At 73.0% G+C, this 40,942-nt stretch carries 32 protein-coding genes and 5 pseudogenes; 11 read left to right on the plus strand and 26 right to left on the minus strand.

Translation table 11 applies throughout. The features are described 5' to 3' along the window. Positions 1-100: 100 nt before the first annotated feature. The 3 genes and pseudogenes from ykgO (at position 101) to IE294_RS40765 (ending at position 2,610) form a co-directional block, all read left to right on the plus strand. Positions 101-223, plus strand: a complete 123-nt coding sequence (gene ykgO / locus IE294_RS40755; RefSeq protein WP_189894436.1) for a type B 50S ribosomal protein L36 — start codon at positions 101-103, stop codon at positions 221-223. 105 nt (positions 224-328) lie between these two features. Continuing rightward, positions 329-791: pseudogene (locus IE294_RS40760) on the plus strand (GNAT family N-acetyltransferase). Positions 792-975: 184 nt separating this feature from the next. Then, entirely contained in the window at positions 976-2,610 is a 1,635-nt protein-coding gene (locus IE294_RS40765; RefSeq protein ID WP_189894437.1) for a phosphodiester glycosidase family protein, read from the plus strand. A gap of 494 nt (positions 2,611-3,104) precedes the next feature. Here IE294_RS40765 and IE294_RS40770 read toward each other — a convergent pair whose 3' ends face one another. Further along, a complete protein-coding gene (locus tag IE294_RS40770; protein WP_189894438.1) occupies positions 3,105-4,040 on the minus strand; it encodes a LysR family transcriptional regulator in 936 nt (311 codons plus the stop codon). Between the two features lie 133 nt (positions 4,041-4,173). Between IE294_RS40770 and IE294_RS40775 the strand changes: the two genes are divergently transcribed. Together IE294_RS40775 and IE294_RS49945 are read left to right on the plus strand one after the other, a co-directional pair. Then, positions 4,174-5,442, plus strand: a complete 1,269-nt coding sequence (locus IE294_RS40775) for an MFS transporter (RefSeq protein WP_189894439.1) — start codon at positions 4,174-4,176, stop codon at positions 5,440-5,442. Positions 5,443-5,479: 37 nt separating this feature from the next. Next, a pseudogene (locus tag IE294_RS49945) lies at positions 5,480-5,599 on the plus strand (SDR family NAD(P)-dependent oxidoreductase); the annotation flags it as partial. Positions 5,600-5,766: 167 nt separating this feature from the next. On the opposite strand, the pseudogene IE294_RS40780 reads toward IE294_RS49945, so the two are convergent. Next, a pseudogene (locus IE294_RS40780) lies at positions 5,767-7,465 on the minus strand (tetratricopeptide repeat protein). A 264-nt stretch (positions 7,466-7,729) separates the two neighbouring features. Here IE294_RS40780 and IE294_RS40785 point away from each other — a divergent pair. Both IE294_RS40785 and IE294_RS40790 read left to right on the plus strand, forming a co-directional pair. Continuing rightward, the gene (locus tag IE294_RS40785; protein WP_014669338.1) at positions 7,730-8,143 is read left to right on the plus strand and encodes a YciI family protein; all 414 of its coding nucleotides are present in this window, start codon (positions 7,730-7,732) and stop codon (positions 8,141-8,143) included. After that, positions 8,143-9,285 carry an RNA polymerase sigma factor gene (locus IE294_RS40790; RefSeq protein ID WP_189894462.1) on the plus strand — a complete coding sequence of 381 codons (1,143 nt, stop codon included), beginning with the start codon at positions 8,143-8,145 and terminating at the stop codon, positions 9,283-9,285. Before IE294_RS40785 ends, IE294_RS40790 begins: the two co-directional genes overlap by 1 nt. 46 nt (positions 9,286-9,331) lie before the next feature. On the opposite strand, the gene IE294_RS40795 is transcribed toward IE294_RS40790, so the two are convergent. Then, the gene (locus IE294_RS40795) at positions 9,332-10,378 is read right to left on the minus strand and encodes a hypothetical protein (protein ID WP_189894440.1); all 1,047 of its coding nucleotides are present in this window, start codon (positions 10,376-10,378) and stop codon (positions 9,332-9,334) included. 632 nt (positions 10,379-11,010) lie between these two features. On the opposite strand from IE294_RS40795, the gene IE294_RS40800 reads away from it, so the two are divergent. Together IE294_RS40800 and IE294_RS40805 are read left to right on the plus strand one after the other, a co-directional pair. After that, on the plus strand, positions 11,011-11,844 hold the full coding sequence (locus IE294_RS40800) for an MmyB family transcriptional regulator (protein ID WP_189894441.1): 834 nt from the start codon (positions 11,011-11,013) through the stop codon (positions 11,842-11,844). 117 nt (positions 11,845-11,961) lie between these two features. Beyond that, the gene (locus IE294_RS40805; protein WP_189894442.1) at positions 11,962-13,008 is read left to right on the plus strand and encodes a beta-ketoacyl-[acyl-carrier-protein] synthase family protein; all 1,047 of its coding nucleotides are present in this window, start codon (positions 11,962-11,964) and stop codon (positions 13,006-13,008) included. A gap of 67 nt (positions 13,009-13,075) precedes the next feature. Here IE294_RS40805 and IE294_RS40810 read toward each other — a convergent pair whose 3' ends face one another. The 18 genes from IE294_RS40810 to IE294_RS40895 all read right to left on the minus strand — a co-directional run bounded on the left by IE294_RS40810 (position 13,076) and on the right by IE294_RS40895 (position 34,522). After that, complete coding sequence (locus IE294_RS40810) at positions 13,076-14,215, minus strand: sugar phosphate isomerase/epimerase family protein (protein WP_189894443.1); 1,140 nt, start codon at positions 14,213-14,215, stop codon at positions 13,076-13,078. Further along, positions 14,212-15,627 (minus strand): alkaline phosphatase family protein, encoded by a 1,416-nt coding sequence (locus IE294_RS40815; protein ID WP_189894444.1) that lies wholly within the window; start codon positions 15,625-15,627, stop codon positions 14,212-14,214. The genes IE294_RS40810 and IE294_RS40815 overlap by 4 nt, the downstream gene beginning before the upstream one ends. Beyond that, a complete protein-coding gene (gene eboE / locus IE294_RS40820) occupies positions 15,624-16,793 on the minus strand; it encodes a metabolite traffic protein EboE (RefSeq protein ID WP_189894445.1) in 1,170 nt (389 codons plus the stop codon). Before eboE ends, IE294_RS40815 begins: the two co-directional genes overlap by 4 nt. Positions 16,794-16,796: 3 nt before the next feature. Further along, the gene (locus IE294_RS40825; protein WP_189894446.1) at positions 16,797-17,645 is read right to left on the minus strand and encodes a TatD family hydrolase; all 849 of its coding nucleotides are present in this window, start codon (positions 17,643-17,645) and stop codon (positions 16,797-16,799) included. Next, a complete protein-coding gene (locus IE294_RS40830) occupies positions 17,645-18,286 on the minus strand; it encodes an EboA domain-containing protein (protein WP_189894447.1) in 642 nt (213 codons plus the stop codon). The genes IE294_RS40825 and IE294_RS40830 overlap by 1 nt, the downstream gene beginning before the upstream one ends. Beyond that, positions 18,283-19,164, minus strand: coding sequence for a sugar phosphate isomerase/epimerase family protein (locus tag IE294_RS40835; protein ID WP_189894448.1), 882 nt, complete (start codon positions 19,162-19,164; stop codon positions 18,283-18,285). The genes IE294_RS40830 and IE294_RS40835 overlap by 4 nt, the downstream gene beginning before the upstream one ends. Continuing rightward, positions 19,161-19,556 carry a hypothetical protein gene (locus IE294_RS40840; protein ID WP_189894449.1) on the minus strand — a complete coding sequence of 132 codons (396 nt, stop codon included), beginning with the start codon at positions 19,554-19,556 and terminating at the stop codon, positions 19,161-19,163. Before IE294_RS40840 ends, IE294_RS40835 begins: the two co-directional genes overlap by 4 nt. Continuing rightward, complete coding sequence (locus IE294_RS40845) at positions 19,553-20,425, minus strand: SCO3242 family prenyltransferase (RefSeq protein ID WP_189894463.1); 873 nt, start codon at positions 20,423-20,425, stop codon at positions 19,553-19,555. The genes IE294_RS40840 and IE294_RS40845 overlap by 4 nt, the downstream gene beginning before the upstream one ends. A gap of 173 nt (positions 20,426-20,598) precedes the next feature. Further along, positions 20,599-21,723 (minus strand): inositol-3-phosphate synthase, encoded by a 1,125-nt coding sequence (locus tag IE294_RS40850; RefSeq protein WP_189894450.1) that lies wholly within the window; start codon positions 21,721-21,723, stop codon positions 20,599-20,601. A gap of 123 nt (positions 21,724-21,846) precedes the next feature. Further along, complete coding sequence (locus tag IE294_RS40855; protein ID WP_189894451.1) at positions 21,847-23,166, minus strand: ThuA domain-containing protein; 1,320 nt, start codon at positions 23,164-23,166, stop codon at positions 21,847-21,849. 12 nt (positions 23,167-23,178) lie between these two features. Beyond that, positions 23,179-25,665, minus strand: coding sequence for a PQQ-dependent sugar dehydrogenase (locus IE294_RS40860; protein ID WP_189894452.1), 2,487 nt, complete (start codon positions 25,663-25,665; stop codon positions 23,179-23,181). 94 nt (positions 25,666-25,759) lie between these two features. Continuing rightward, entirely contained in the window at positions 25,760-26,758 is a 999-nt protein-coding gene (locus tag IE294_RS40865; protein WP_189894453.1) for a sugar phosphate isomerase/epimerase family protein, read from the minus strand. A 14-nt stretch (positions 26,759-26,772) separates the two neighbouring features. Further along, on the minus strand, positions 26,773-28,068 hold the full coding sequence (locus tag IE294_RS40870; protein WP_189894454.1) for a Gfo/Idh/MocA family protein: 1,296 nt from the start codon (positions 28,066-28,068) through the stop codon (positions 26,773-26,775). 66 nt (positions 28,069-28,134) lie between these two features. Further along, complete coding sequence (locus IE294_RS40875) at positions 28,135-29,175, minus strand: substrate-binding domain-containing protein (RefSeq protein WP_189894455.1); 1,041 nt, start codon at positions 29,173-29,175, stop codon at positions 28,135-28,137. 17 nt (positions 29,176-29,192) lie between these two features. Beyond that, entirely contained in the window at positions 29,193-30,209 is a 1,017-nt protein-coding gene (locus IE294_RS40880) for an ABC transporter permease (protein ID WP_189894456.1), read from the minus strand. Beyond that, on the minus strand, positions 30,206-31,723 hold the full coding sequence (locus IE294_RS40885; protein WP_189894457.1) for a sugar ABC transporter ATP-binding protein: 1,518 nt from the start codon (positions 31,721-31,723) through the stop codon (positions 30,206-30,208). Before IE294_RS40885 ends, IE294_RS40880 begins: the two co-directional genes overlap by 4 nt. Positions 31,724-32,036: 313 nt before the next feature. After that, positions 32,037-33,218, minus strand: a complete 1,182-nt coding sequence (locus IE294_RS40890; RefSeq protein ID WP_189894458.1) for an ROK family transcriptional regulator — start codon at positions 33,216-33,218, stop codon at positions 32,037-32,039. 419 nt (positions 33,219-33,637) lie between these two features. After that, complete coding sequence (locus IE294_RS40895) at positions 33,638-34,522, minus strand: fructosamine kinase family protein (protein ID WP_229917868.1); 885 nt, start codon at positions 34,520-34,522, stop codon at positions 33,638-33,640. A gap of 295 nt (positions 34,523-34,817) precedes the next feature. Between IE294_RS40895 and IE294_RS40900 the strand changes: the two genes are divergently transcribed. Further along, positions 34,818-35,984, plus strand: coding sequence for a serine hydrolase domain-containing protein (locus IE294_RS40900; RefSeq protein ID WP_229917869.1), 1,167 nt, complete (start codon positions 34,818-34,820; stop codon positions 35,982-35,984). A 465-nt stretch (positions 35,985-36,449) separates the two neighbouring features. Then, positions 36,450-36,599, plus strand: a pseudogene (locus tag IE294_RS48315) (IS5/IS1182 family transposase); the annotation flags it as partial. Positions 36,600-36,609: 10 nt separating this feature from the next. Here IE294_RS48315 and IE294_RS40905 read toward each other — a convergent pair. The 5 genes and pseudogenes from IE294_RS40905 to IE294_RS40925 all read right to left on the minus strand — a co-directional run. After that, a complete protein-coding gene (locus IE294_RS40905) occupies positions 36,610-37,902 on the minus strand; it encodes a phosphatase PAP2 family protein (RefSeq protein ID WP_189894459.1) in 1,293 nt (430 codons plus the stop codon). A 177-nt stretch (positions 37,903-38,079) separates the two neighbouring features. After that, positions 38,080-38,877: a restriction endonuclease gene (locus tag IE294_RS40910; protein WP_229917871.1), complete on the minus strand. Its 798-nt coding sequence runs from the start codon at positions 38,875-38,877 to the stop codon at positions 38,080-38,082. 136 nt (positions 38,878-39,013) lie between these two features. Then, positions 39,014-39,544 (minus strand): MaoC family dehydratase, encoded by a 531-nt coding sequence (locus IE294_RS40915; RefSeq protein WP_189894460.1) that lies wholly within the window; start codon positions 39,542-39,544, stop codon positions 39,014-39,016. Positions 39,545-39,590: 46 nt separating this feature from the next. After that, positions 39,591-40,589 (minus strand): SMP-30/gluconolactonase/LRE family protein, encoded by a 999-nt coding sequence (locus IE294_RS40920; protein WP_189894461.1) that lies wholly within the window; start codon positions 40,587-40,589, stop codon positions 39,591-39,593. Positions 40,590-40,776: 187 nt separating this feature from the next. Further along, positions 40,777-40,942: pseudogene (locus IE294_RS40925) on the minus strand (oxidoreductase); the annotation flags it as partial.

The raw sequence follows: 40,942 nt of genomic DNA on the forward strand, positions 1-40,942 counted from the left end.
ACCGCGGGCCGGGTGGAACGCTTCCAGCGGCGCTACGGCCGTACCACCGCCGACCGCCACTGACGGCACAACCCGTTCGACCTCCCGGGAGGAGACAGCAATGAAGGTACGCAAGTCCCTGCGCTCGTTGAAGGCCAAGCCGGGCGCGCAGGTGGTGCGCCGGCGGGGCATGACCTTCGTGATCAACAAGAAGGACCCCCGCTTCAAGGCCCGCCAGGGCTGACGCCCCGCAACGCCGAGCAGCCACGGCCCGGCACCGCACCCGCGGTGCCGGGCCGTTCCCGTTCCCGGCGCCGTCAGCGAAGACCTCGGCGGCGGTAGGCCGGCGATCAGGGGGGAGTGGAGCATCCGGCCGGCCTCGGGGACGGACGTCGAGGCGGTAGCCGAGTTGCGGGCCGTGGTGCTGCGGGCGGATCTGGAGCGGCTCGGGCGGTACGACGAGCGGCGGGTGCGGCAGCGACTGCGGGACGGGTTCGTCCCGGCGCACACCTGGGTGATCGAGGTGGGCGGCGCGTTCGCCGGCTGCGTGGCGCTGCGGCCGGCCGAGGACGCCCACGGGCTGGAGCACTTCTACCCGGCCCCGCACCTCCAGGGCAACGGCATCGGCGCGGCCGTACCGCGCGGGCTGCTGGAGCGGTGCGACCGCGACGGCGTCCTGGTCCGGCTGAACGTGCTGCGGGGCAGCCCGGCCCGGCGCCTGTACGAGCGGCACGGATTCACCCCCGACACCGAGGACCCCCGTGGACGTCTTCATGGTGCGCGAACCGGCCCCGGCCGCATGTGACGGGTGAACACCCGCCGGGCGTCCCACCGTGGCGGGCGGATGCCGGTGGGTGTCAGCCAGGTCCGGTGCGCGCCGTCGAGTTCACATGGCCGTTGTGACAGCGTCGGTTCGCGAGGCGGTGGTTGTCATCTGCGGCCGGTGAAGTGGGCCGCTGTCGACAAGCTGCCGGACGATTCGTGAGGTGCAGGTCCATGCGTCAGATCCGCGTCCGGGGTGCCGAGCGGCGCTCCGCCCGTGTCCGGGCGAGACTCGCGACCGCCGGGGTGCTCGCCCTGGCGGCCCCGGCCCTGCTGTCGGGTACGGCACAGGCGGACGGTTCCGCGCGCACCACGACGACCGAGCAGTGGACGACACGGATCCTCGCCCCCGGGGTCACGGTCCGCACGGGTGTCGTCCAGCACCCCGGTGTGGAACATGCCTGGACGGTCACCGTGCAGGCGCCGGTCGTGACCCGGTGGACCGCGAACGACCCGGACGCGCCCGTGACCTGGGCCGAGGTCTCCACCCGCGCCTGGGCCGACGACACGGCGCGGAAGCTGACCGACGCGGGCCTGCGGCCACGGGTGGAGAGCGTGCGGTGGCCCGACTACGCCGACACACCGCACGGGACGATGGGGTACCGGGTGCGTGTCGGCCGTTTCGCCACCCAGGCGGAGGCGCGGACGGCCGCGTCGGCGGTCACCGCGGCCGGCTTCCGTACGACTGCGTCCTGGACCGGGTACGACATCCAGGAGCCGGCCGACCAGGAGAACATCCACGTCGCGGTGATCGACCCGAAGACCTTCGACGGAACGGTCGAAGCCACGCACGACGGCGATGTGGCACAGCGGGAGACCACCTCGGCGGTGGCGCGGAAGCTGAACTCGCTCGTCGGGGTCAACGGTGGCTTCTTCGTGCTGTCACCGGGCGACGGCGTGCCGGGCACCATGTCCGGGATCGGCGCGTACGAGGGCGAGTGGGAGTCGATGGCGGCCGGTTCCCGCTCCGCGCTGGTCATCGAGGACGGCGGTCACAGGGTCCGGATCGCGGACCTGACGAGCACCGTCACCGCCCGGGCGGGCAAGGCCGTGTACCGGATCCAGGGCATCAACCGGGTGCCCGGCACCGTCCGGGACTGCGGCCGGCCCGGCAGCACGCCCAGTGAGCTGCCCTGGCAGGACGTGACCTGCCACCTCCCCGACGACATGGTCCGGTTCACCGACGCCTTCCAGGCCGACCTGCCGACCGGGCCCGGGGTGCAGGCCGTGCTGGACGCCTCCGGGCGGGTCGTCTCCGTCGGCGCGCGGGGCGGTCGCGTCCCCGTGGGCGGGCACGTGCTGCAAGGCATCGGCCGGGCCGCCGACTGGCTGACGGCGCACGCCGGGCCGTCCGGCCGTATCAAGGTCGGCGAGGTCGTCCGCACGACCGACGGCCGGCGCGTCGCGCTCGGGCCCGGCGACTCCGTCGTCAGCGCCGCCCCGACGCTGGTGAGGGACGGCCGTATCGACATCGACGCCGCCGCCGAGGGTGTGGTCGACCCCGCGTACACCTCCTTCGGATACGCGTGGGCCAACGTCCGTCAGCCCCGCACCCTGGCGGGCATCGACGGGCGGGGCCGGCTGATCCTCGCGACGGTGGACGGGCGGCTGACGAACGGCAGCGAGGGGTTCACCCTCTACGAGGCCGCCGCCTTCATGAAGTCGCTCGGCGCCGTGCAGGCGATGAACCTCGACGGCGGCGGCTCCACCGCGATGGCCGTGGGCGGCACGCTGGTCAACACCCCGTCCGACGCCACCGGCGAACGCCCGGTCGGAGACACCGTCCAGGTCCTGCCGGCGGCCCACTGACCGAGGCGGCTCAGCCGGGCTGCTGCTCGGGGAGGAGCGGGGCCTCAGCCGGTCTGGACGCGCCGGGCCGCGGCCACGAGTTCGGCAGGCAGCGCGGGCAGCCGGGTGGGTGGCGCGGCGTCGGACGCCGGAGCCGTGGGCGGCGACGCGCCCGGCACCGTCCCCGTGGTGTCGCCGGTCCCGCCGGCCCTCCAGCGCGGCCTCGACATCGCCAAGAGCAGCCTCGCGGCACGGCTGCGCGCTGGAGCAGGCCGGGGTGCTGCGCGGCGAGCCCGCGCCGGACGGCGGGTCGCACCGCGCGCACGTCCTCACGGACGAGTGCCGCGCCCTGTTCCCGGTGATCGTCGCCCTGCGCCAGTGGGACGAGGAACAGCGCTTCACCCCCGGTGAGCACCACTTCCGGCTGCTGGACTGCCGGACCGGCAGCCCGCCGCGCCGCGTGCGGATCCGGAGAGCTCGGGGGAGGGCGTGTCGGCCTCGTCGTAGCGGGCGTGTCAGCGTGGAAGTACCCAGCCCGGCGTCCAGGTTCCGGCGGCGGCGTGGCCGGCCGTCGTCGTGGCGAGGTGGTCGCGGAGGATGGCCAGTGCCGGGTGGGGGTTGTCGCGGTGCCAGAGGAGCGAGTGCGGGTAGACGGGCGTCGGGCCGGTCACCGGGATGCGGCGCAGGCCGAGGCCGGCGGGCCAGACGAGGCTGGTGTGCTCGCCCATGAAGGTGGCCAGGGCCGGGGTGTCCGCGACGGTGTCGAGGAGCGCGTCGGAGCCGAAGTTGGGGCCGGTCGCCTCGATGGTGAGACCGAACTCGGCGACGAGGTCGTCGTAGTAGGCGGCCCACTCGGTACCGGGGACGATGCCGGGCATCCAGATCCGGTGCCCGGCGAGCCGGGCGAGAGGCACCGACCGGGCGCCCGCCAGCGCGTGGCCGGGGCCGGTGAGGAGCTGGAGCGGTTCGTCGAGCACCCGGACGGACTCGATGTCCTCGGGCAGGGGCCGGCCGGGCGCGGCGACGGCGCGGAAGGACGCGTCGATCGTGCCCGAGCGGAGGGCGGCGACGGCCGTCTCGATGTCGAAGAGCATCACCACGTCGAGGTCGATCTCGGGGTGCGCCCGGTGGAACCCGCGCATCAGGCCCGTCGCCGCGCCGCGCGAGGCGATCACGTCGACGCGCAGCGGGCGGCGGCCGGTGCCTACGGAGGCGACCGCGCGCTCGGCGACGCGCAGCAGTTCGCGCGCGTGGGGCAGGAACGCCTGCCCGTCGATGGTGAGCTCGGCGCCGCGCGGAGTGCGGGTGAACAGCCGTACCCCGAGGGTGCGCTCCAGCGCGGCGATGCGCTTGGAGACGGCCTGCTGGGTGACCGCCAGTTCGGCGGCGGCCTCCTGGAACTGTCCCGCGTCGGCGGCGGCGACGAAGGTCCGCACGGTGTCGAGGTCCATGCCGACACCCTAGGGCCACAACCAGCTGTTGTGGCCGACGGCGCTGTGGTTGTTTGATCCCTGCTCGGGGTGCCCGCTTTGATGCTTCCGGTCGCGGACCGGTTGTGCGGAGGAAGGCGAGGGGACGTCGGGCATGAGGAGCGGACACCGGCTGGACCATCTGCTCGGACGCCGGCTGGGGCGGCGGTTCGGATGGCTCTGGGGAGCGTACGGGACCAGCGCGCTCGGCACCTGGCTCGCCTTCGGCGCCTTCCCGCTGATCGCCGTCCGCGTGCTGCACGCCGGACCGGCCGAGGTCGCCGCGCTCTCCTCCGTGGGCGCCGCGGTGGGCGCGGCCGTGGCGGTGCCGCTCGGCCCGTGGGTGGAGTTCCGCCGCAAGCGGCCCGTGCTGATCGCGACGGACCTGGTGCGGTGCGCGGCACTGCTGACGATCCCCGCCGCGTTCGCGCTCGGTGCGCTCACCTTCCTCCAGCTCCTGCTGGTCTCGGTCGTCGTCGCGGCGGCCGACATCACCTTCCGCGCCGCCTCCGGCGCGTACCTGAAGACGCTGCTGCCGGCCGATGACCTGCTCGTCGCCAACGCGCGGTTCGAGTCCACGGCCTGGACCACCACGATCATCGGACCGCCGTTGGGCGGCGCGGCGACCGGGCTGCTCGGTCCGGTGGCGACGGTGGTGGCCGACGCGGTGAGCTACCTGCTCTCGGCCCTGGGCCTGTGCGCGATGGGCGGGCAGGAGCCGCCGCCCGAGCGCCGACGGGCCGCGCGCATGCGGGCCGGGGACCTGCTCGACGGCTGGCGGTACATCCTCGCCGACGCGACGCTGCGTCCGCTGTTCTTCAACACCGCCGTGTTCAACGGCCTGGTGATGGCCGCCGAGCCGCTGCTGGCCGTCCTGATGCTCGGCCGGCTCGGGTTCACGCCGTGGCAGTACGGCCTCGCCTTCGCCGCGCCCTCGATCGGCGGGCTGCTCGGCTCACGGCTGGCCCGCCCGCTCGCCGCCCGGTTCGGGCAGCACCGCGTCCTGGTCGTGTCCGGGACGCTGCGCGCCCTGTGGTCCGTCGGCCTGGCCTTCACCGGGCCGGGCACCGGAGGGCTGCTGCTGGTGATGGGCGTCGAACTCGGCCTCATCTTCAGCTGCGCGGTGTTCAACCCCGTGTCCGCCACCTACCGTCTGGAGCGCACCGCGACCGACCGGGTCGCCCGCACACTGACCGCCTGGACGGTGACGACCAAGGGCTCGACCGCGCTCCTGACGGCCGTCTGGGGAATCCTGGGCAGCCTGCTCGGCCCGCGTACGGCCATCGGCCTGGCCGGCGTGCTCCTGCTGGCGACCCCGCTGCTGCTCCCGCGCCGCGCGGCGACGCCCCTCTCCGAGCCGGAACCGGCACCGATCCGCACCTGACGCCTGAGGGCCTCGCGGTCGCCGCGCGCTGGGCCGCATGCCGCTCTCGGCCGTCCGCGAGGCGAGCAAGATGGCCGTCGAGGGGTTCACCGCCTCCCTCGCCCTCGCACTCGCGCCGTTCGGCGTGCGGACGAGGACGGTTGAGCCGGGCGCTTGCCTGACGACCGACGCCGCGGGCAGGACGACCGGCGGCGCGTCGGTGAACGAGCCGGTCCCGGCGCCCCGAGCAGCCCCCCGCACCCGCACGGGGCCCGCCCGCCGCCCCGGGCCCGGACCGGCCGCGCACGGACCCGCTCGCGTCCCTGCCGGAGCCGTACTCGACGGTCAGTCCTCCTCGGCGCAGCAGCCGTGCCGGGGCGCGGAGCCCGCGGCGACGGTCTTAAGGCGGCAGAAGCAGGACGCCTCGACCGGTACGTCCGCCAGCGCCGCGGCGATCTTCAGCTGCTGGGCCACGATCCGCGCCTCCCCCTCCTTGCCGAGCCGCACCAGGCACTCGTGGAGTCCGTGCAACGCCCAGACATTGCCGGGGTGTTGCAGCGGGCGGGGGAGCGTGTCGTCGAGTCCGAGGTCGGCACGGTAGACGGCCTCGGCCTCCGCGACCAGGCCCTGTTCGAGGAGCAGGGCGCCGTAGGCGTGCCGGGTGGGCTGCATCCAGCCCCACGGCTCGTCGTACGGCAGACCGTCGTCCAGCTCGACCGACCGGCGCAGCGCCGCGAACGCCGCCTCGTACCTCCCCTTGCGGTAGTCCAGCTCGCCGTCCAGCATCTGTGCCGCGATGGCGAGGATGTCCGTACAGGTGTTGTTGAACAGCATCCGGGTCTCCGGCACCCGGGCGACCGCCTCGTGGAACAGCGCGCGTTCCGTGTCGGCCTCGTCGGTCCGGCCCGTGGCCGAGAGGGCGACCCCGCGCGCGTAGCGCAGCATCGCCGTCGTGACGCAGTGGAGCCGGGCGTCGGCGGGCAGCGGCAGGCGCAGGATGTCGTCCCAGCGGCCGAAGCGGACGAGCACGTGCACGCGCATCGCGAGGAAGCCCTCCAGCCAGTCCGCCATGGGCGGGCTCTCCACGCGCAGCAGCTCCTCGGGTACGGCGGCCTCCAGCCGGTCCGCCGTCTCGACGGCGTCCTGGAAGTGGCCGAGGAACATCGCGCCGTAGATCTTGAAGTGGAGGTTGTGACACCGGTACAGGGTGTAGAAGTTCATCGCGCCCGCACGGGCACGGAACCTCTCGTCGGCCGTGATCGCCTCGGTGTTGTCGGAGATCACCCGGCGGTAGTCGCCGCAGAGCACTTCCAGGTGGGACGGCATGTGCTGGAGATGGCCCGCGTCCGGCACCAGACCGCGCAGCCGGTCACCCGCCGGCAGGGCGGCCTCGGGCGTCGGGGACATCTCCATCAGGTGGATGTACAGGTGGAGCAGCCCCGGGTGCCGGGCTCCCGCCCGGGTGGCGAGGGCCTGCTCAAGGACCGCCTTCGCCTCGGTGGTGCGCGCGCCGGGGGCCGGGCGGCCCGAGCGGATGTCCCAGAGCCGCCAGGGCGTGAGGTTCATCAGGGCGTCGGCGTACAGGGTGGCCACGTCGAGGTCGCCGTCGGCCAGTCGGTGGGCGGCCCGCATGCCGTCGGCGTAGGCGGCGTTCCACACGGAACGGTCCTCGGCGTCCGGGGCCCGGGACCGTGGGTAGCGGGCACCCAGCGCGCCGACGAGGGTCTGCTCGACCGGGGTGGCGCCGGCCGCCTTCGCGTGTGCGCGCCGCACGGCGGCGTGCGCCCGCTCCACCGTCCGCTCCAGGTCCTGTTCGTCGAAGAACTCCCAGGGCTTGTTGTAGTTGGGGCCGAGCGCGTAGGCCAGGCCCCAGTCGGCCATGGGCACAGTCCGGGTCCGCCGCGGCGGCGGCCTCGAAACAGCGGACGGCCTCCTCGTGGTTGAAGGCGTACGTCCAGTTCAACCCGCGGTCGAACCAGGTCTGCGCCTCGTCGGACGACGTGGTCACGCGCCGGCTGTGGCTGCCGAGGTCGTAGTAGTCCATGCCCCCGCGCCTCCCTCGTACGGGTCGTCAACGGGCCGCGCAGCGAAGAGTACCTTCCGGCGAACCGCACGTCGTCACACACCGGCGGCCCGGTCTTCGGGCGTTCGGCCGATCCACTTCACCCGGTTCCGGAGCCGGAACGGACACCGGCCCGCGGGCCCCGGCGGAAGAAATCCGGGCGGTGATGTCGAGAACCCGTGACCGGCTCCGTCCCAGGGGTGAGCGCGGCCACAATGGGTCGCACCAGCACCGAGGAGAACCACCATGGCCAAGTACCTGCTGCTCAAGCACTACCGCGGCGCTCCGGCGGCGGTCAACGACGTGCCCATGGACCAGTGGACGCCGGAGGAGATCTCGGCGCACATCCAGTACATGCGGGACTTCGCGGCCCGGCTGGAGGAGTCCGGCGAGTTCGTCGACGGCCAGGCACTCGCCCCCGAGGGCACGTGGGTCCGGTACGACGGTGAGGGGCGCCCGCCGGTCACCGACGGCCCCTTCGCCGAGACCAAGGACCTCATCGCCGGCTGGATGGTGATCGACGTCGACAGCCACGAGCGCGCCGTCGAGCTGGCCGGGGAGCTGTCGGCCGCCCCGGGAGCGGGCGGCAAGCCGATCCACGAGTGGCTGGAGCTGCGCCCGTTCCTGACCGCGACGCCCACCGTCACCGAGTGCCATTGATGGACGAGGCCCTGCTGAGGAGCCTCACGCCGAGCGTGCTCGCCCTCCTCGTCCGCCGCGGAGCAGACTTCGCGGCGGCCGAGGACGCCGTCCAGGACGCGCTGGTCGAGGCGGTCCGCGTCTGGCCGGCCGACCCGCCGCGGGACCCGAAGGGCTGGCTGGTCACCGTGGCCTGGCGCAAGTTCCTCGACCAGAGCCGGGCGGACACCGCGCGCCGCCGGCGCGAGGACCGTGCCGGCGAGGAACCCGCGCCCGGGCCGGCGCCCGCGGTGGACGACACCCTCCGGCTCTACTTCCTGTGCGCCCACCCGTCACTGACGCCGTCGTCCGCGGTCGCGCTCACGCTGCGCGCCGTCGGCGGGCTCACCACCCGGCAGATCGCCCGGGCCTACCTGGTGCCCGAGGCGACGATGGCGCAGCGTGTCAGCCGGGCCAAGCGCACCGTCTCCGGCGTGCGGTTCGACCGGCCCGGCGACGTCGCCACCGTGCTGCGCGTCCTCTACCTGGTCTTCAACGAGGGCTACTCCGGCGACGTCGACCTGGCCGCCGAGGCCATCCGGCTCACCCGGCAGCTCGCGGCCGGGACCGACCACCCCGAGGTGGCGGGGCTGCTCGCCCTGATGCTGCTCCACCACGCCCGGCGCCCCGGCCGGACCGCGCCCGACGGCAGCCTGGTCCCGCTCGCCGAGCAGGACCGCGGCCGATGGGACACACGCCTGATCGCCGAGGGCGTCGCGATCCTCCAGGCGGCCCTCGCCCGGGACCGGCTGGGCGAGTTCCAGGCCCAGGCCGCCATCGCCGCCCTCCACGCCGACGCGCCCACCGCCGAGGAGACCGACTGGGTGCAGATCGTGGAGTGGTACGACGAACTCCTGCGCCTGACCGACAACCCGCTCGTCCGGCTCAACCGCGCCGTGGCCGTCGGCGAGGCCGACGGCCCGCGCGCCGGCCTCACGGCACTCGCCGAGCTGGACGGCTCACTGCCCCGCCACACCGCCGTAGCGGCCTACCTGCACGAACGCGACGGCGACCTGGAGACGGCGGCGCGGCTGTACGCCGAAGCGGCCCACCACGCCCCCAACCTCGCCGAACGCGACCACCTCACACGCCAGGCCGCCCGCCTCAACGCCCGGCGCCACTGAGGCGCCCAGGCCCTGAAGGCAGGGACCCGAAGGCCGGGCCGGGTCGCTACTGGATGCTCCAGCGGTGCGGGTGCTCCGGATCCTCGGGGCAGGCGAAGACGTTGAGTTCACCCCAGCGGCCCACGACGACCCCGGTGGGGGTGGCGGAGTGTCGGGCGGACCGCTCCTGGTCCTGAAGCGGGCGCCAGCTCCGGCTGCCGCCGTCCCACTCCGAGCTGTCGATGGTCAGGAGCAGGCTCATCGGGGCGCCGCAGGTCAGGCAGTCCATGGGGTACGGGTCGGTGGCGTGCCAGGAGGCGAAGCCGCCGACGCGCCAGCCGGGCGGGATGGACAGGTCGTACTGGTAGCGCGGTGGCTCGGCCGTGTTCCCGCCCCCTGCCGGCTGCGCCGCCGTCTGCTCGGCTTCGGCCTCGAGGGAGTCCTCCCAGGCGTCGATCCGGGCGCACAGCTCCTCGGGCAGGAGGCCGGCGAACGGGTAGGTGACCACCTGCTCCGGGTGCAGCACACAGGCTTCGGGCAGGAACCCGTCGGACCCGACGACCGGCGGCTGCGGCGGCGCGGTCAGTACCCGGCCGACCTCCCACGACCGACGCCAGCGCAGGTCCAGCCCCAGGCCGTGGCCGCTGGGGCCGTGTGCGCTGAAGGGACACCAGAACACCTGGAGCAGATCGCAGTCGTCAGGCCCCGCCGGGAGGTCGGGGACATCACGCCGGTAGAGCTGCGCCAGACCGATCATGGGCAGCGGGTCCTTCGCCGCGGCCTCGGGCAGCCGGTGCTCCCGGTGCAGCTCGACGAGCAGCTCCCGTTCCTCCTCCGTAGGACCCGGGGCATGTTCCCGGGCCCACGCGGCAGCCAGGACCCGCCGCCGCCGGTGGATGTCCGCCGGACGCCGGCCCCGCCCGCGGCCATGGGCCTCGCCGCACACCGGCCAGGGCTCGTCCGCCGGCCACAGCAGGGGGCCGCCCACGGAACTGGCCGTGGCACCCGGCCTGCCCGGCCGAGGGTGCAGCCGTGTCGTCGTCCCCCGGTAGGCGGCCAGTTCCGGGAAGAGCGCCTCGACATCGAGCGGGCGCGGCGGCGTGGTCCTCTGCATGGACGCGACCCTAGAGGCGGGACGGCCCCGGCCGCCGGGCACCCCGGCGGGCGGTGGCACCGCGCGGAAACCGCCGCCCTTTCGGCTGGTGCCGCGGCCGTACTCGGGGATCGGCCGCGGCACCAGCCACCCAGGGCACTCCCGCGCACGGCACGAATGCCCCGCGCCGGCGAGCGTATGCGGAGCCGAACGGGTGAATTGACAGGAGGGCACAGGTCGGTTGGCGGCTTCCGGGGCCGCCAGCCTGACGGCCGGTGCCGAGGCCCCTGGCGTGGGGCGAGGGGGCACCGGCCGTGGCCTGGCAGCCGGGCCCGTACCGTGGAGTGCCGCGTCTCAGGCGCCGCACGTGTTCCCCTTGATGGGAAACGGCACCCGAAAACCGGTCGCCCTCCCGGTCCGTCCCGGTCCCCCGCTCACGGATACCGGCCGGCGGTGCGTGCGATGCCGATCAGCACCCGCGAGGGTGTCACCACGCGGTCACTGACCACTGCATCCGCAGGCCAGCGACCCCGCGTCACTGAGCATGCAGCACGCAACCAGTCGATATCTACGGCGAATCTTTTACATCAATACCGCGTGGCACTAATTAAACTGAGCCGCAGTCAACGCCAGCCTCGGGGGACAAGCCACCAGTGAACCGCCAAGCATTGAAAAAGCTCCTCAAAGACCGCCGTGCGCTCATATCCCCCGAAACGCACGGACTGACCCGCCCCACCGGCCGGGGGCGCCGTGCCCCCGGCCTGTCACAGGGGCAGGTCGACGAACTGCTCGGATACTCCGAGCGCACCTACCAGCGCCTGGAATCCGGCAACTACCACCACCCCCCGGTCGACCTCCTCCGCGACGTCGCGCGTCTGTACGGCATGAACGAGCAGGAGTGGATCAGCCTGTGCCGGTACGCCCGCGGCGAGGACCCGCCCGGCCCGCTGTACGACACCTCCGGCCACGCCCTGCCCGCCGCCTGGGCCGACGCCGTCGTCGGCATCACGCACCCCGCCTACGTCACCGACGCCTCCTGGAACCTCGTCACCTGCAACGACCGTTTCCACGCCCTGTTCGACAGCGGCCGGGCGCCGGTGAACACCATGCGGTGGATGCTCCTGGACGGGCGTGACCAACTCATCGACTGGGCCACGGCCTGGGCCCCGCTGGTGATGCCCCAGTTGCAGGCGGCGCTCGCCCAGCGCCCCGACGACAAGGTCCTGCGGCAGATCGAGGCGGACATCCTCGCCGACCCCCTCGCCCAGCCCCTGTACGAGAAGGGCGGGGCCTCGATCCACCCCGACGGCGACGAGCGTCCGATCCGTCACGCGGTCGAGGGGCAGGGGTGGGTGACGATGTGTGTGGCCCAGCCGCTCGCGGCGCCCGGGTCCCGGTGCATGATCCTCGTTTTCCGGCCGGGTCCGCGACGGACCGGGAGCGGGCCGCATATGTTGAAAGCCCAGGAGAACGGCATGAACGCCTGAGTCTGCCCGTCTTTGGCGCGCGGCCAGGCAGTATTTCAAGGACGGCGAAGGAAACAAACCAGCCAATTTTGCCGTACCTTGACTTAATCAGGTCGCAGCGCCTTCAGGGGGGAACCCATGCCCGCTCATATCGCCCGCCCCACCACCGTCCTCGCCCCTCACAAAATCACCACAGCGGAGATAGCCGACGACATTCGTGCCCACCACCCCCACCACCCGCGCCTCGGTGCGATCCTCCGTGTCCTCGGCAACTGCGGCGTGGAGACGCGCTATTTCACCCAGCCCCTGGACTCGCCCACCGTCAACGGCACGGCGGAGGTGGGCGACCGCGCCGCCCGTGCGTTCGCGGACGGCCTCACCATGGCCGAACAAGCCGCCCGCGCCACCCTCGACCGGTACCGGCTCCAGCCCGGCGACATCACCGGCCTCATCACCACCCACGCCACCGGCTGGGCCGTCCCCAACCTCGACATCCACCTGGTCGAACGGCTCGGGCTACGGCCCACCGTCCGCCGTACCGCCCTGACGACCACCGCCTGCGCCGGCGGAGCCCACGCCCTGGTCCGGGCCGTGGAACAGGCCCTCCTGCACCCCGGATCCCGCGTCCTCGTCGTCGCCGCCGAAGTGCTGTCCACCGCCTACAACCACGCCGACACCAAGATCGAGCACATGATCTACAAGGCGCTGTTCGGTGACAGCGGAGCCGCCACCGTGGTCTCCAGCGACCCCCTCGGCCCCGGTCTCGCCGTCGACGCCCACGGGCTGTTCGAGTACGTCCTCCCGGACAGCCTCACCATGTACGCGGGCAGAATCGACAGCACGGGCCTGCACTTCGACAGCACCAAACAAGCGACCGGCGGCGCGAGACACGTCATGCCCGCCGTCACCGACTGGCTCGCCGGCCGCCCCGTCGAGGTGCCCGTCATCCACCCCGGGTCGAAGCCCATCATCCTCGACACGGCCGACGCCCTCGGCCTCACCGCGACCGACGCCCGCCACTCCCTCGACACCCTCTCCGAAGAAGGCAACCTCGGTGGTGTATCGGTTCTCCGGGTCCTCGAACGCACCCATGGCGAGCCCCCGGCCGACGGCGAGAGCGCGCTGCTGGTCGCCTACGGCCCGGGATTCTCCGTCTCCGCCCTCCGCGGCACCTGGCGGGACTAGCCGGATACCGACGGAGGCGGCCGGGGCCCGCTCGGCGGGCCCCGGCCGGTGAAAGGGACGACGGGCGTCAGCGGCGCAGTGCCGCCAGGTTGCGGTAGCCGATGGCCGCGTGTTCCAGGGACTGGGCCGGGTCGGCCGCGCTCGGGGCGTTGTCCTGCTCGACCATCGGGTTGTGGTAGTTGCGGTGGCCCACGCGGGAGAAGAACGTCGTGTAGTCGATGACCCCGGTGCCGAACGGGACCATGTCGTACCCCATGCCGTTCGTGGTGTTCACGACGCCGTCCTTGGCGTGGAAGAGCGGGTACCGCTTTTCGTGGCGGGTGACCAGGCCCGCCGGGTCGAAGATGTTCGTGCGCGTGGAGCCGTCGTGGGCGGTGTAGGCGCGGAACTTGTACTGGGCGACGTGCGCCCAGAAGACGTCCATCTCCAGCCAGACCAGCTTCGGGTCGGTGCGGGACAGGAAGTACTCCAGCTTGCGGATGCCGGAGCCACGGGTCGGCCTGCCCTCGGCGTCCAGCGGGCCGCCGTCCAACAGGAAGTCGTAGGCCGCGTCGTGGTTGTGGGTGTACAGCTTCAGGCCGGCCCGGCGGGCGATCTCCCCGAGGGCGTTCCACTTGTCGGCGGCCACGTCCCAGTCCGCCTTGTACCGGCTGCTGGTGGGGTCGGCACCGGTGCCCATGTGCGCCATGCCGAGGATGTTCGCGATCTCCAGGTGCTTCTTGAAGGTGTCCAGATCGCCGCTGGTCAGGGGCCAGGAACCAGGGATGAAGCCGTGGTTGCCCTGGGCGCGCAGGCCGGTGTCGTCGAGCCAGCGGCGCAGCAGCTTCGCGCCCTGGACGGACTCCAGGCTCGCCCCGCCGGGCGCGTTCGGGTGCTGGCCGTAGCCGGCGAACTCGACCTGACGGTAGCCGAAGCGGGCCAGCTGCTCGAAGACGCCGCGGAAGCCGGACGGCAGCGAGGTGGACAGCGGGTCCCGGCCGATGGCGTCGCGCACGGTGTAGAGGATGATGCCGCGCTTGTCCGCGGGGACCAGGGACCTGCCGTTGCCGCCGGTTGCGGCCCGGGGCGCGGCCTGGACGGGGGCGGCGCCGAGGACGGGGGCGGCGACGGCGCCGGCCGCGACGGCGGTGCAGGTGCTCAGGAAGCGGCGGCGGCCGATGCCGAGGCTGCGGCGCAGGTCTTCGTCGGTGTGCTGGCTGATGTTCACGGGTGCCTCTCTCTGGACGGGTCGTCGGTGGTGAGACCGGCGAGGTGCAGCAGGAGCGGTTTCACGTCGGTGGCCGCGATGCGATCGCCGACGGCGCGGGGGGTGGAGCACAACAGGAGCGGACCGTCGTCGTCGCTCGCGGGGAGGCGGCCGTGGCTGCCCCGGATCGGTGAGGGGTCGAGGGGGACGACCGCCATGCGGTAGCGCAGGCCGAGCTTCTTGCGGGCCAGCGCCGTCGCCGCCCTGACCTTCACATAGGGGTCCTCGGGGTCCATGAACAGCTCGACCGGGTCGTAGCCGGGCTTGCGGTGGATCTCCACGAGGGGCGCGAAGTCGGGGGCGCGGGCGTCGTCCAGCCAGTAGTAGTACGTGAACCAGGCGTCCGGTTCCGCGACGGCGACGAGCTCGCCGGAGCGCGGATGGTCCAGGTGGTGGGCCTTCTTGCCCTCGTCGTCCAGGAGTGTCTCGATGCCGGGCAGGCCGTCGAGGGCGGCGCGGGTGGCCGCCAGGTCCTCGGGGCGGCGGACGTACACATGGGCGATCTGGTGGTCGGCCACCGCGAAGGCGCGGGACGCCATCGGGTCCAGATACTCCATGCCGTCCTGGGTGTGGACCTCCAGCAGGCCGGCGCGGCGCAGGGCGCGGTTGATGTCGACGGGCCGGCTCACCGGGGTGATGCCGTACTCGGACAGCACCACGACGGTACGGCCCTGCTCGCGCGCCTCGTCCAGCAGCGGGGCCAGGGCCGCGTCGAGGTCGGCGGCGGCCTTCAGGGAGCGCGGGTCGTCCGGGCCGTGGCGCTGCAAGTCGTAGTCGAGGTGCGGCAGGTAGCAGAGGGTCAGGTCGGGCTGCCGGGTGCGCAGGACGTGCCGGGTGGCGTCGATGATCCACTGGCTGGAGACCAGGTCGGCGCCCGGACCCCAGAAGCGGAACAGTGGGAACGTGCCGAATTTGTCGGTGAGTTCGTCGTGCAGGGCGGGTGGCCGGGTGTAGCAGTCGGGTTCCTTGCGGCCGTCGGCGTAGTAGACGGGACGCGGGGTGACGGTGATGTCGGTGTCGGCGCCCATCGCGTACCACCAGCAGATGTTGGCGACCGTGTAGCCGGGGTGGACGCGGCGGGCGGCGTCCCACAGCTTGTCCCCGGCGACCAGGCCGTTGTGCTGGCGCCACAGCAGGACCTCGCCGAGCTCACGGAAGTACCAGCCGTTGCCGACGATGCCGTGCTCGGCGGGGAGCGTGCCGGTGAGGAAGGTGGACTGGGCGGCACAGGTGACCGCCGGCAGCACGGTACCGAGGTGCGCCTGGGAACCCGCGGCGGCGAGGGCCTCCAGGTGGGGCATGTGGGCGACGAGACGGGGGGTGAGGCCGACCACGTCGAGGACGAGGAGCGGGGTGGGGGTCCGCTCGGTCATGGCAGCTCCTTCAGGCCCAGGTCGGTCAACAGGTCGCGGGCGAGGGCAAGTTCGGCGGCGATGCCGTCGGCGAGCCGGTCCCGGCCGCGCGGACGCAGGCCGGGCGGGAGCGCCTGCCAGGTGTACGTCTCGACCTCCAGGTGCCGGGTGAGCGGGCGCGGCCCGCCGACGAGCCGGGCGAGGGCCGCGCGCAGCACGGGGAGCGTGCTGGTCAGCGGCGCGGTGGGGGACGCGTGCAGCGGGACGTGGAAGTGGGCGCGCCACGGTGCGTCCGCAGGCAGCGGCCCGCCGGCCAGGGCCTCGGGCAGGTCGTCGGTGCCGCGCACCCCGGCGTCGGTGAGGGCGCGGGTCTGGTGCAGGAAGCGGGGCTCCGCGAAGCCGGCGAGGGCGGTACGCACCTCGGGCCGGCCGGGGTGTTCGGCGTGCAGCGCGGCCGACAGCTGTGCCTTCACCACCGGCACCGGGGACGCGGCCAGGGCGTCCAGCGCGGCGGTCGGGTCCTCGAACGAGGTCGCCAGATGGCAGGTGTCGACGCAGACGCCGACGCGGGGATGGCCGACCGGGCCGAGCGGTGCCAGGGCGTCCGCCGTGGTCTCCACGACGCAGCCCGGCTCCGGCTCCAGGCCGACGCGGACCGAGCGGCCGGTCAGCTCCGCCAGCGAGTCCAGGCGCTGCCCGAGGGTGCGCAGCGCCGCCCGGCCCGCTGCGGCGCGGTCGGCGGTCCAGGTGGTGCGCCAGCCGAGCGGCAGGGTGGAGACGCTGCCCTCGGTGACGTCGTCGGGCAGCAGCGCGGCGAGGACACGGGCGAGCGCGGTGGTGTACTCCAGACGCTCGCGGTCCGCCCAATCTGGCTTGTACACACGGTACTTGACCTCGGCGGCGCCGAAGCCCTCGTACGGGAACCCGTTGAGGGTGACGACCTCCAGACCGCGCCGGTCGAGTTCCCGCCGCAGGGCGCGCAGCGCGGCCGGGTCGGTGTCCACCGCGCGGGCCGCGTCATGGGCCAGCCACAGGCCGATGCCGAGCCGGTCGCGGCCGAGCCGGCGCCGGACGGGCTCGCAGTGGTCGCGCAGCTGGGCGAGGACGCCGTCGAGGGTCTCGGCGGGGTGGACGTTGGTGCAGTAGGCGAGGTGGACGGTCGTACCGTCCGGGTGGCGGAAGCGCATCGCTCACTCACCGCCGCGCAGCAGGGAGTTGCCCTCGTGGGTGGCCTCGGGCGGAACGACGTCCAGCTCCAGCCGGCCGCTCATGCCGTAGAACGCGACCGGGTTGCGCCACAGCACCCGGTCGACGTCGTCCTCGGTGAAGCCCTCGGCCAGCATCAGGTCGGCCACCTTGCGGGTCTTCAGCGGGTCGCTGCGGCCCCAGTCGGCGGCCGAGTTCACCAGCACCTTCTCGGGGCCGTAGGCGCGCAGGACCGCCACCATCCGCCGCTCGTCCATCTTGGTGTCGGGGTAGACGGAGAAACCGAGCCAGCAGCCGCTGTCCTTGGCGTCCCGCACGGTCGTCTCGTTGAGGTGGTCGACCAGGACCCGGTCGAGGGGCAGGGCGGACTCGCGGACGACGTCGAGCGTGCGGCGCAGACCGGCGAGCTTGTCGCGGTGCGGGGTGTGCACGAGCGCGGGCAGACCGTGGTCCGCGGCGAGCTGGAGCTGGGCGGCGAGGGCCTTGTCCTCGGCCGGGGTCATCGCGTCGTACCCGATCTCGCCCACCGCCACGACCTGGTCCTTGACGAGGTAGCGCGGCAGCTCGTCCAGGACGGGGGCGCAGCGGGGGTCGTTGGCCTCCTTCGGGTTGAGGGCGAGCGTGCAGTGGTGGGCGATGCCGTACTGGGCGGCGCGGAACGGCTCCCAGCCCAGCAGCGAGTCGAAGTAGTCGAGGAAGGAGGCGGGGGAGGTGCGGGGCTGGCCCATCCAGAACGACGGCTCGACCACCGCGCGGACGCCCGCGTCGCGCATGGCCTCGTAGTCGTCCGTGGTCCGGGACGTCATGTGGATGTGCGGGTCGAACAGGCGCATCAGGAGGCCTCCTTGCCGGACTCCGCGGTGGCGAGGGCGAGCACGCGGTACAGGCCGCTGGGGACGGGGCGGCCGGCGGCGGTGCGCTCGGCCGCGAAGTCGGTGAGCATCCGGGCGAGTTCGGCGTCGTCGCGGGCGCGCTCGGCGAGATCGGCCACCGCCTCGACGGGGACGCCGGTGAACAGGCATTTCAGTACGGCCTGCCGCCAGCCGTGGGCGTCGAGGTGGCGGGCCGCGTAAGGGCCCACGGCGGCGGCCAGCAGCCGGGTGTCGTTCGTGCGCAGGGCGTCCTCGACGAGGGGGAGGGCGTCCGGGCCGGGGACGAGGTGGGGCAGGGCGAGCAGCACGGCACGGCGTTCGGCGGCGGTGCCCTGCCGGTAGACGCGGGTGACGGCGGCGAGGTCGGCGCGGGCCGTGTACAGGATCAGGACACGGGCGGCGTCGGCGTGCCGGCTGCCGCAGCGGCGGCCGGCCTCGGCCAGCCGCAGCTCCCACGCGGAGATCGGGCCGTGTCCGCCGGGGTGGTCGGCGGCCTCGGCCAGCGCTCCGCGCAGCCAGGCGCGCGCGGGCGGGTCGAGGTGGGCGTCGAGGTGGTCGCGCAGCGCGTCGGGCGAGGGCGCCGCGGCGGTCGAACGGGTCACGGGGTGCTCCCTTCGTGCACGGTGGCCGGGGTACGGGGAGTCGCGCGGCGGAGGAACGGCAGGGAGGTGGCGGCGTGGTGGGGGCCGGCGTGGGAGTGGCGGGGCAGCTCCACGACCGTCAGGCCCCGGTAACCGGTGGCGGCGAGTGCCGCGAGGACGGGCGGGAAGTCGATCTCGCCCTCGCCGAACGGGAGGTGGTCGTGCACGCCCCGCCGCATGTCCTCGATCTGCACGTGCCGCAGCCAGGGCGCGGCGGCGCGTACGCAGTCGGCGGGCGGCAGCGGCTCCAGACACTGGCAGTGGCCGATGTCGAGGGTGAGGCCGAGCGCGGGCGGGTCGCCGAGGAGACGGCGCAGGTGGTGGAAGTCGGCGAGGCTCGCCAGGAGGTGGCCCGGCTCCGGTTCGACGGCGAGGGGCAGACCGGCGGACTCGGCGGCGTCGAGGACAGGGGAGAGGGAGGCGGCGAGCCGCTCCCACGCCGGCGCCGGGCCGGGATCGGTCGGCGGAACGATTCCGCTGAAGCAGTGCACGGCCGTGGCGCCGAGGTCGGCGGCCACCCGCACCGCCCGCAGCAGCAGGTCCACGCGCCGGGCGCGGGCCCCGGGGTCGGGGTCGAGCAGCGAGGGACCGTGTTTGCGGCGCGGGTCGAGGACGTACCGGGCGCCGGTCTCCACGGCCACGTCGAGCCCCAGTCCGGCCAGGCGCCGGGCCACCCGCCGGGTACGGTCGGCGAGGCCGGGGGCGAGCGGGTCGAGGTGCATGTGGTCGAGGGTCAGCCCGACCCCGTCGTACCCGAGGTCGGCGAGCAGGGCGAGGGCGTCGTCCAGCCGGAGATCGGCGAGACCGTTGGTGCCGTAGCCGAAGCGCAGGGGGTTCACGCGGCGCTCCCCTCCCTGACGGGCGATCCCCCGCGACACGCCCCTGCCCGAGCGACCGGTCCGGGGGGTGCGGTGAGGCTGGTGGTGTCGGCTGCGGGGGTGCCGCTGGTCGCGTGGGTGGCCGGCGGGCTGGGGGGTGCCGTGGCCGGGGCGGTGGTGTCGGTGGCGGTGTTGTCGGTTCGGGTGCGGGTGTTTGCGACTGCGTGGGTGGTCGGCGGGGCGGGAGTTGCCGTGGCCGGGGCGGTGGTATGGGTGCGGGCGTGGGTGAGGGGGGTGCCGCTGGTCGCGTGGGTGGTCGGCGGGGCGAGTGCTGCCGTGACCGGGGCGGTGGTGTCGGTTCGGGTGCGGGGGGTGACGGCGTTGTCGCCCCGGTGGGCGGGGACGAGGCTCATGTGACGCTCACCCTTCTCGCCGCGCGGGCGGCCAGTGGGCCGAGGGCCGCTGTGATCAGGGCGGTCGCACCGGCTCCGGCGCGGGCGGCGAGGGCGGCCTGGAGCGGGATCGTGGCGCGGATGCCGGCGCCGACCGCGCGCTGGGTGAGCGGGGGTGACGGGTTGAGGGAGGCGTGGAGGTAGGGACGGGCCGTGGTCTTGGCGTAGCCGAGGGCGAGCGCGGTGGTGAGCGGGCGGTCGGGGAGCAGCCGGGTCACCGCACCGGTGGCGGCCAGCGCGGCGAGCGGGGCGAGCGGAGAGCCGCCGCGGGTCTCCTGCCGCGAGACGACCGTGACCGCGAGCGTGTGGGTGCCGAGCAGGGCCGCCGACGACAGGGCCGGCCGGACGCGTCCGGCACCGGCGGCGGCCCCGAGCAGCAGGTCCAGGGCGCGGGCGGCGGCCATCGCGGCCGGGCCCGCCGGGGTCCGCTTGAGCAGGAGGTCGTACGACCACACGGTGGCCGCGAGCGGGGTGGCGACCGCCAGCGCCGGGCGCCCCGCGCGGGCGGCCAGGGCGAGCCCGGCGGCCGTGAGGGCACAGGCCGCGGTGAGGGCGGCGGCGGGCCGGACCCTGCCGGACGGCAGCGGCCGGTGCGGGCGCTCCACGGCGTCCTCGGCGCGGTCGGCCCAGTCGTTCAGCGCCATCCCGGCCTCGTACAGGCACAGCGACGAACCGATGGCGAGCAGGCACCCGCGCCCCGGCCGGGCGCCCACGGCCGCCGCTCCGGCGAGCGCGTCCCCGGGAACGGTGAACAGGGCGGGCAACCGCAGCAGTTCGGCCCACGCCCGCAGCCGACCGCCGGACCGCGAGCGACCGGGGGAGCCCGGCACACGGCTGCGGGGCCCGCTCGGCGCCGGCTTGCCGGGTTGGTGCGGGACGCGGCTGTCCGGTGCGCCCGGTGCCGGTTCGCCGGGCTCGTGGGGCGCGCGGCCGTGCGGTGCGCTCGGCACCGGCCTGCCGGGCTCGTGCGGGACGTGGTGGTGCGTGCCGCTCGGTACCGCGCTCACTCGGGGTCTCCCAGGTCGCGGGCGAAGCGCAGGAGCGCGGTGTACTGGTCGGCCAGGGCCGCCGGGGCGGTGCCCACCGGGTCCTTGAAGTAGAAGGACAGGGCGGTGAGCGGGCCGGCGCGGCCGGTCTCGTGGGCGCGGGCCGTCAGGCGGGCCAGGTCCAGGACCAGGGGCGCCGCCAGGGCCGAGTCGCAGCCCTGCCAGATGGTCTGGAGGACCATGCGGGTGCCGAGGAAGCCGTCGAAGGCGATGTGGTCCCACGCGGTCTTCCAGTCGCCGAGCGCCGGTACGTCGTCGATGTGGACCTCGCCCTCGGGGACCGTGCCGAGGGTGTCGGCGAGGACGCGCTCCTTGCCGGCGTTCTTCGCCGCCGCGGCGGCCGGGTCGGCGAGGGCGGCGCCGTCCCCGCCGCCGAGGAGGTTCGTGCCGGACCAGGCCCGCACGTCCAGTGCCCGCTGGGCGAACACCGGGCCGAGGGCGGAACGCAGCAGCGTCTGCCCGGTCTTGCCGTCGCGGCCGGCGTACGGCAGCCCGCTGGAGGCCGCGAGGGCGGCGAGTGCGGGGTGGTGCAGCCCGGTCGAGGGGGTGAAGTTGACGTACGGGCAGCCGGCGCGCAGGGCTGCCGCCGCGTAGAGGGAGCTGGGCGGAAGGGACGTACCGGTCGCGGCCGGTTCCGTGGAGGCGACGTTCACCACCACCGCGCGGGCCAGAGCGTGGCGGCGTACGAAGTCGCGCAGGTCCTCGGTGAAGGCGGTGATCAGTTCCTCGGCGGTGCGGGCGTCACCGGGAAGGGGGCCGCCGGTCCTGATGTCCCGGTCGGCGGCGGCGAGTTCGGCGGCGACGGCCGTGGGGAGGCCGGGCGGGAGGACCCCGCCGGCGGCGAGTTGCTCGGCGCGCTTGGGCAGCGGGCAGTCCGTGGTGTCGTGGCCGCCGAAGACCAGGGACGACAGCGCGGGCAGGCCGCTGCCGGCGAACGCCGGGCCCTCGGTGACCAGGCCCGTCGGCCGGTGCAGGCCCGCCGTCAGCGCGGCGCAGCCCGCGACCACGGTGGTGGCGACGGAGCCGCGGGCCCCGATCAGCCAGACGCCGACACGCGGGGAACGGGCGGGGGGCGCGGACATGGGCAGCCTCCTTGACGAGCGCGGGCACCGGGAGCGGTGGGGGATGACGCCGTACGTGGGGGGTTCGGGCGTGCGGAGGTGGTGACGGCGGGCGGGAGTCCGGCGTCTCCCGCCCGCCGCCGTTCAGTGGCCCTTGGCGGGCAGTTCCCTGATCCGGATGTCGCGGAAGGACACCTCGTCACCGGCTCCGTGGTTCTGGATGCCGATGTGCCCGTCGGTGAGGCTCCGGGCCGGATCGGTGTTGGTGAAATCGTTGATCTTCACGCCGTTGAGCCAGATCCGCAGGCGTTCGCCCTCGACCCGGATCTCGTACGTGTTCCACTCCCCCGGCGGGTTCAGCGCACGGTCGCGCTTCTTCAGGTCGGCAGACCGGAAGCCGTAGACGGACCCGGTGGTCTTCTCCGGGACGTCGGTGGCGTCGATCTGGATCTCATAGCCGTTGTTCACGGCCGACCACGGGTCGTCCGAGGGAGGGAAGCCCACGAACACGCCCGAGTTGTCGTCGCCGGCCGTCTTCCAGTCGAGCTTCAGGGAGTACGACCCGAAGCTCCGGCCGGCGTACCAGAGCAGGCCCATCCCGCCGGACGAGGTGAGCGTGCCGTCGTCGGACAGGGTGAAGGAGCCGGGGCCGGCCTGTCGCCAGCCGTCGAGCGAGTCACCGTCGAACAGGGCGGTGTATCCGTTCTCCGGCCGGCAGTCGGCCTGGGCGGCGCCGATCACGTACCGGATCCCGCCCAGCAGGTGCCGGCGGAACTCCGGGTCCGCGTACGACTCCTTGGTGTGGCCGCCGCCGGTGTAGAAGGCCCGGCCGCCCTGGTACTCCTGGCACCAGGCGATCGGATGGTCGCCGTTCATGGTGCCGCCGGTGTACGACGACTCGTCGAGCGAGGCGAGGACGTGGGCCCGGTCCCGGGGGTTGGAGCGGTAGTTGTACCACTCGTCGGTCCGGTTCCAGGTCCGCGCCGGCCCCGAGGTCGCCGGGTGGGCGCGGTCCTCGACCCGCACGGTGGCCGGCTGGATCGCCGGGTGCGACTGGAAGTACGCGCCGGCGAGGCCGCCGTAGAACGCCCAGTCGTACTCGGTGTCGGCCGCCGCGTGGACGCCGACGTAGCCGCCGCCGCGGTGGACGTAGTCCTCGAACGCCGCCTGCTGGGCGCTGTCGAGGACGTCCCCGGTGGTCGACAGGAACACCACGGCGTCGTAGCGCCGCAGGGTGGACGGGGTGAACGCGCCCGCGTCCTCGGTGGCGTCGACCGTGAAGCCGCCGCTCTCGCCGAGCTGCCGTACCGCTGCGACGCCGTCGGGGATCGAGTCGTGCCGGAAGCCGGCCGTCTTGGAGAAGACCAGCACCCGCTTGGTGTCGTCCGCGTCGTGCGACGCGGCCGGTGCGGCGGCGCAGCCGAGGAGCAGCGCGGCCGTCGCGACGGCGGTCACTGTGCGCATGTGCCGCTCCTCTCAGCCGGTGGTGAAGGTGAAGTCGTCGACGTCGAACAGGGCTCCGTCGCCGCCCTTGAACACCAGGTACAGGGTGGTGGTGCCGCGCGGGGCGCGGGACAGGTCGGCCTGGACGTCCTGGAAGGTCTCCCAGCCGCCGGTCACCGGCACGGTCGCCTTGCCGAGCAGGGTGCCGCTCGCCGAGCCGGCCCGGACCTCCAGGGTGCCGCCCGCGCCGCCGGAGGAGACGCGTGCGGTGATCCTCTTGGCGTTGTCCAGGACGTACGGGGTGAAGGAGATCCAGTCGCCGTTGTCGATGTCGCCGACGGTCCTGCCGCCGTGCGCCGTCTCCTTGGCGATCACCGAGACGCCGGAGCTGTTGCCGAAGTGCTCGGCCTGGCGGTGGCGGGGCTGGAGGACGCTCTGGTCGTGCGAGGTGAGCGCGGCCTGGCCGCCGCCTCCGTTGTCGGTGTACTCGGCGTTCAGTACGCCGAAGATGTTGGCGTCCTCGTCGTGGCCGCCGTCGGCGCTGGTCTGGATGGTGCCGGTGCAGCCGGTGGCGGAGGTGAGCGGGTGGCCGTGGGTGTCGTGGCCGAGGACGAAGGTGACCTTGACCTTGGCGCAGTCGATCCGGCGGCCGTCCTCGGGGTCGGTCACCTTCACGGTGAAGGGAACGGCGTCACCGAAGCTGAAGAGCTGCCCGTCCTTCGGGGTCTGGAGCACCACCGTGGGCGCGGTGTTGCCGACGACGACCTGCACGCTGGCGCCGCCGGTGCGGCCCGAGGGGTCCTTCGCGGTCACGGTCGCCGTGTAGGTGCCGTTCTTGCGGTAGGTGTGCGCGGGGTTCGCGTCGGTCGACCGCGTGCCGTCGCCGAAGTCCCAGCTGTAGGTGACCGCGTCGCCGTCCTGGTCGCTCGTGCCCTGTGAGGAGAACTGGACCTTCAGCGGTGCCTGGCCGGAGGTGCGGCTCGCCGCGGCCTGGGCAACGGGCGAGTGGCCGTCGGTGGCGTTCTCGATGCGGTACAGCGCCGAGTTCTCGTCGCCGCCGAACCAGGAGACGCCGTAGTCGAGGACGTACAGCGCGCCGTCCGGCCCGAAGGCCATGTCCATCACCTGGGTGCCGGTCCAGGGCACGTTGGTGATGGACTGCACGGTGCCGTCCGCGTCGCTGGTGATGCGCTTGATCCAGCGGCGGCCGAACTCACCGGCGAAGAAGTCGCCGTCGTAGGCCTCGGGGAACTTGACCGGCGAGTCGAGCGCGGGGTCGTAGTGGTAGACCGGGCCGCCCATCGGGGACTCGGAGCCGTCGCCGAACTCGGGGACCGACGGGCCGTTGTAGGGGATCCAGGCGGGCTGGGCCGGCGGCAGGTCGGTCAGGCCGGTGTTGTGCGGGGAGGTGTTCTTCGGGACGGAGCAGTCGAAGGAGGCACCGGACGCCTTGGTCGCGAAGTCGTAGTCGACGTAGGCGTCGTTGGCGCCGGTGCAGTACGGCCAGCCGAAGTTGCCTGGCTTGGTCACCCGGGCGAACTCGACCTGTCCGGCCGGGCCGCGCCCCGGGTCGGCGGCGCCGGCGTCGGGGCCGTAGTCGCCGACGTAGAGGATGCCGGTCTCCTTGTCGACGCTGAACCGGAACGGGTTGCGGAAGCCCATCGCGTAGATCTCGGGCCGGGTCTTGTCCGTCCCGGGCGGGAAGAGGTTGCCGTCGGGGACGGAGTAGGAGCCGTCGGCGTTGACCTTGATACGCAGGATCTTGCCGCGCAGGTCGTTGGTGTTGCCGGAGGTGCGCTGGGCGTCGAAGCCGGGGTTGCGGTTCGCGCGCTCGTCGATCGGGGTGTAGCCGTCCGACTGGAAGGGGTTGGTGTCGTCACCCGTCGACAGGTAGAGGTTGCCGGCCGCGTCGAAGTCGATGTCACCGCCGACGTGGCAGCACAGGCCGCGGGTGGTGGGGACGTCGAGGACCTTCTTCTCGCTGGCCGTGTCCAGGGTGCCGTCGGTGTTCAGCACGAAGCGGGAGAGGCGGTTGACGCCGTCGAAGGGGGCGAAGTCGGCGGCGGTGCCGGTCTCGGGCGCGTCGCCCGCCGGGGTGTTCAGCGGGGGCGCGTAGTAGAGGTAGATGAAACGGTTCGTCGCGAAGTCGGGGTCGACGCCGACGCCTTGCAGACCCTCCTCGTCGTGGGAGTACACGGCGAGCTTGCCGGCGATCTTGGTGTTGCCGGCCGCGTCCGTCAGGCGCAGCTCGCCGTCGCGCGAGGTGTGCAGGACCGAGCGGTCCGGGAGGACGGCGAGCGACATCGGCTCCCCGGTCTCCGCCTCGCCCTTGGCGAGGGTGACCTGCTGGAAGTCCTCGGCCGCCGCGGCCGGGTCCTGGCCGGCGACGGCTGCGCCGGCCTGGGGCGAGGTGAGGGTGAGGGTGGCGCCCGCGAGCAGGGCGCCGCCGAACAGGGCGAGCGCCTTGCGCAGGCGTGGTCTGCCGGTTCCGTTGCGGGTGGTGCGATCGTTCCCGTGCACGAAAGGCCTCCAGAGTGGGGCTGGTTGTACGGGGCGGGTGAGTACGCCGGGACGCGCCGTCGTCCCGGAGTCGTGAACCAACCGACGGCAAGGGTCAGTTGGAGAACGCCGCGTCGAACGAGGCCGACGGCGGCTCGAAGTCGTAGGTCTTCAGGCGGGCCAGGGCCTCGGGTGCGCCCTGGAGCCGGTCCATGCCGGCGTCCTCCCACTCCACGGAGACGGGTCCGCCGTAGTCGATGAAGCGCAGCATCCGGAAGACGTCCTCCCAGGGCACGTCACCGTGTCCGGCGGAGACGAAGTCCCAGCCGCGGCGGGGGTCCCCCCAGGGCAGGTGGGAGCCGAGGCGCCCGTTGCGGCCGTCGAGCCGCCTGCGGGCCTCCTTGCAGTCCACGTGGTAGATCCGGTCGCGGAAGTCCCACAGGAAGCCGACCGGGTCGAGGTCCTGCCACACGAAGTGGGAGGGGTCGAAGTTCAGCCCGAAGGCGGGACGGTGGCCGACCGCCTCCAGGGCGCGGTGGGTGGTCCAGTAGTCGTAGGCGATCTCGCTGGGGTGGACCTCGTGGGCGAACCGTACGCCCTCGGCGTCGAAGACGTCGAGGATCGGGTTCCAGCGGTCGGCGAAGTCCTGGTAGCCGCGCTCGATCATCGACTCGGGCGCGGGCGGGAACATGGCGACCAGGTGCCAGATCGCCGACCCGGTGAAGCCGATGACGGTGTCGACGCCGAAGGCCGCCGCGGCACGTGCGGTGTCCTTCATCCGGTCGGCCGCGCGCCGCCGCACGCCCTCCGGGTCGCCGTCGGCCCAGACCGCGTCCGGCAGGATGGCCTGGTGCCGCTCGTCGATGATGGCGTCGCAGACCGCCTGCCCGACGAGATGGTTGGAGATGGCCCAGCACTTCAGGCCGTAGGAGTCGAGGAGCTGGTGCCGGGACTTCACGTAGCCGGGGTCGGCGAGGGCCTTGTCGACCTCGAAGTGGTCGCCCCAGCAGGCGAGTTCGAGGCCGTCGTAGCCGAAGTCCCGGGCGAGCCGGCAGACCTCGGCCAGGGGCAGGTCGGCCCACTGGCCGGTGAACAGCGTGAACGGACGCGGCATGAGGGCGGCCTCCTTCAGCCCGCGACGGGCGTGTAGACGGAGTTCTTCTCGGCGCTCTCCTCCACCGCCGCCAGGACGCGCTGCACCTGGAGCCCGTCGGCGAAGGAGGGGTCGGGGCGGGTGCCCGCGGCGATGGCGTGGACCAGGTCGCGGGCCTGGTGGACGAAGGTGTGCTCGTAGCCGAGGCCGTGGCCCGGCGGCCACCAGGCGTCCAGGTAGGGGTGCTCGGGCTCGGTGACGAGGATGCGGCTGAAGCCCGCCTCGGCGCCGGGTCCGGTGGCGTCGTGGAACCACAGCTCGTTCAGCCGCTCCAGGTCGAAGGCGAGCGAGCCGCGCTCCCCGTTGAGTTCGATGCGCAGGGCGTTCTTGCGGCCGGTGGCGTACCGGGTGGCCTCGAAGGCGGCGAGGGCACCGGAGGCGAACCGGCCGGTGAACACGGCGGCGTCGTCCACGGTGACCGTGCCGGTGCTCACGCCCGGGGTGCCCGTCGCCGACCCGGCCGCCAGACCCCGGCTCGGGCCACCGGGCAGCGGGCGCTCCCGGACGAAGGTCTCCGTCAGCGCAGACACCCCGGCCAGCGGCTCGCCCGCCAGGTACTGGGCGAGGTCCACGATGTGCGCGCCCAGGTCCCCGAGCGCGCCGGAACCGGCGTGCTCCCTGCGCAGCCGCCAGGTCAGCGGGAAGGCCGGGTCGGCCAGCCAGTCCTGGAGGTACGTCACCCGGACGTGCCGCAGCGTGCCGAGCCGGCCGTCGGCGACCAGCCGGCGGGCGAACGCGGTCGCGGGCACCCGGCGGTAGTTGAAGCCGACCATCGCCACCTGCCCGCGCCCGTACGCCTCCTCGGCGGCGCGCGTCATGGTCTCGGCCTCGGCGACGGTGTTCGCGAGGGGCTTCTCGCACAGGACGTGCTTGCCGGCGGCGAGCGCGGCGACGGCGATCTCGGCGTGGCTGTCACCGGGGGTGCAGATGTCCACGAGGTCGATGTCGTCCCGGGCGACCAGCGCGCGCCAGTCGGTCTCCACGGCGGCCCAGCCGTGCCGCTCGGCAGCCGCGCGGGCGGCGGCGCCGTCCCGTCCGCAGAGCACGGCCGGCACCGGCCGGCGGGGCAGGTCGAAGACGTGGCCCACGGTACGCCAGCCCTGGGAGTGGGCGGCGCCCATGAAGGCGTAGCCGACCATGCCGACGCGCAGCGGTGGCTTCCCGGCTCCGGGTGCCGCGTCCGGTGCCGTCCCCGGTGCCGCGTCCGGTGCGGCTCCGGGTGCCGTCTCCGGTGCGGCCTCGGGGCCGGCTGACTGCTGCGGCTGTTCCATGCGCTCGTCCTCCTCGTCGTCGGGGCGCGTTCGTGGTGGCGCGGTGGGGGGTGCGGGCGGGCCGGCTCAGCGGAAGCCGGTCGGCATGTACCGGTCGACGTTGGTCTTGTCGACCACGGCGGAGTAGAGGGTGAGGGACGCCGGGATCTCGAACTCGGCGAGACCGCCGACGCCCTTGCCCTGGCCGAGGGCGCGGGCCAGGTCGATGGCGGAGGCCGCCATGGTCGGCGGGTACAGGACGGTCGCCTTGAGCACGCCGTCGTCCTGCTTGATGGCCTGGAACGCGGAGAGGGCGCCCGCGCCCCCGACCATCAGGAAGTCGTCCCGCCCGGCCTGCTGGATGGCGCGCAGCGCGCCCACGCCCTGGTCGTCGTCGTGGTTCCACAGGGCGTCGAACTTCCGCTGCGCCTGGAGGAGTTGCGCCATCTTGGCCTGGCCGGACTCGACGGTGAACTCGGCCGCCTGCCGGGCCACCTTCTTGATGTTCGGGTAGTTCTTCAAGGCGTCGTCGAAGCCCTGGGTGCGCTGCTTGGTCAGCTCCAGGTTGTCCAGGCCGGCGAGTTCGACGACCCGGGCGTCCGGCTTGTCCTTGAGCTTCTCGCCGATGTAGTGCCCGGCGTTGAGGCCCATGCCGTAGTTGTCGCCGCCGATCCAGCAGCGGTAGGCCTGCGCCGAGTCGAAGATGCGGTCGAGGTTGACGACCGGGATGCCGGCGCGCATCGCCTTGAGGCCGACCTGGGTGAGGGCCTTGCCGTCGGCGGGCAGGACGACCAGGACGTCGACCTTCTTGTTGATCAGGGTCTCGATCTGGCCGATCTGCTGGGCGGTGTCGTTGGAGCCCTCGGTGATCTCCAGGGTGACGTCGGCGTACTTCTTCGCCCGGTTCTTGGCGTTGTCGTTGATGGCGTTCAGCCAGCCGTGGTCGGCCTGGGGCCCGGCGAACCCGATGGTGACGTGCTTGCCGGGCTTGTCCTCGGCGGCCGGCTGCGCGTTCGCGGCCGTCTTCTCGTCCTTCGTCTCGTTGCTCGTGCACCCCGCGAGGAAGGCACCGGCGGAGACGGCGGCGGTCCCGAAGAGCAGTCCTCTGCGGCTCGTCAGCTGTGACATGGTGGTGAACCCTTTCCTCAGGTCGTGCTCGCGGTACGGCGCTGGACCAGGACGGCGGCGACGATGATCGCGCCCTTGGCGATCTGCTGGACGTCGCTCTGGAGGTTGTTCAGGGCGAAGATGTTCGTGATCGTCGTGAAGATCAGCACGCCGAGCACGGAGCCGGTGACGGTGCCGCGGCCCCCGCTGAGCAGGGTGCCGCCGATGATGGCGGCGGCGATGGCGTCGAGTTCGTAGAGGTTGCCGTTGGTGTTCTGGCCGGAGCCGGAGAGCACGATCAGCAGGAAGGCGGCGATGCCGCAGCACAGCCCGGACAGCAGGTAGAGGTAGAGCCGCTGGCGGCGGACGTCGATGCCGGCGAGGCGGGCGGCCTCGGCGTTGCCGCCGACGGCGACCGTGCGCCTGCCGAAGGTGGTGCGGTTGAGCAGCAGCCAGCCGAGGACCGTCACGCTCGCGAACACCAGGACCAGCGGCGGGATGCCGAGCACATAGGAGTCGCGCTCACCGAGGTGCAAGATGCCGTCGACGCTCACGATCTGCGTCTTGCCGTCGGTGATCTGGAGGGCGAGTCCGCGCGCCGACGCCAGCATGGCGAGGGTGGCGATGAAGGGGACCATCCCGCCGTACGCGATGAGCAGGCCGTTGACGAGCCCGCAGCCGAGGCCGACGACCACCGCCGTGAAGAGGATCCCGGCGAAGCCGTACTCCTGCGTGGCGACGGTGGTCGCCCACACGGAGGCGAGGGCGACGATGGCGCCGACCGACAGGTCGATGCCGCCCGAGGTGATGACGAAGGTCATGCCGACGGTGACCACGCCGATCACCGACGCCTGGGTCAGCACCAGTTGGAGGTTGCGGGTGTCGAGGAACTCGTCGGGCTTGGTGACGCCGCCGATGACGACCAGCGCGGCGAGCACCCCGAGCAGGGAGAGGGTACGGAGGTCGGCGCGGGCCGGCAGGCCGCGCCAGACGGGGAGCCGGGCCGGCGGTGTCGGGCCGGCGGTGTCCCGGGGCGGGGAGACGTGCTGCGTCATGACGCCGGGCTTCCTTCCATGACGAGGTCGAGGACTCGGTGTTCATCCAGCTCCTGGGCGGGCGCCGTGTGCACGACACGGCCCTCGCGGAGCACCAGTACGCGGTCGGCGAGGCCCAGCACCTCGGGCACCTCGCTGGAGACCAGCAGGACGGCGAGGCCCTCGTCCGCCAGCCGGCGCACCACCGCGTACAGCTCGGCGCGGGCGCCGACGTCGACGCCGCGGGTGGGCTCGTCCAGCAGCAGCACCCGGCAGCCGCGCAGCAGCCAGCGGGCGAGCACGGCCTTCTGCTGGTTGCCGCCCGACAGGGTGCGCACGGGCACGTCCGGGTTGTCGGGGCGCAGCGACAGCTCCCGGGTCGCGGCCCGAGCGGCGCCGCGCTCGCCGCGCCGGTCGATCCAGCCGCCCCGGGAGAAGCGGGACAGGGAGGACACCGACACGTTCCGCGTGACGGACTCCAGCATCAGCAGTGCCTGAGCCTTGCGCTCCTCGGGCGCGAGCCCTATCCCGGCCCGCACGGCGGCACGGACGCTCCCGGTGCGCAACCGGCGGCCGTCGACGACGACTTCGCCCGCGGTGGGCCGGCGTGCCCCGTAGACGGTCTCCAGGATCTCCGAGCGCCCGGAGCCGACCAGTCCGGCGAGCCCGACGATCTCACCCGGGCGCAGATCGAGGTCGAACGGCGCGAACTCGCCGTCCCGGGCGAGGCCCCGCACTTGGAGCACGGGCTCGGCCTCCGGCGTCCGGGCGGGCCGCTCGGGGAAGACGTACTCCACGGTGCGGCCCGTCATCAGGGCGACGACGTCCCGGGTCGGGGTGGTCTTGGCGGGCAGTCCGCCGGCCACGGCCCGGCCGTCCTTGAGCACGGTCACCCGGTCGCCGATGCGCCGGATCTCCTCCAGGCGGTGCGAGATGTAGACGACGGCGACCCCGTCGGCGGTGAGATCGCCGACGATCCGGAAGAGGTTGTCGACCTCGTCGGGGTCGAGCGCGGCGGACGGCTCGTCCATCACGATGAGCCGTACGTCGTGGGAGAGGGCCCGTGCCATGGACACGATCTGCTGCTGTGCCGCCGACAACTCCCCGACCAGGCGGGCCGGATCGATCTCGGGATGCCCGAGCCGCTTCAGCAGCGCCGTCGTCGCGGCGCGTGCCGCCTTCCCGCGGACGACGAACCCGGCGGCCGTCGGCTCGTGGCCGAGGTGCACGTTCTCCGCCACCGACAGGTGCTCCACCAGGTCGAGTTCCTGGTAGATGGTGGCGATGCCCAGGCGCATGGCGGCGATCGGGGAGCGCAGGGTGACCGGCTCGCCGCGCCAGCGGATGCTGCCGCCGTCGGGCTGGTGGGCACCGGCCAGCACCTTGATGAGCGTGGACTTCCCGGCGCCGTTCTGGCCGAGCAGGCAGTGCACCTCCCCGGCCTGGACGTCGAGGTCGACGCCGTCCAGAGCGCGGACTCCGGGGAACGACTTGGTGATGTGGGACATGCTGAGCAGCGGTGGTTCTGGTGCCATGTGAGTCCCCTCGGCGGGCGTGCGGACCGGTGTCAGGGCGTAGCGGGGCGAGCGCCCTGCGGCCAGGGAGCGGCGTTACACGAGTAAGTGGAGTGGTGCGGGAAGAGGTCGCTGATGCGGACGGGGTGCGTGGGCGGGCGGAACGGTGGTTCGCTTGCGCGCGGAACGGTGACGGTTTCGCGCGGGCCGGACGGCGACGGTGTGCGCCGTTGGAACGGTGGTTCGCTTGCGCGGTCGGACGCTGAGGCTTGCGCGGGCGGAACGGTGACGGCTTGCGCGGGCGGACCGGTGGTCGCCCGCGCGGGCGGTGCGGCTAGGCGGGTGAGAAGAGGTGGTCGCTGATCAGCCGGGCGGCGCCGATGACACCGGCGCTCGGTCCCAGCTCCCCGAGGACGATGGGCAGGTTGCCGGTGGCCAGCGGCAGTGACTGGCGGTAGACCTGGGTGCGGATCGCGGCGAGCAGGGTGTGGCCGAGGCCGGTCACCCCGCCGCCGATCACCACCAGGCCCGGGTTGAAGAAGGACACGAGTCCGGCGATGACCTGGCCGACCCGGGTGCCTCCCTCACGGATCAGTTCGAGGGCGGTGGCGTCACCCGCGGCGGCAGCGGCGGCGACGTCCACGGCGGTGAGGGCGCCGTTCGCCTCCAGCCGGGCCGCGAGTTCGGCGGACAGGCCCTGCCCGGCCGCCTGCATCGCGTCCCGGGCCAGGGCCGCGCCGCTGAAGTGGGCTTCCAGGCAGCCCCGGTTGCCGCAGGCACAGGGCCGGCCGTCGGGCACCGCCTGGATGTGGCCGATGTCGCCGGCGCTTCCGGTGGTGCCCCGGTGCACCCGGCCGCCCGCGACGATGCCGCAGCCGATCCCGGTGCCGATCTTGACGCAGAGGAAGTCGGCCGTGGTACGGGCGACTCCCGCGTGCTGCTCTCCCATCGCCATGAGGTTCACGTCGTTGTCGACCATGACCGGGCAGCCGAGTTCCTGGCTGAGCGCCTCCCGGACGGGGAAGCCGTCCCAGCCGGGCATGATCGGCGGTGCGACCGGTACGCCCTCGGGGAAGCGGACCGGCCCGGGGACGCCGATGCCGGCGCCGTCGAAGCCCTCGGCGAGTCCCGCGGCCTTCAGCTTCCCGGCCATGTCCAGGACTTGCTCGAAGACCGCGACCGGCCCCTCGCGCACGTCCATGGGCTGGTTGAGATGGCCGAGGATCTCCAGTTCCGGGGTGGTGACGGCGACGTCGACCGAGGTCGCGCCGATGTCGACACCGAGGAACCTGAGGTCCGGGTTGAGCCGGACGTTGTGGGAGCGCCGGCCGCCGCGCGAGGCGGCGAGTCCGTCGGCCACCACCAGGCCCGTCTCCAGCAGCCGGTCCACCTCCACGGCCAGCTTGGACCGTGACAGGTCGACCTGGTCGCCGAGCTGGGCCCGGGAGTTGGGGCCACCGTCACGCAGCAGCTTCAGCAGGCGGGCCTGGTGCGCGTTGGCCGGTCGAGCCGTCATGCGTCTCACGTGCCCCTCCCCGCCATTTTCGGCCACCAGTGTCGGGCTTTCGACAGGGAACGTAGCAGTGGCCGCCGAAGCTGGGAAGAAGTTGTGCACGGATTCCTTGAGCTTCTTCCACTGAGAGGACAAAGAGCGGCCGGCCGGGCCGAGGCGTACGTGCGCCAGGAGGATTGGGGCGATGGTGACGGCGGCCTGGTAGGACTCGCGGGTCCTGTCGTATTCCGCGCGCGCAGGCGCGGAGACCGGGCCGAGGGCCGGTTACTTCACGAGCGGCAGCGCAGCATCCCCAGCGTGGATCCGAACGATCCGGGCTGCCGGGGACTGCGCCATGCGCGATGCGCCGACGACACCCTTGTGGTCGGCTCCGGGAGTTGACTCCGGTGCCGGTGTCGTCTCCGGCGTCTGCTCGGCTGTCCTCAGGGGCGCCGCCGGAACGGGGCAAGTGTGGCGCGCACGAGATCGGCGGCGCCCCAGTCGGGGTCGAACTGGGCGATGACGGCCAGGTGCTGGCGTAGCTGGAGGATCGGCATGCGCTCGCGCCAGTCGCGGTCGAGCCCGGTCAGCTCGGCGTACAGCCCGAAGAACACGTGTGCCTCGGGCGGCGGCGCCGTCGTCCACAGGTGGGCCAGGTCGACCTCGGCCCACATGTACGACACGGCCGGGTCGATCAGCGCGGGCCGCCCGTCGGGGGTGGCCATGACGTTCTGCGCCCACAGGTCGCCGTGTGTCAGGCACGCGGGTCTGACCGGCAGCAGCTCGGGCAGCCGGTCGCACAGCCGCTCCAGAGCTGCCCGGTCGGCGGCGTCGAGCGCCTCCTGGACGCGATGCTCTCCGAGCCAGCGCAGCAGACGGTGCTGGGCGAAGAACGCGAACCCGTCGTCGTCCCAGGCGTTGGCCTGCCGACGACGGCCCAGCCAGTTGTCCCGGTGCCACCCGAACCGGGGATACCGCGTGGTGGTGTGCAGGTGCGCGAGCGCATGCGCGAACTGCTCCCAGAAGTCCTCGGCGCCCGGCCGGGGCCGCAGCACTGACAACACGAGCAGGTCGCGGTCCGCGAGGATGATCTCGGGCGTGACGACGCCGCCCGCCTCGCGCAGCATGGTGAGCCCTTCGGCTTCCGCGGCGAAGGCGTCGTCCGACAGCGGCTCCGTGAACGCCTTGACGAACACCGGCGTGCCGTCACCGCGGCGCGCGATCCCCGCGGTCGCGGCGAGGCCTCCAGTGGCCGGCTCGGCCGCGACGACATCGGTGAGGCCGGCCGCATGCAGGCGCTGGAGCAGGAAGGACATCGCGTCTGTCACCAGTGTGCTCCTGTCGTGGTAGTCGCGAGAGCGGATCCGGACCCACATGTCGGGAGCGATGAGGTGGAGGCCGCCGCAGGCGCGGTGAGGGCGAACCGGCTGTGCCGCCGTCGCACGTGACGTCGTCCGCTGGGTGGGTCGTCTTGGCCGGTGGGAAGTCTGCCGCGGTGGTGGAGTCGGCGGGTCAGGGGCGGATCAGGGTTGTCGTCAGGGCGATCACTGATGGCAACGGCGTTCTCACTCAGCAGAGTTGACGTAGTCACCCTGGCCACGTAAGCACCGCGGAGGTACCTCGATGCCCATGCGCCTTGCCGTCACCACTCTTGTCCTGACCTCTGCTCTCACGGTCGGTGCGGTTCTGCCCGCAGCCGCCGCACCTGCCGCTTCCCGTGCCCCGACGTCCGCGGACCCCACCGTCCAGGACATCCTCGACCACGTGCCCGACGACATCGTCGCAGGCGCGTTGATCAGTCAGGACGGCGTGGGCGCCACTGCCGGCCCAGTCACCGCTGACGCGTACCTCCGGGCCGGCAGCGTCACCAAAGCCTTCACCAACACGGTGGTACTCCAACTCATCGCCGAGCATCGGATCGACCTGGACGCACCGGCACGGCGGTACGTCCCCCACGTGCTGCCCGAGGCGTACGACGGCGTCACCGTGCACCACCTCCTCGACCACACCAGCGGCCTGCCCAGGCCCGCCCCGACACCCGGCCCGGCCGACGGACCCGGATGGCAGTTCGTGTCCGTGACGCCCGAAGACCTCCTGCGCGAGTCGTTCGCCGCGGCGACCGGCACGCCGCCCGAACCCGGTGACGAGCAGCAGTACAACGGGCTCAACTCCTTCGTCCTCGGCCTGATCGTGGAGAAGGTCACCAGCCACTCCTTCAGCACTGAGCTGGAGCGCAGGATCATCCGGCCGCTGCGCCTGCGCCACACCAGCCTGCCCCCCGCGGACGACCCCACGATCCCCTCACCCCACGCGGAGGTGTACGTCGAGGGGCAGGACGTGACCGAGCAGAGCCCGTACCCGTGGGCCGAGGGAGGCGTGATCTCCACCGCCGCTGACCTGGACCGCTTCATGACCGCTCTGTTCCGGGGCCGTCTGCTCCCACCCGCCGAGCAGAAACTGGTGTTCGAGGTGCCGAGCGCGGTGAACGGCCCCGACAACAAGAACTGCTCGGGTACGACGGCCTGCTACAGCATCGGGGGACTCATGCGCTACCAGCTTCCGGACGGCGAGGACGTGTGGGGCAAAACCGGTTCCCGTCCCGGCTGGGACAACGGCTTCTTCGCCACCCGCGACCTCCGACACCGCCTGGTGTACTCCCTGAACCCGACAGGGGCCGGCAATGACCTCCCGTACATCAAAGCCCTCGTCAACGCCGCGCTCACTCGGTCGGCCTCTGAGTTTCGTCCTGTCGGGCGGCAACGCCACGACTGCACCCGCTACGAGCGGTGATGGGCTCGATCAGCGCGCCCAGGGTCGGGTCCGCCTGACAGAGCCCACCGATGCCGCCCCGATCGCCGCGCACCGGGTGCGGGACTTCGAGGCTTTCCGGCCGTGGGAACCGGACCAGCCGGCCGCCTCTTCACCCCGAAGGCCAGGCGGAGCGGATCGACAGGCTGCCGGCCGGATACCGGGCCGGCACGGTCCGGCCGGGCGTGGTGCTCGCCGACGACCAGGTGACCGGGCAGGTCACCGTCGGCGGCATCCTGCCGCGCCCGGCCGTGCCCTGTGCTCCGGGTGACGACGGACTCGGTCTTTCTCGACGGGAACTGGCGGGACGCGCTGCTGTGGGAACGGGTCCTGGGCGACTGACTGATGGAGGTCGGCATGCCGCGTTTCCCCTTGTCGAAGTCGTACCCCCGGTCGACCGGTGAAGGACCCACGTTCCCCCACCTTCGAGGACCGGGATGTGCGAGCCGTCGCGGCATCCCGCGCACGATCCCCGAACGCGTCGACCAGGCCCTCGGTCGGCTGAACCGCGGCACGCGCGGCGGTCGGCCACCCGGCTTCGACCGGTCCGTCTACCGCCGCCGCAACGACGTCGAGCGTTGTTCCAACCGCCTCAAGCAGTGGCGCCTCAAGGGACGACTCCCAGTTCCGGTTGCGGTTCTGGTTGCGGTACCGGCGGGGCCTTCGGTTCCCACAGTGCGGTGGTCCGTACGAAGCCGTGGACCACGGAGAGCATCGCCAGGAGGAGCAGGGGGCCGAAGAGCCACGGATATGAGGCCATCTCCACCGGCACGAAACGGTATGACAGCAGGAGCGCCGTGAAGACGACCGTACCGTGGGCGACCAATTGGATTCCGGACCGGTCCCAGCCCCGGTCGAACGCGCGGAGCGCCGCCTCGATCGTCAGCGTGAACACCACACCGGCGAGGAGGTCGGCACCGTAGTGGTAACCGAATCCGAGCGTGGCGGTGAGCGTGGCGACCAGCCAGAACGTGCCCGCGTGACGCAGGAGACGCGGTCCCTTGCGGGAGTGGACGAAGATCGCGGTGGCCCACGCCGTGTGCAGGCTGGGCATGCAGTTGCGCGGGGTGATCTCGTCGAACGGTATGGGGTGCGGGGTGTCGATCGGCGGCGGCGTGTGCGGCCACAGGTCGGCGACCGCCCAGTGCCCGCCGTCGGTGCCGTAGGCGAAGACCGGCCCGACCACCGGGAAGACCATGTAGATGGCCGGCCCGAGGAGGCCGATGACCAGGAATGTGCGCACCAGATGGTGGCGCGGGAAGCGGCGCTCGGTCGCGACGTGGCGCAACTGGTACATCGCGACGACGACCGCGGCCACCGCGAGCTGGGCGTAGACGTAGTCGAGAGCGTGGGCGCCGACCGTACCGGTGGCCCGGACGATCCGGCCCACCACCCACGACGGGTTGCCCAGCGCGTGGTCGGCGGTCGCCACGTAAGGGTCGAGCACCGTCGGGCGGGTCTTCGACGTGATGAGGAGCCAGGTGTCGCCCGTCTTGCGGCCGGCCACCAGCAGCAGGCCCAGTCCGACCCCCTTCAGCAGCAGGAGGCGTTCCCGGCCGGTGCGGCGCGTGACCGCGATGACCGCGCAGCCCACGATGACCCACAACGCGCCGTTGCCGAACGGATGGCCGTCGGTCAGGTCGGCGCCGGCCGCCCACCGCGCCAGCAGGAAGACGATGTCGATGCCGATCGCGACGCCGATCGCGATGAACCGCTCCCGCCAGGTGAGGACCACCATCGTCAACGCCATGCTGGCATACAGCAGGAACCCTGACTTAGGCGGAAATATCAGCTCTCGCGCCTGAGAGGTGACCGGCCCCGGCAGACCGTAGTGACGCGCGGCGATCTCCAGCACGACGAGGAACGCGAGGGTCACCACACCGGCCGCGGCCCACAGCATCGTCCGGGGTCGACGCCATGCGGCGAACGAATTTGTGCTCTTTGGTGGCGGATTGACCCGCGATGCTCTAGGTATCAATTGTTCGGCCGATGTGTTGGGTGTTGGTGTGCTTGTCGTGAGTTCGATCATGTTAACGGAGCATCGGCACCTTGTGGATGGGTGACCGACCGCGCACGGTCAGCACTCGACGCCTGTTCCGTCCCACGGACTCGGCCCCGTACCGCGGCACCAGGCGTCCAGAGCGCGGCCGTCGACGCACACGATGCCGCACTGGTGCGCGTACTCAAGAGCGGGCGCGGTGAAGTCGCTCGTCGTCACGACCGCCGCGACATCGGCCTCGTGAATGGTGAAGCAGGTTCCCCCGAACCGCTGGAGGTCCTGCGAGCCGACCTTGTTGGCCGCACCGTACTGCTTGCACTGGATCACCACGCGCCGTCCGTCCGGGGTGACCGCGGTGACATCCGCCCCCAAGTCGCCGGCGCCTCCCACCACCTCCACCTCCTGACAGCCGTCACGGGTGCACAGGTCGGCTATGGCCTCCTCGAAACCATCAGGCTCTAGCTCGGCGCAGTCCACCACACCGCCGGGGAACGCGGTCGTCTCCTCGTCGGCCGGACGCGGCGGAACGGATGTCTCCTCGGCCGGCCACGGTGGCAAGGACGCCTCCTCGGCCGGCCGCAGCGGAACGGACGCCTCCTCGGCCGCTTCCTCCAGTGCGCGGGCGGTCCGGCGCGCGTACGCCGCGGCCGAGAAGCGGCGCCACCTGGACCGGCACATCACAGCCGCCGCGACGCAGAACACCGTCAGGACACCGGCCCACAGCGGGCGCCGCTCGACCATGCCCGCGGCCGTCCGCACCACCAGCGCGAGGAGGCACAAGAGGACCGCGAGCAGCAGGAAGAACAGGGCGGTCGTGCGCAGATCGAAACGTCGGTCGTTCCGCACACGTCGAACGGGGCGCAGAGGTACGGACACGCGGGTTCCCTCCCGGACGGCGACGACAAAGGCCGGTCCTCTCCGGATGCCCGAGATCACCGAAAGATCGCACACCGCTCATGGCTCAGCCCTGGCCGGCGACTTCGCCGGCCAGGGCTGTCCTCGGTGCACGGGGTCAGGAGGCCCCCTGCCCGGTGTCCGTCCGCGTCTGTCCGCACCGGAGCAGGTACTTGTGCTGTCCGGACAGCACGAGTTCGCCGCGCTGGTTGTGGATGGTGGCCTCCGTCACCACGACACCCTCCTCGCCGCGCGGCTCCAGGGCGGTGATGGTGAGCGCCGGGTACAGGGTGTCCCCGGAGTGCACCTCGGCCAGGAAGGTGCAGGACAGCTCCAGGAAGCTGATGAACACCTCACCGATGAAGTGGGGGAACAGCGTGGCGCCCGGCGCGGTGAACGCCAGTACCTGGAGGCCGTGCACCACCGGCGCGGAGTGCCCGTGCCGGCGCGCCCACTCGGCGTCGTAGTGCACCGGGTGGTTGTCCGCGGAGACGGTCTGGAAGGCCGCCGCGTGGGCGTCGGTCAGGGTGCGGCTGGGCGCCCGGAACACCTCGCCGACGCGCAGGTCCTCGAAGGTCCTGGGCGGGACGACGAGGAACGCGTCCGGGTCGAACCCGGTCGCCGGCGCTGCCGTGTCCTGTGTGTCCATCGTGCTGTCCTCTCGCTCGTCTCTCGTCGTGCGCGTACGTCCGGGCCTACTTGCCGGGGGCGGGGACGATCCGGGCGGCCAGGAGATTGGGGTCCTCGTTGGTGAAGTAGGCGGCGCTGGCGACGTACGCCGTGCGCCCGCGTACGGCGAGCGAGGTCGGGCCCTCAAGTCCGTCGGCGGCGGTGAGCACGACGGTGTGCCGGCCGCCGGGCTCGACCCGGGCCACCTCGTTGTCCTTGTTGATCGCGGCCAGCAGGGTGTCCCCGCGGCCGGTGAACGCGAAGTCGTCGATGTCCACCAGGCCGGTGGCCCGGGTCGAGACGGGGCCGGCCGCGCCGTGGCGGGTGACCGGTATGCGCAGGACGGTGCCCCGGTCCAGGTTCGACACCCAGACCGCGCCGCCGTGGACCTTGATGCCGTTGGCGCCCAGGAACCCGTCGGCGGCCAGCTCGGGTGCCGTGGACCACGCGGTGGCGGTCCCGCCGGTGAGCGGCACGCGCCAGACCGTGCCCAGGACCGAGTCCGCCGCGTACAGCAGTCCGCCGTGCTCGTCCAGCGCCAGGCCGTTGGGCAGACCGTCGGCCGGGAGGGCGGCGATACGGTGCGGGGTGCCGCCCGGCCGCAGGCGCCACAGGCCGGTCAGGTCGCTGCTGCCGGTGGCGTACAGGAAGTACAGCGTCCCGTCGTGCGCACGGACGATCCCGCCGAGGAACGGCGAGGTGAGGGCCGGGGTGACGGAGCCGGCGGGCGGCTCGGGCAGCGTCGCGAGGACGTGCACCCGGCCGTCGGGGGTGATACGGGCGACCTGGCGGTTGTAGGCGAAGGTGACGACCGCGCTGCCGCCGGGCTCCAGGGTGATGTTCTCCGGCCGCTGGCCGTCGGTCACGTCAAGGTGCGCGAAGAAGCGCGTGGGGGACGCCGGGCCGGCCGAGGTGGTGGAGGACGGGGCGGCCGTGGCCGGACCGGTCGCCGTGACAGCGAGGGCCGCGACCACCGCCGTGGCCAGGAGGCCGGTGCGCGTCCGCGTGGTCAGAGGGTTGGTCATGTCGTTCCTTCTCTGTGAGGTGGACGAGCGGGGTGCTGCGATGTGAGGTGATGGCCGGTCATTCCCTGGCCGGCACCGGTCCGCGTGCCGGTGAGGCCGTGTCGCCGTCGTCGTGCCCCTTGGAGTGCCGGATGGTCGCGCGGCTGGACCCGGGCGCGTCCGGTGGGAGCCACGCTGCCGGACCTGGTCACCGGCCCCTCGTGGTCGGTGCGGCGGGCGCGGGCGGGCGGAACTCGAAGGCCGGCTGGGCGGGTGGCGCGACGATGGGCGGTCCGGTCATCAGCGCGACGAGTTCCGCCGCGGCCCGGTCGGTCCGTTCGGCGAGTCCTTCGGCGCCCCAGTCCTCGGAGGCG

It is taken from the genome of Streptomyces canarius, assembly GCF_014650735.1.
Classification (GTDB): domain Bacteria; phylum Actinomycetota; class Actinomycetes; order Streptomycetales; family Streptomycetaceae; genus Streptomyces; species Streptomyces olivaceoviridis.

What these genes read in the sequence shown, in the direction of transcription:
- ykgO (WP_189894436.1), top strand. Translation starts at nt 101, where the DNA reads ATGAAGGTACGCAAGTCCCTGCGCTCGTTGAAGGCCAAGCCGGGCGCG.
- IE294_RS40765 (WP_189894437.1), top strand. Translation starts at nt 976, where the DNA reads ATGCGTCAGATCCGCGTCCGGGGTGCCGAGCGGCGCTCCGCCCGTGTC.
- IE294_RS40770 (WP_189894438.1), bottom strand. Translation starts at nt 4,040, where the DNA reads ATGGACCTCGACACCGTGCGGACCTTCGTCGCCGCCGCCGACGCGGGA.
- IE294_RS40775 (WP_189894439.1), top strand. Translation starts at nt 4,174, where the DNA reads ATGAGGAGCGGACACCGGCTGGACCATCTGCTCGGACGCCGGCTGGGG.
- IE294_RS40785 (WP_014669338.1), top strand. Translation starts at nt 7,730, where the DNA reads ATGGCCAAGTACCTGCTGCTCAAGCACTACCGCGGCGCTCCGGCGGCG.
- IE294_RS40790 (WP_189894462.1), top strand. Translation starts at nt 8,143, where the DNA reads ATGGACGAGGCCCTGCTGAGGAGCCTCACGCCGAGCGTGCTCGCCCTC.
- IE294_RS40795 (WP_189894440.1), bottom strand. Translation starts at nt 10,378, where the DNA reads ATGCAGAGGACCACGCCGCCGCGCCCGCTCGATGTCGAGGCGCTCTTC.
- IE294_RS40805 (WP_189894442.1), top strand. Translation starts at nt 11,962, where the DNA reads ATGCCCGCTCATATCGCCCGCCCCACCACCGTCCTCGCCCCTCACAAA.
- IE294_RS40815 (WP_189894444.1), bottom strand. Translation starts at nt 15,627, where the DNA reads ATGACCGAGCGGACCCCCACCCCGCTCCTCGTCCTCGACGTGGTCGGC.
- eboE (WP_189894445.1), bottom strand. Translation starts at nt 16,793, where the DNA reads ATGCGCTTCCGCCACCCGGACGGTACGACCGTCCACCTCGCCTACTGC.
- IE294_RS40825 (WP_189894446.1), bottom strand. Translation starts at nt 17,645, where the DNA reads ATGCGCCTGTTCGACCCGCACATCCACATGACGTCCCGGACCACGGAC.
- IE294_RS40840 (WP_189894449.1), bottom strand. Translation starts at nt 19,556, where the DNA reads ATGAGCCTCGTCCCCGCCCACCGGGGCGACAACGCCGTCACCCCCCGC.
- IE294_RS40850 (WP_189894450.1), bottom strand. Translation starts at nt 21,723, where the DNA reads ATGTCCGCGCCCCCCGCCCGTTCCCCGCGTGTCGGCGTCTGGCTGATC.
- IE294_RS40855 (WP_189894451.1), bottom strand. Translation starts at nt 23,166, where the DNA reads ATGCGCACAGTGACCGCCGTCGCGACGGCCGCGCTGCTCCTCGGCTGC.
- IE294_RS40865 (WP_189894453.1), bottom strand. Translation starts at nt 26,758, where the DNA reads ATGCCGCGTCCGTTCACGCTGTTCACCGGCCAGTGGGCCGACCTGCCC.
- IE294_RS40870 (WP_189894454.1), bottom strand. Translation starts at nt 28,068, where the DNA reads ATGGAACAGCCGCAGCAGTCAGCCGGCCCCGAGGCCGCACCGGAGACG.
- IE294_RS40875 (WP_189894455.1), bottom strand. Translation starts at nt 29,175, where the DNA reads ATGTCACAGCTGACGAGCCGCAGAGGACTGCTCTTCGGGACCGCCGCC.
- IE294_RS40880 (WP_189894456.1), bottom strand. Translation starts at nt 30,209, where the DNA reads ATGACGCAGCACGTCTCCCCGCCCCGGGACACCGCCGGCCCGACACCG.
- IE294_RS40885 (WP_189894457.1), bottom strand. Translation starts at nt 31,723, where the DNA reads ATGGCACCAGAACCACCGCTGCTCAGCATGTCCCACATCACCAAGTCG.
- IE294_RS40890 (WP_189894458.1), bottom strand. Translation starts at nt 33,218, where the DNA reads ATGACGGCTCGACCGGCCAACGCGCACCAGGCCCGCCTGCTGAAGCTG.
- IE294_RS40900 (WP_229917869.1), top strand. Translation starts at nt 34,818, where the DNA reads ATGCCCATGCGCCTTGCCGTCACCACTCTTGTCCTGACCTCTGCTCTC.
- IE294_RS40905 (WP_189894459.1), bottom strand. Translation starts at nt 37,902, where the DNA reads ATGCTGTGGGCCGCGGCCGGTGTGGTGACCCTCGCGTTCCTCGTCGTG.
- IE294_RS40915 (WP_189894460.1), bottom strand. Translation starts at nt 39,544, where the DNA reads ATGGACACACAGGACACGGCAGCGCCGGCGACCGGGTTCGACCCGGAC.
- IE294_RS40920 (WP_189894461.1), bottom strand. Translation starts at nt 40,589, where the DNA reads ATGACCAACCCTCTGACCACGCGGACGCGCACCGGCCTCCTGGCCACG.